The organism is Methylobacterium sp. P3_A11 (genome assembly GCF_056403155.1).
Genome location: NZ_JBFUGA010000003.1, coordinates 55,925 through 110,432 on the forward strand (window position 1 = coordinate 55,925; position 54,508 = coordinate 110,432).

Below are 54,508 nucleotides of genomic sequence, written 5' to 3' on the forward strand. Positions count from 1 at the left end.
GGCAGCGGCGATCTGTCCGCCTGCCGGGCTCGCACGCTTCCGGCGGAGAGCACGGCCGGCGGCGACGCGCGACCTGTTCCCTCTCCCGCACGGGAGAGGGGACCCGCGCCCGATCCTGAAGCTATCGTCGGAGCAGAAGGGCGCCGCACGCCCGCGCCGGATGGCGGTCGCCTACTTCACTAGCGCATAAATATTCACATCCAGGTTGTCGTCGGTGCCGTCCTTGAGGTCTGTGGCGTATTCCTCGACGAACCGGTCCTGCACGACGATGTCCTTGGCGTCGAGATAGGCGGTCAGCGTCTCGTAGGTGCTGTCGATCGACTCGTAGGAGCCCTTGTGGGCGAAGCGCAGCGCCTTGCCGGAGGGCGTCGTGCCGAAGCGCAGGCCGTCGGTCTCGGCCGGCGCCGGGCTGGGCGCGGCCGCCACGGGGATCATCGCCTCGAACTCGAACCCGTCGTCGTCGGTGCGGGTGAAGACCGCCAAGGGCCGGCCCGCCGGCGCGACGCCGAGCTTGGCGAGGTCGGCCTCCATCCGCGCGAAGGCCTGCTTCAGGTTCGGCACGGCCTCCTCCCACTTGGTCTTGCCCGACAGGATCGCGGCGGGCTTGGCCGGCAGGGTGACCTCGTCGACGTCGCCCGGCTCGCCGGCCTTGTCGATGAGCGTCGGGCGCGCGGGCGTTCCCACGGCGGATTGTCCCGCGGGCGGGGGGGCCACCGATTGCTGCGGGGCCGGGGCCGCGCTCTTGTTCGGGTCGGCCACCGGGTTCGGCGCCGTCGTGGTCGGCAGCGGGTTCGTCTGGGCCGGCGCGGGCGCCGCGGACGGCGGCGGCGCGGGCTGCTGCTGCGCGGCGATCGGACCGCCCGACGCGAGCACGAGGGCGGTCGAGAGGGCAACGAGCGGACGAAGGCGGATCACGGGCGGCGCTCCGGTCGAGGCCCGCGGATGATCGCGCGGGCTCCCGCCGCGTAACCTAGTGGCGAACGGGACGGCCCGCGAGGGCGCCGTGGACGAGAGCCGCGGGTGCGGCGCATCTGCCACGCCGCTGCACCCCTCGCGTCGGGCGGTCGCTTTTGCGATATAGCCGGCCCCTTCCTCACCTGCGGGACCGCATGAGCGCACTCGCCCACAGACGCTTCCTGAAGATGCACGGCGCCGGCAACGCGATCGTGGTGCTGGACCTGCGCGGCTCCGTCGCGACGGTGCGGCCCGAGGAGGCGCGGGCGATCGCCCAGGATCCCGCCTCGGCCTTCGATCAGCTGATGGTCCTGCACGATCCCGTGAGCCCGGGCACGGACGCGTTCCTGCGAATCTACAACACCGACGGTTCGGAATCGGGCGCCTGCGGCAACGGCACGCGCTGCGTCGCCTACGCGATGCTCGACGACCCTGCCATGGCCCGGCCGGCCGAGGGCGGGCGGCTGACCCTGGAGACTCCCGCCGGCCTGCTGGGCGTGCGCCGCGTCTCGGAGCGGGCCTTCACGGTCGATATGGGCCGGCCGCGGCTCGCCTGGGACGAGATCCCCCTGTCGGAGCCCTTCCCCGACACGCGCCGGATCGAGCTGCAGATCGGCCCGATCGACGATCCGATCCTGCACTCGCCGGCCGTCGTGAACATGGGCAACCCGCACGCGGTGTTCTTCGTGGAGCAGGATCCGGGGTCCTTCGATCTCGCCCGGATCGGCCCAATGCTGGAGAATCATCCGCTGTTCCCGGAGCGCGCCAACATCTCGGTGGCGCAGGTGACGGGCCGCGAGACGATCAAGCTGCGCGTCTGGGAGCGCGGCGCCGGGCTGACGCTCGCCTGCGGCACCGCCGCCTGCGCCACCGTGGTGGCTGCCTCGCGCCTCCGGATGATCGGCCGGCAGGCCAGCGTCGCGCTGCCGGGCGGCGAACTGTTCGTCGAGTGGCGCGCCGACGACCACGTCCTGATGACCGGCCCGGTCGCGCTCGTCGCCGAGGGGACCCTGGCGCCGGAGCTGTTCGACAGCGCGGCCTGATGGCGGTCGAGACCCTCACCTTCGGCTGCCGCCTCAACACCGTCGAGTCCGAGGCGCTGCGGGCTCACGCGGCGGCGGACGGGCGCGACCGCGTGGTGGTGAACACCTGCGCGGTCACGGCCGAGGCCGGGCGGCAGGCCCGCAAGGCGATCCGGCGCATCGCGCGGGAACGGCCCGGGGCCGAGATCGTCGTCACCGGCTGCGGCGCCGAGGTCGAGACGGAGGCTTACGCGGCCATGCCGGAGGTGGCCCGCCTCGTCGGCAACGCCGAGAAGCTGCGGCCCGACGGCTGGTCGTCGGCCGCGACCGGCCCGGGCGCCGTCATGGCGGCGCGGGTGGCCGAGCCGACGCGGATCGAAGCCATGGCCGGGCACACCCGCGCCTTCGTGCCCGTGCAGAATGGCTGCGACCACCGTTGCACCTTCTGCGTGATCCCGTTCGGCCGCGGCGTCTCGCGCTCGGTGTCGGCTTCCGACGTGATCGCGCAGGTCCGGACCCTCGTGGCACATGGCGGCCGCGAGGTCGTGCTCACCGGCGTCGACCTCACCGCCTACGGCCGGGATCTCGCCGGCCCGGCCCCGTCGCTGGGTGGCCTCGTGCGGTCGATCCTCCGGGCGGTGCCCGACCTCCCGCGCCTGCGGCTCTCCTCCATCGATTCCGTGGAGGCCGACGACGCCCTGCTGGCGGCGATCGCCGAGGAGGAGCGGCTGATGCCCCACCTGCACCTGTCGCTGCAGGCCGGCGACGACCTGATCCTCAAGCGCATGAAGCGCCGGCACCTGCGCGCCGACGCGATCCGCTTCTGCGCGACGGTGCGGCGGCTGCGGCCCGACATGGTGTTCGGCGCCGACCTGATCGCGGGATTCCCGACGGAGACGGAGGCGCAGTTCGCCCGCTCCCTCGCCCTCGTGGCGGAATGCGGCCTGACGCACCTGCACGTCTTCCCCTATTCCCCGCGCCCCGGGACGCCGGCCGCGCGCATGCCGCCGGTGGCGCCGGATGCGATCCGCGCGCGGGCGGCGCGGCTGCGGGAGGCCGGGTCCGACGCCCTGCGCCGGCACCTCGACGCCCAGGTCGGCCGCCGTCTCACGGTGCTGGCGGAGCGCGGCGGCGTCGGGCGGAGCCCGGATTTCACCGCGGTGCGGTTGCCGGGCGCGGCCGAGGCGGGAACGTTCCACGACTTCGCCATCGCCGGCCACGACGGCGCGCGGCTGATCGGGGCCTAGCGCTACCCGTTCCCGTCGAGACAGAGCCTGCGTGGCCGACCGTGACGCGGGTCCCCTCTCCCGTGCGAGAGAGGGACAGGGTGAGGGATGTGCGGCATCCGCAGAAAGCTCGACGGACCCGCACGTCGACCGCGTGCTCGATCCTGACGCTTCTCGCCCCTCACCTCAGCCCTCTCCCGCACGGGAGAGGGGGCGCKTCGCGCTCTGCCGCTGCCGATATGCTCCGCCGGACGCGTGCGAACCGCGTCGCCTGTCCGCGGCATTGAGGCGGGCGCCGTAGCCCCGCGCCGGATCGCGCCGCGGCTCACGCCCCCATCGCCGCGACGGCCTCGGCGATGTGTGGCGGCGGCGGCGCCGTCACGGTGATCGCGTCGCGCTTCGGGTAGAGCGGGATCGACAAGGTCCGCGCGTGCAGGTGCAGGGCGCTGCCCCGCGGGGCCCCGCCGTAGATCGCGTCGCCCAGGATCGGCCAGCCGGAGGCGGCACAGTGCACGCGGAGCTGATGCGTCCGGCCGGTGACCGGCTTCAGCGCCAGCCAGGTCCGCCCGCCGGCGCGGCCGAGCACCCGCCAGTGCGTCAGCGACGGGTCGCCCGCGGGGTCGGCCTTCATCCACCACGAGCGCGGATCGTCCGAGCGGCGGGCGAGCGGCAGGTCGATGCTGCCGACCTCCTCCGCGGGGCCGCCCTCTACGATCGCCCAGTAGGTCTTGTCGATGGCGCTGCCGGAGAACAGCTTGCCGAGCCGCGCCAGGGCCTTGGCGTGGCGGCCGAGCGCGAGGCAGCCGGAGGTGTCGCTGTCGAGCCGGTGCGCGGCCTCGGGGCGGCGGGGCAGGCCGAACCGGAGGGCGTCGAGGTGGTCGGTGAGCGTCTCGCCGCCGCGGGGACCGGGATGGACCGGCAAACCCGCCGGCTTGTCGATGACGAGCAGCAGGGCATCGCGGTAGAGGAGGCGCGCGCCTATGTCGAAGGCGTTGGACATCCGGATCGGCTAGAGGGTCGGTGCCGGCGGGGCAAGGTGGGGCGAGGACGCGATTTCATGGCGAGCGAGGAGAAGCCCGGCTGGTTCGGACGCCTGTTCGGGCGCAAAGGCCAGCCCGGACCCGAGGATCAGCTCGCGGACAAGCCCGAGGACAAGCCGGAGGCCGAACTATCACCGGAGGCCGCCTCGCCCTCCGAGGGGGAGCCGGACTTCGCCACCGCCGCGGAGGATGTCGCGCACGTCCCGCTGCCGCCCGAGGAGACCGGCGAGCCGGTCCCGGACGCGGTCGAGGGCGCGGACCTGCTGCCCGTGGAGGGCGAGTCGGAGCGCCCGCCGGCCGGCACCGCCGGCGACGACCCCGCGCACGGGGCCGACCCGGTCGATACGGGCGATGTGGTCCGGGAGCCGGCGGTCGAGGCGATGCCCGACATCCAGCCCATCGACAGCGCCGCGGCCCTCGCCCACGACGCCGGCGCCGGGCCGGACCGCGAGCCGGAGGCCAAGGGCTGGTGGAACCGCCTCACCTCGGGGATGAAGCGGACCTCGTCGGCCCTGTCCGACCGGGTCACCGGCCTGTTCACCAAGCGCAAGCTCGACGCCACCACGCTGGAGGATCTTGAGGACGCGCTGATCCAGGCCGATTTCGGCCTGGAGACCGCGATGCGGGTCTCGGAGGCGGTCGGCAAGGGCCGCTACGAGAAGGGCATCTCGCCGGACGAGGTGCGGGCGATCCTGGCCGCGGAGGTCGAGCGGGCGCTGGAGCCCGTGGCGGTGCCGCTGGCGATCGATTCCGCGAAGAAGCCGTTCGTGATCCTCACCGTCGGGGTGAACGGCGCCGGCAAGACCACGACGCTCGGCAAGCTCGCCTCGAAGCTGCGCGCGGAGGGGCGCACCGTGATGCTGGCGGCGGGCGACACGTTCCGGGCGGCGGCGATCGACCAGCTCAAGGTCTGGGGCGCGCGCACCGGCACGCCGGTGATCAGCGGCGCGCAGGGTGCCGACGCGGCGGGCCTCGCCTTCGACGCCCTCAAGCAGGCCTCCGCCGCCGGGACCGACGTGCTGCTGATCGACACGGCGGGCCGCCTCCAGAACAAGGCCGGCCTGATGGACGAGTTGGAGAAGATCGTCCGGGTGCTGCGCAAGCAGGATCCGGAGGCGCCGCACGCCACGCTCCTCGTCCTCGACGCCACGGTCGGCCAGAACGCGCTCAGCCAGGTGGAGCTGTTCTCGCAGGCGGCCCCGGTCTCCGGCCTGGTGATGACCAAGCTCGACGGCACCGCCCGGGGCGGCATCCTGGTGGCGCTGGCGGCGAAGTTCGGCCTGCCGGTGCACTTCATCGGCGTCGGCGAGGGCGTGGAGGATCTGGAGCCCTTCGCGGCCCGGGACTTCGCCCGGGCGATCGCCGGGCTGGAGAAGGATTAGGACGCGGCCGCCCGCCGAGCTTTCGTGCGCGACGTCATGGACATCGCGCGCTCCGCGTTCCACACACCCCGGAAAATCCCGTTCGACGCGTCCAGCCCCTCGTGAGCGTCGTACCAGAGCCTATCGAGCGTATGCAGATCGAATCCGTCCCCCCGCACCGCCACCTGCCGCCGCTCGTGAAGCTGGCGCTGGAACTCGGCCCGCTGGTGCTGTTCTTCTTCGGCAACGCCTATTCCGAGAAGTTCGGCGTCGCTCCGGACCAGAAGTTGTTCGTGGCCACCGGCCTGTTTATCGCGGCGACCGTGGTGGCCCTGGCGATCCACTACGTGATGGTGCGGCGCCTGCCGATCATGCCGCTCGTGTCCGGCGTGGTGGTGGTGGTGTTCGGCGGCCTGACCCTGGCGCTGCAGGACAAGACCTTCATCATGGTCAAGCCGACCATCGTGAACGCCCTGTTCGGCACCGTGCTGCTCGGCGGCCTCGCCTTCGGGCGCTCGCTGCTGTCGGTGGTGCTCGATTCGATGTTCAGCCTCACCGACGAGGGCTGGCGCAAGCTGACCTTCCGCTGGGGCGTGTTCTTCTTCGTCCTGGCGGCCCTCAACGAGCTGGTGTGGCGGACCCAGACGGAGGATTTCTGGGTGAACTTCAAGGTGTTCGGCATCATGCCGATCACCGTGCTGTTCGCCCTGGCGCAGACGCCGCTGCTGACCCGCTACGAGCGCAAGAACCCGCAGCCGGAGGCGTAAGCCTACTGCGCCGCCGCGACCTTGCCGGCGGCGCGGATCCGTGTGAGCACGCTCGCGAAGTTCTCCGGTGTGAGGATGCCGACGAGCTTGTCGCGGATCACACCGTCCGGCCCGATGATGAAGGTCTCGGGCACGCCGTAGACGCCGAAATCGATCGCCGCCCGGCCGCCGGCATCGGCGCCCACCGCGCTGAACGGCACGCCGTGCCGCGCCAGGAAGCGCTGCCCGGCCTCCGGGTTCGGCTCCTTGTAGTCGATGCCGACGAGCCGGATGCCGGGCTCCTTCGCCAGACGCATCAGCATCGGGTGCTCCACCTGGCAGGGGGCGCACCACGAGGCGAAGACGTTGAGCACCGTGATCTGGCCCTTCAGATCCGCGCTGGACAGGCCGGGCACGGGCGCGCCGCCAGCCGTGAGCCCCGGGACGGCGGGCAGCGCGAATTGCGGCACCGGCTTGCCGATCATCACGGACGGCAGGGCGGCCGGGTCGACGCCGGAGCGCAGGCGCAGGAACAGCACGGCAGCGAGCGCCGCGAAGGCGAGCGCCGGCACGATCAGCAGCAGCGAGCGGCGGACCGGCGGCACCGGTCCGGTGGTCTCGTCGAGGGGCGCGGTCACCGCCGGTCCTCGCCGAAGCCCTTCAGGGCGCGCACCTGCGCCCGGCGGTCGCGCAGGGCGTTGCCGACCAGGGCGACCATCACGGCCGCCGTGAACACGTAGGCCGCGAGGATGAAGCCGCCGTGAGACCCGAGATCCATCGCCGCGATCCTAGACCGGTTGGCCGACCGGCATCGGCGCCGGTGTTGGGGTGATGCGCGGCTGGGCGCGGTCGAGGCGCTCGGCCTCGCGGATCGTGAGCGTCCGAACCCGGCGTCGCATGATCTCGGTGCGCATCGCGTAGAGATGCAGGGTCGTCCCGCCGAGCGTCGCGGCGCCGATCATGATCAGCAGGGGGTAGAGCATCGACGGATCGATGGTCGAGCCGCCCATGCGCAGGATCGAGGCCGGCTGGTGGAGGGTCGACCACCAGTTCACCGAGAACTTGATGATCGGCAGGTTCACGGCGCCGACGAGGGTCAGGATCGCCACCGCCCGCGCGGCGCGGTTCGGATCCTCGAGGGTCCGCCACAGGGCGATGATCCCGCAATAGATCAGCAGCAGGATCAGCATCGACGTCAGCCGCGCATCCCAGACCCAATAGGTGCCCCACATGGGCTTGCCCCAGAGGGAACCGGTGACGAGGCAGATCAGCGTGAAGGCCGCCCCGATCGGCGCCGCCGCCCGCTGGGCCACGTCGGCGAGCGGGTGCCGCCAGACCAGGGTGCCGATCGCCGACAGGCTCATCGCCCCGTAGAAGAACACCCCGAGCCACGCGGCCGGGACGTGGATGTACATGATCCGCACGGTCTCGCCCTGCTGGTAGTCGGGCGGCACCACGAAGAAGGTCTGGTACAGGCCGAGCGCCAGGACGCCGAGCGACAGGGCCGTGAGCCAAGGCACCAGCACCCCGGACCACCGCATGAAGTGGCTGGGATTGGACAGGCGGGTCCAGAGGGAAGGCGTCATCGCGGCTGCGGTCTCGGACATCGTCGCCAAGGGTCTACCCTAAGGTGCGGTGCAGCAACAATGCGAAGTCTGGCCGCGTCCGTCCGGCGCTTCGGAGGCGCGACGCCGCGGCGGCACGCGCACCACGAACCCGACGCACGACCCCTTGCGCATGGCGGGCAGATTGCGCATATAGATACGAACAAAAAGAGAACAAAAGAGCAAAATCCAACAAACCTGTGGATGATGCCGTCGAAATTTTCCGGAACGAGCCCGCATGCGAACCGCCGACAAGCAGATCGCCGACATCCTCGTCCGCTACGGCGAGCCCTTCGGGGGCAACGTCTGGCGCGTCCAGGGGACCGCGGTGATCTACCACAAGACCCTGGAGCGCATCGCCGCGCAGGCCGGGATCGTGTTCGAGCCGCCGACGGTCATCCGCGCCGAGCGGGACGAGGCCGTGATCCTGGTGACCGGCCGCCTGCCCGGCGCGAAGCCCGGGACCGACCGCGTCGAGTGGTCGATGGGCGAGGCCCTCGTCAACGTGAACTACCGCGTCTCAGGCAAGCAGGCGGCCTACGTCTACGCGATGGCCGAGAAGCGCGGGAAGGACCGCGTCATCCTCAAGCTCATCGAGCTACACGGTCTGGTCTACTCGGAAGAGGAGGCCGACGAGTTCCGCGCCCATCAGATTCCCGTCCGGGCGGTGGACGAGGATTTCGAGGAACCACCCGCCTTCGACGAGGTCACCGAGGCCGAGGGCGACCTCAAGCGCCGCATCGACGCGGCCGGGACGATCAACGCGGTCACCGACCTGATGCTGGATGGCGACACCCAGGCCGTGCTGGCGACGATGCCTCCCGGCACCCGCGACGAGGTGCGCGACTACGCCAAGGCGCGCCTCGTGGCGCTCGGCTGGCCGAAACGATCGGGTCGCCGCAGCGCCGCCTGAACCTGTTCTCACCCCACCGAAGGAGACCGCCATGCATCGCGCGACGAGCCGCCGCACCATGAAGGCCCGCCGGGATTCCCGCCACGGCTGGAGCATCGAGACCCTGTCCTACAGCCCGACCCGGATCGTCCGCCTGGGGTCCGAGAAGGTTGCGATCCTGTTCCCGCCGGTCGAGCCCGGGGCGTCCTGGCAGCTCTACCCGCATCCCGACACGTTTCCGGGCCTCAATTTCGAGGGTCTGCCCGAGCCGCTGCGCCCGGAATTCCTCGCCTTTCCGGATCTCCCGGAGGTCGAGCGGTTCCTCGGCATCCGCGTCGCGGAGTCTGTCGCGCTGGCGGCGTGAGCCGTCCGGTCAGCGCGGCGGCCAGGGCGCGCCGCGATGGAGCGCTTCGGCTTCCGGGGTAAAACGGCCGTCGGGACCGTGCAGTACCAGCGGCGGGAGCAGGGCCGCCGCCGCGCGGCTGCCCCGGGTCGCGGTGATCAGCACACGGATCGCGGCCGTATCGCCGCGGGCATGGACCGGGCGGATCGCCAGGCCGCCGTAGCGCCCCTTCAGGGCATCCAGGCAGGCCGGGAGCGCGTCGGCCCTGTGGATCAGCCCGAGACGGCCCCCGGGCCGCAGGATCGCCGTGCAGGCGCGGATCCAGGCCTCCAGGCTACCCTCCGCAAAGGTATGGGCGGAGGCCCGGCCGGGATGGGGCGACGCGCGGTGGCTGCCGGCCGCGAAGAACGGTGGATTGGTGAGAACCACGTCGAACCCGTCCGGCTGGAGGCCGGCGGCGCGGCGCTCCGCTGCCGGGGCGAGGACGTCGGCCACCAGAACCTGCGCGTCGATCCCGTTGCACGCTGCGTTCGCCCGCGCCTGCTCGGCAAGGGCGGGGTCTCGCTCCACCAGCGTCGGCTTGAGGCCTGGTACCAGCACGGCGCAGGCGAGGCCGACCGCGCCGGTCCCGGCGCCGACATCGCAGACCCGATCCCCGGCCCCCGGAACGAGCAGCCGAGCGAGCAGCACGGCATCGGTCCCGGCCCGGTGCGCGCCCTTGGGAGGCTGATGCAGGCGCAGGAGGCCGCCGAGGAAGGCGTCCGGCTCCGATGTCACGGCTGGCGCAACTCGTGGGCGATCCCGGCATCGGCCAGCAGCCGCCGGGCCTGCGCTTCGTGGTCGTGCGCGACGAGCAGACGCTGTCCGAAGACGCCGATCGAGCCCTCCATCAGGCTCATGTGGCTGTCCGCCACGAGGACCGGGATCTCGGCCGCCTCAAGGACCGAGCGGGCGAACCCGATCAGCACGACATCGTTGGCGCGGATCAGCTCGATCATCGCGGGTTGGCCCCCGTGAAGATCCGGATCGGCGGTTTCGTCGCGCGCGATCCGCGCGGTCGGCACCCCATATCCAGCCCGGGACGATGTTGCGGCGCCGCGGGGCGCGTGCGAAGGGATCGCCCGCCCCCCGTGGGGCGACCGGTCTGGAGGTCACGGATCTTGGGTATGGCCCTCTCCATCGAGAATCCGAAGCCCGAGGCGGAGGCGGGGCTCAACGACCTCGTCGCGCTCGTGGCCGACGGCATGGCGCGGGTCAACACCACGATCCTGTCGCGGACGGGATCCGACGTGGCGATGATCCCCGAGGTCGCCAACCACCTGATCGCCTCCGGCGGCAAGCGCCTGCGCCCGATCCTGACGCTGGCCTGCGCCCAGCTCTGCGGCTATGCGGGCGAGACCGACGGCGACGTGAAGCTCGCCGCCAGCGTCGAGTTCATGCACACCGCGACGCTCCTCCACGACGACGTGGTCGACGAGAGCGACATGCGCCGCGGCCGCGTCGCGGCCCGGATCAAGTGGGGCAACGAGGCCTCCGTGCTGGTCGGCGACTTCCTGCTCGGCCAGGCCTTCCGCATGATGGTGGAGGTCGGCTCCCTGCGGGCGCTCGACATCCTCTCGGCCGCCGCCACGGTGATCGCCGAGGGCGAGGTGATGCAGCTCACCAACGCCAAGAACCTGGAGACCGACGAGGCCGCCTATCTGGCGGTGATCCGCGGCAAGACAGCCGAGCTCTTCGCGGCCGCCTGCGAGGTCGGGCCGGTGCTCGCCGGACGGCCCGAGGCCGAGCAGGCGGCGGCCCGGTCCTACGGGATGAATCTTGGCATCGCCTTCCAGCTGATCGACGACGTGCTCGATTACGGCGGCACCTCCGCGGAACTCGGCAAGAACGTCGGCGACGATTTCCGCGAGGGCAAAATCACCCTGCCGATCGTCCTGGCCCATCGCCGGGCCAGCGAGGGCGAGCGCGGCTTCTGGCGGCGTACCCTGCAGCAGGGTGAGATCGGCGACGGCGATCTGGAGACGGCCCTCGACCTCCTGCAGCGCCATGGCGCCCTGGAGGAGACCGTGGCCCGCGCCCACCATTACGGTGCCGAGGCCCGGGCCGCCCTCGACGTCTTCCCCGACGGACCGGTCAAGGCCGCGCTGATCGGCGCCGTCGAGTTCTGCGTGGCCCGGGCGCGCTGAAACGCGACCTCACGGTTAACCCGGCGGCGACAACTCGTACCCAGGGCCACGGCCCGCCGTCGGCCGCGCTGCCGGCGACGCGTTCGGCGTAGAACCGCCAGAGCTTGATGCGGCGGTCCGCGACATCCTTGTCGTCCCCCATGCCGAGTCCCCTGCGGGATCGCTTCGACCGACTCGGTGATGCGTCAACGCGTCACGGGGGCGAGGGCATCGGCCAATGCGGGCGCGAGCCCGCGCAGTTCCTCCAGGTGCGCGGCCGTCAAGGTCCGCAGGAGCGCCTCGGCGTGGGAGGTGAGCGCGAGCGCGCTTCGCCGCCTGTCCTCGACGGCGCGCGTCTTGGACAGCAGGCCGGCCTCCACCATCCGGGCGACCAACTCGGCGGCGCTGTGGGGCGCGATCAGCAGCTGCTCGCCAGCAGGCCGACCGTGGCGGGTGCCCGTCCGGCATGGCCCGCCAGGGTCAGCAGGGCCTGATGCTGCTGCGGCGGCAGACCCGCCCGGGCCGCCGCGGCCTCGCTGAAGGCGAGGAAACGGCGGAGCCGGAACCGGAAATCCGCGAGCGCTGCATATTGCTCGCGTGACATCGCCCAGTGCCCGGGCGCATCCGCCGCCATGACAGCCTTCGTGAAGAATTCCCGTCCGGACGATGCCCCGGGTTCGGTGCCATGTCGTGTCCCATCGCCCAAAGCCGTGTTTTAATATATCGGATAACGACATAAATGACGGGTTTGGGGACAGGAGACCTTGATGAGCGGCGGGACCGATCGGGAACGCGGTGGCGATCAGCCACTGCGTCGGGCGCTGGGGGATTGCAGCGCGGACCGGAGGGTCCTGACGCTGGCCGGGATGGCGGTCGTGACCGGGACCGCTGCCAGCGGCACCGCCTGGATCCTGCTCACCCTCATCGGCCTGGTGACTAATCTCGCGTGGTACGACCGCCTCGACACGGCCCTGACCTCCCTGGCCGGCGCGACGCCCGAGCTCTGGATGGTGGCGATCCCCGTGATCGGGGCGCTGATCGTCGCTGCCATGGCGCGCTACGGCTCGGAGAAGATCCGCGGGCACGGGATCCCCGAGGCGATGGAGGCGATCCTGATCGGCGGCAGCCGCATGTCGCCCAAGGTGGCCGTGCTCAAGCCCCTGTCCTCGGCGGTGGCGATCAGCACCGGCGGCCCGTTTGGCGCCGAAGGGCCGATCATCGTGACCGGCGGCGCCGTCGGCTCGCTGTTCGCGCAGTTCTTCCACCTCATCGCCGCCGGCATGACAGCGATCTTCGGGACGCCCGTCGCGGCCGTGCTGCTCGCCGTCGAGGTCCTGCTGTTCGAGTGGCGGCCCCGCAGCCTGGTTCCGGTGGCGGTCGGCGCGGTGACGGCGGCTTGCTGGCGGCCTGACCTGTTCGGTGCCGGACCGCTCTTCCCCTTCGTCGACAACCCGACCCTGCCGTGGTGGGGCCTGCCCGCCTGCGCGGCGCTCGGCATCGCCTGCGGGCTGATCTCCGGCGCGCTCACACGGGCTGTCTACGCCCTGGAGGACGGATTCGGCCGGCTGCCCCTGCACTGGATGTGGTGGCCGGCCCTCGGCGCCGTCGTGGTCGGCCTCGGCGGCCTCGTCGAACCCCGGGCGCTCGGCGTCGGCTACGACGTGATCCACGATCTGCTCTCCGGCCACCTCCTGGTTGGCGCCGTCGCGACGATCCTGGTGGTCAAGGCGGTGATCTGGCTCGCCGCCCTGTCGTCGGGGACCTCCGGGGGCGTGCTGGCACCGCTCCTGATCCTCGGCGGTGCGGTGGGCTGGCTGATTGGTCTCGTCCTGCCGGGCGCTCACGGCTTCTGGGCGCTGATGGGCATGGCGGCGATGCTGGGCGGCACGCTGCCGGCGCCCCTCACCGGCGTCGTCTTCGCCGTCGAGGTGACCGGTGACGTCGCGGCCCTGGCGCCGCTCCTGGCGGCCACCATGGCGGCCTACGCGGTGACGGTGCTGCTCCTCAAGCGCTCGATCCTCACGGAAAAGATCGCGCGGCGCGGGCAGCACGTGACGCGGGAATACGGCATCGATCCCTACGATCTCGCCCGGGTCGAGGCGGTGATGACCCGGACGGTCGAGACCCTGGACGCGGATCTGCCCCTGGCGGAAGCGCTCGCCGCCATCGAGACCGGCAGCCACCATGCCTATCCGGTCGTGGACGGCGCGGGCCGTCCCGTGGGCCTCGTCTCGCGCAGCGACGCCCTGGGCTGGACCCTGGAGGAGCGCGACGGCGACGCGCAGGACGGGACGCTCGGGGAGCGCGTCTCCGATGCCGATCTCGCAACCGTCCATCCGGGTGACGTGGTCTCGCACGCCATCGACGTGATGCTGGCTGCCGGTCAGGGGCACCTGCCGGTCACGGATCCGCACAGCGGCGAACTCGTCGGCCTGTCGACCCGCAAGGACCTGCTGCAGGTGCGCGCCACCGTCGTGCCGGCCGAGGCCGAGCGCCGCGCGTTCTACCGGAAGGGGCTCGGTGCGCGCCGCGCACGAACGGGAGCATGACCATGACGCCGCGCATGCCCGGGCGACCCATCAGCCTCGACCGGCTCGATCCGGGCGGTTGCTACCTGATAGCCGGTCAAGACGGGCCGGATCTCGCTCTGCTGGTCACGCGGGACGGGCGGCGGGAAGCGCTGCTCCTGAACCGACGCGACGGCGAAGGCCATCTGCGGATCGTTGCCGAACGCGCGGCCGACGCCGAAGTCCTGGTCCTCCAGCGCGCCTTCGTGGTGCCGAGCGGCGCCCTGGCCGACAGCACCTTCGTGCGCGACGCCCTCCCGCCGGCCGCGCTGCATCTCGCCGAGGGGTGAGCCTACCTGCGCGGCCGCGACGCATCCGGCCACCTGGCGACCTTCGAGGTCGGCAGCGGCCGCGCCCGCGCGATCGATCTCGCCGACCTGCCGCAGGCCCGGTGCTGGCGCGTCATGGTGCCGGAGGGACGGGGGGTGGTCACGGTCTACGAGGCCAAGCCCGCCTGAGGGGCGCCCTCCGGACGGCTCAGCGCAGGAAGGTCGGCGCCACCCACCACGCGGGATGGGCGGCGCGCAGGGCCGCGGCGGCCTGAACCGCTCCGCGCCGATCAGCGAAGAGTGCGAAGACCGTCGCGCCGGAACCCGACATCCGGGCCAGCCGGCAACCTCGGGCGCGCAGGGCCGCCAACACCTCGCCGATCACCGGCGCCACGGTCAGGGCCGGCGGCTCCAGATCGTTGCGGGCCTCGGCCAGCGCCGACAGCAGGGCGTCGGCGCCCATGTCCCGCGCGATCGCCGGGTGCGGCGCCCCGGCGAGGTCCTGGCCGACGGCGAGGCCCAGCGCCTTGAAGACGGGGGCCGTGGCGACCGGGACGCCGGGATTGATCAGCACCGCCGGCAGCGGCGCGAGTCCGAGGGCCGGCCCGATCGTCTCGCCGGCGCCGCGCATCATCCGGGCGCGCGGGTCGAGGCAGACCGGGACGTCGGCTCCGGTTTCCTGCGCCACCGCGACGACGGCATCGTGGTCGACGGGCAGATCGTTGAGGCGCGCCAGCAGTCGCAGGGCGGCGGCTGCGTCCGAGGAGCCGCCGCCGATCCCGGCCGCGACCGGCAGGCGTTTCACCAGATGGAAGGTGCCCGTCCGCAGACCCGGCAGACGGGCGGCGAGCCCCCGGGCCGCGCGCAGCACGAGATTGTCGTCCGTGGGGCCGGCCGGGCCGGCGGTGGGGCCACTGACGGTCAGGCCGAGGGGCGCGTCGGCTTTTAGGGTCAGGCGGTCGGCGGTCCCCGCGAAGGCGACGAGGCTCTCGAGCGCGTGGTAGCCGTCGCCCGCGCGGCGGCCGAGGATGTGGAGCGTCAGGTTGACCTTGGCGGGGGCGCGATCGGCGAGCAGGGGCACGGGGTCTCGGACAGGTCGTGGCAGCGTGTCCCGAGGCTCTACAGGCTCGCGTGCAGGAACAACAGCTCAGCCGAGCGCCGCGCCCGGATCCCCGTGCGGCCGGTACGGCAGCGCGTCGCCAACTCGGACCATACGCAGGTCTTCGGCGAGTTCCACCAGCCCGTCGCTGGCCGCGAGGCCCGACAGGGCGCCGCCGGGCGCCGGGACCGCCTCCGGGAGGCCGTCCGGTCCCGGGCGCAGGCAGACGCGCAGGTATTCGCGTCGGCCGGGCCGCTTCTGCTGGTCGAAGCCGCTGCGGACCGTGACGGCGGGCGCCGTGTCCCGCGCACCCGAGAGGTGCAGGATGAGGGGGCGGACCACGGCGACGGCGGTCACGTAGGCGGCGGCCGGATTACCCGGCAGCCCGACGAAGGGCGTGCCGGCCACGGTCCCGAGCGCCACCGGACGGCCGGGTTTGATCGCCAGGCGCCAGAAGGTCAGCGCCCCGGCGGCCTCTACGGCGGCGCGGACGTGATCTTCCTCGCCGACCGAAACGCCCCCCGAGGTGAGGATCAGGTCATGGTCCGCGGCGGCCTCCGCGATGCGCGCCCGCAGAGGTGCGGGTTCGTCGCGCAGGATGCCGAGATCGACCGGCTCCGCGCCGAACCGCCTCAGGAGCGCGGCGAGCATCGGCCGGTTGGCGTCGTGGATCCCGGCGGGCGGCAGGGGTTCGCCGGGTGGCGTCAGCTCGTCGCCGGTGGAGAACAGCGCCACCGTCAGGGGCCTCCGCAGGCGCAGCGCGGGCACGCCCGACGCGGCGGCGAGCGCCAAATGCCGCGGTCCGAGGCGGGTTCCGGCGCGGATCACCACGCTGCCGCGGGCGACGTCCTCGCCGGCCCGCCGCCGGTGCGAGCCCGGCATGAGACCCTCGGGAAGGACCACGGTGCCGCCCTCGACCCGCACGTCCTCCTGCATCGCGACCGTGTCGGTTCCCGGCGGCATGGACGCCCCGGTGAAGATCCGCACCGCGACACTGGGCGCAGGATCGGAGGCCGGGTGGCCGGCCGGGACACGGCCCGCGAGGGGCAGGCGCGTCTCGCCCGCTCGGGCGAGGTCGGCGGCCCGCACGGCGTAGCCATCCACCGCAGCGTTGTCGAAGGGGGGCAGGTCGAGGGGCGCGATCAGGTCCTCCGCGAGGACCCGGCCCTCCGCGCCCGCGAGCGGAACGGTCTCGATCCCGGACAGGACCGGGAGGCGCTCCCGGATCAGCGCGACCGCATCGGCGACCCGCATGGGCGCGGGCGCGGCGTCGAAGCAGTCGGCGTTCAGGCGACCCATGGCGTTGCTGGGTGGGACGGGTGCGGGCGGGTCGGCACGGGCGGCCTCGCGGGCTGGGACGCGTCGGCTTGCGGCATCGGCGCCGCGCGATCAAGCCCACGCCGTGGCCGCGGTGCGCGCGATCCTCTAGGCTCCCGCCCGCCATGGCGCTTACCGAATCCACCGCAGCCCTCCCGTGCCAGCGTCATCTCTTCGAGGTGCCCGACGATGTCTGCTACCTCGATGCCGCCGCGTGGGCGCCGCTGCCGCGGGCCGTGCGCGCTGCGGGCGAGGCCGGCATCCTGACCAAGAGCCGCCCCTGGGACCATCCCCGGGAGGCGATCCCGGTCTGGGCCGAGCGGGCGCGCGGCGCGGCCGCCCGGCTGATCGAGGCTGACGCGGACGATGTCGCGATCGTCGGCGCGGTCAGCCACGCCATGGCGGTGGCCGCCCTCAACCTCGCCCCGAGGCCGGGGGGCCGCCTGCTGCGCGTCGCCGACGAGTTCCCGTCCCTCCGCTTCGCGTTCGACCGGCTCGCCGAGCGCACCGGCCTCATTGTGGAGGAGGTCCCGCGTCCGCCGGACGGAGACTGGACCGCCGCCGTCGCGGCCGCGATCACGCGGCCGGGTGCGGCGCCGCTCGCCCTCGCCACCCTCACGCCGCTGCACTGGACCGATGGCGGCCTGATCGACCTCGATCGTCTGGCGCCGGCGGTCCACGCCGCGGGCGCGGCCCTGGTGATCGACGCCACCCAGGCTGTCGGCGCCGTTCCGGTCAGCGTCGCCCGATGGCGCCCCGACTTTCTGGCCTTCCCGACCTACAAATGGGCGCTCGGACCCTACGGTCTCGCCTTCCTGTACGCCRCCCCGCACCGTCAGCTCGGTGTGCCGGTCGAGGACAATATCGGAAACCGGCCTCCCGCCGCGGGCGCGCGCCGCTACGACCGGGGCGAAGTCAACGACCCGGTGGCGCTGCGCATGGCGGCGACCGGGCTGGAGCAGATCGAGGAATGGGGCGTTGCGGCGGTCAAGGCCCGGCTGCGCGGGCTGACCGACCGTTTGGCGGAGGGGGGCGCCGCCCTCGGACTGACGCCGGCGCCGCCTTGCCTGCGCGCACCGCACATCCTCGGGTTGCGGCCCCCCGCGGGACTTCCGGCCGGCCTCGCCGATCGTCTGCGCCGGGACAAGATCTTCGTCAGCGAACGCTCGGGTGCTCTGCGCATCAGTCCCCATGTCTGGGCGCACGAGGACGACCTCGCGCGCTGCATTGCCGCACTGCGCACCGCACTCCCGGGACTCGCCTGAGACGGAGCGGAGACGCACCTCCAAAATATGGCTCGGACCGGAGGAATGCGGATGCTGCGCCGATTGTCGGGACTACATGGGGGAGCCGACGCGCCGGTCGCGCGTTCGCCCGGAGATCATCCGCCCCAGCATGCCAAGCACGATGCCGCGTCCCGGTGAGACGCCCCGGGTCCCGGGCGCCGTCCGCTTCCGGCTGCCCGATCTGATGCGCGCCGCCCTTTCAGGTCGCTTCGCCGTGATCCTGTCGGGCGAGCTGATCCAGAGCCTGTTCCACTTCCTCCTCAACATCCTGCTGGTGCGCGAACTCGACGCGCACGATTACGGATTGTTCGCCATCGTCTTCGCGGTCGGAGCGGTCGGCATCACCTACATCCGCGCGCTCGTGACGGTCCCAGCGACGATCCACGTCGCCCGGAGCCTGGGGCGACCGGCGGCCCGCGGCTACGACGTGATGTTCGGCTCGGGCGCGGTTCTGGTCTCGGGTGTCATGGCGGCCGGCGTCGGCGTGGCCCTGGCCCCGGTGATCGGCTTCGGCGCGCTTGTGGCCGGGGCCTTCGTCGGCCTCTACGCCTTCCGCAGCTATCTGCGGATCATGCTCCTCGCCCGCGGCCGCCCCCGGATCGCCGGCCTCAGCGACATGGTCTACGCGGTCTGCGGCGGCCTGCTCGTCGCGCGGTGGTTGAACGGGCAGGGGACGGCCCTCCTGGATCGGGCCTTCGCGGCCATCGCCCTCGCGCATGCGGTGGCGATCGCGGTGGCCTATGCGGCGCTTCGAGAGCGGGTTCGATTTTCCCTCCATGCGCGGTCGCGGGCGCGCTACCGGGCGATCTGGCGCACCCTGGCCTGGTCGCTCGCCGGCGTCACCAGTCTGACCGTGCAGGGCCAGGGCCTGACCCTGTTGCTGGCGCTCCTGGCCGGACCCGCCGCCTACGCGCCGATCGCCGCCACCATCGTGCTCTACGCCCCGCTGCGGATACCGGCGAGCGCGCTGCTGAACATGGTCCTGCCGGAGATCAGCCGCCTGCTCGCGGCCGGTCAGCGCGAAGCCGCCCGCCGTCTCGTCATCCGCAACGGAACCCTGCTCGGCTGCGGCTGTCTCGTCTACGGGGTTCTGATGGCGGCCGCCTTGCCGCTGATCGAGGACATCCTGTTCAAGGGGCGGTTCGCCGACCAGCCGATGGGCTGGATCGGGCTCGGCGTGTGGGCGGTGGTGACCGTCTCGCTCCTCTACGCGATCCCGCGGGCCTATCTCGAGGCCTCGGCGGCGTTCCGGACCATCACCGCGGGCGCTGTGGCGAGTGCGGTGCTGGGCATGGCCGTGATGGTGCCCGCGCTCCTGTTGCTGCCCCCCGCCACTGCGCTCATCGGCCTCCTCGCCTCGGAGGTGGCCACGCTGGTCTGGTCGGTCTCGGCCTTCCAGGGGCTCGCGCGGCGTTCACGGCCGGCGCCCGTGATCGGTGCCCTGTGACGGAACCCGGTCGCGCGCTCGTCCCGCGCACCGGACGCCGCCCTCAGCGGAGCGCGAGCAGCAGCGGTGCCAGCTTCCGGACCGCGGGCGACCGGCTGTAGATCCAGAGGGGATTGTGCTGGACGACGTGGCTGCACAGCCCGCGTTTGAAGTCGAAGACGGGGCGGTTCGACGCCGGGTCGATGCCGCCGAAATCGAAGGTCCGGCAGCCCTCCGCCTTGGCCCGCTCGACGAAGCGCCAGACCGCGAGGGTCGCGGCGCCGGTGGCGCGGGCGCGCTCGTTGGAGGCTGTGTAGAAATCGGTGCAGCGGGTGTCCGACAGGTGCGCGATCCGCACGAGGATGCGCTGTCCCTTCTCGCGAATGTCGAGGAACAGGAGATGCTCGTCCTCGGCCGCGATGTCCCGATAGGCTTGCGGCTGCAGCGTGGTGGCGAAGCCTTTGCGCTCGCGCAGGGCCGCGAACATCGCGGTGAAATCGTCGAAGGCCGCCAGCCGTTCGGCCCGGTCCGTCAGGAAATGCGTGGTCACGTCGGTGTTGCGCTCGGCCTTGCGCAGGGCCTTGCGCCAGCGCTGCTCCATCGCCGCCTGGATGGCGTCGAGGTCCTGGGTCAGGTCGAGTTCGAGGGTGTGGTCAGGCGCCCCGATCATCGGCGTGAAGCCGTGCATCAGCAGCGCCAGCGTCGCGTCCCGGCTCTCGAACTGCTCATAGTCGACGGCCAAGACGTCGAAGCGGCCGAGGGCCAGATGGTCGATGAATGCGGCGAACACCGCCTCCGCACGCCGTGTTCCGGCATCGGTCAGCAGCGGTCCGCCTTGGACGTGGACGAACCGGGCCGGTCCCTTGCGGCGGGTCTGCCACTGGACGAAGGCGAGGTCCTCACCGTCCCCCGTGACGACCGCGCGCCGCACCTCCAGGCCGCGCCGGGCCTTGTAGGTACCCCAGGGACTGCTGCAGTAGATGTTAGCACCCGGGCAAGCCCAGATCCGTCGGTCCCAGTCCAGGACATCCGCAGTCTCCTGGACTGCGAGTTTGGCCGCCATGTCGTTCCTCGTCCTGACCGGGCAGGGTAATCCGCGCTGCCTGCCTCATCGGCCAAGGGCGGCCGCATTGCATCCTGGCTAACCGGATCGTCCACAAGGTGGCCTGCCGAGGCCGGCCCGCTGATCCGTCGGCGGGACGCACAACGCCGACGGTCGAAGCGGGCACCGGCGGTGACGCGGGCGGCCGACGCATCGGCAGGCCCGAGCGGTCGCGGGGTGTCGCCTGGACCTGTGCCGCTGCACTTCGCCGCGGCCGATGATGACCGCGGCCGAGCCCGGTCCCGCGCCGTTCGTCGCTATGCGGCCGGACGCGCCGGGATCTCCGCCCCGCGCGTCGGGTCGGTCGCCCGCGGGCGACGCAGCGTCGTGCGCACCATGGCGTCGATGCCCTCCGCCGCCGAGGCCTCCGAGAACTGGGTCTCGTAGCGCATCCGCGCCGCCCGACCGAAGCCGCGCCAGCCCGCCGGATCCGCGACCAGACCCGCCAGGACCGCCGCGATCGGCTCCGGGCCACCCGGGGGAACGATCCAGCCGGTCTTGCCGGATTCCACCACCTCAGGCAGGCCGCCGATCGCCGTGACGAGGGGCGGCACCCCGTAAGACATGGCCTCGATCGCCACGCGACCGAGGGATTCCGGGCGCTGCGACGGCATCGTCACCACATCCGCCCAGCGATAGAGCGGTGCCGGATCGGCCACGAAGGGCTCGAGACTCACCTGATCGGCGAGACCGGCTTCGCCGATCCGCTCCCGCAGGGCCTGCTCCCGGGCATCGTCCTCGAAGGCGCTGCCGACGATGCGCAGGGCGATCCGCCGGCGCACAGGCTCCGGCAGGGAGGCCATCGCTTCCACCAGAACGTCCTGTCCCTTGATCCGGCTGATCCGCCCGAGCATCAGCACCCGGAGCGGGCGAGACCCGTCGTAGCCCCCCGGGTTCGGTCCGGCCGGTCCGGCGATGCCGTTATAGACGACCCGGGCGGTCGTCCCCTCGGGCAGGGCATAGGCCTGCTCCGTGGCGCGCGAGTTGAACACGACGTTGGCGCCGCTCCAGCGGATCAGCCCGCGGAGCACCGTCAGGACGGCGCCTTCCGGAATCTCGTGGACGTGGACGATGCTTCGACCCGGCGCCAGCCGCGCGGCCAGCAGGTGGTCGGCCACAACGGTGGTGTTGATGTAGACCAGGTCGCTCGCGCGGATGCGGCGCAGCGCACGGAGCACCGCGACGGGCAGGGTCAACAGGCCCAGGGTCGCGAGGCGCCAGAGATTTTTCCGCCTCAGGATCCAGAGCGGCGTGATGACGATGGCGCTGGCGAAGGGACGCAGCGCGGCCACGATGGGACCGTCCTGCGGCAGGACCACGTCGATCCGCGCCGTCGGATGGACCGCCCGGATGGTGCGGACGGTCTCGATGAAGCACCGGTCGGAGCCGTAAAGTTCGAACCCCTGGTGGACGCAGGTGATGCGCAACTGCCGCCCGCCCTCGGCGATGACCGGCGGCGCGCCCCCGAGGTCTCGCCCGCCATCGGCGACGCGCGACGTCCCAAGTATCGGACCATGTACCATAAGATGATTACTTACTTAAAACAACAACCAGCGGTTGTAATTGCCGGCGGCTGGGCTCGTATGCTTGGACTTTACAATAGGGGCTTCAAGTCGGAAAGGAAGCTCCATGCCTGACCGCGCACCGGAACTACTTATTCTTGGCACGCGCGGGATCCCGGCCGCCCATGGCGGCTTCGAGACTTTCGCCGAACGTCTCGCGCTTCACTTGACCGGCCGCGGATGGCGCGTCGGGGTCTACTGCCAGCGCGAGGTCGAGACGGTGCGCGAGCGGGTGTCGCGCCGCCGCTGGAACGGCATCGACCTGATCACCGTGGAGGTCGGCCTGCGGGGTCCCCTCGCGACCCTCGCCTTCGACGCCGTCTGCGTCCGCGATGCCGCGACCCGCGGCGGCGTTTGCCTCGTGCTCGGCTACAACGGCGCGGCGTTCCTGCCCTATCTGCGAGCCCGCGGAGGCCGGATCCTGACCAACATGGACGGGATCGAGTGGCGCCGTCCGAAATGGTCATGGCCCGTCCGGGCGTTCTTCTACGCGAGCGAGTGGATCGCCGCGGGGTCCTCGCAGCGGCTCGTCGCCGACCATCCGGCCATCGCCGACCACCTCGCCCGGCGGCGCCCGCGCAGCGCCATCACGACGATCCCCTATGGCGGCGATCCCCCGCCCGCGGAACTCGGACCGCCGCCGCTGGGTCTCGTCCCCGACCGCTATCTCGTCTCGATCGCCCGCATCGAGCCGGACAACAACATCCTGACCCTCGTCGAGGCGTTCTCGCGCCGGCACAGAGGCGTGCGGCTGGTGGTGCTCGGCACGCTGAAGGTCGGCAATCCGTATCACCGCGCCGTCGAGGCGGCCGCCTCGCCCGAAGTGCTGTTCCCCGGGGCCATCTACGAGCCCGAGCAGGTGCAAGCCCTGCGGTTTCACGCGCGCGCCTACCTGCACGGCCACACGGTGGGTGGCACCAATCCGTCGCTGGTCGAGGCGCTGTGGGCCGGCAACGCCGTCATCGCGCACGACAACCCGTTCAACCGCGGCACAGCCGGCGACGGGCAGTTCTATTTCTCGGATCCGGACGGCTGCGCCGCGGCGATCGAGCAGGTGCTCGCCGACGAGGCCGCGGTCGCCGGAGCCCGCGCGGCGGCGCGGCGGCGCGCCGAGCGGTTCCGCTGGGACGACGTCCTGGCCGCCTACGAGCAGGCGCTGCGGCAGGTTGGCGGCTACCCGCCGATGCCGGCGACCCGGGCCGACGCTCCCGCCGGCGCCACGGCTGGTCCGGCATGGTAGAGGCGAGCCGGCGGGCCGTGCTGGCCGGGACGCTCGCCGTGGCCGGCGCCGCAACGTGCCCCGCTCGCGCCGCGCCCGCACCGCTCGCCCTGCGCCGGGGCATCGCCCTCTGGCCGTGGTTTTCGCTCACCACCGAGTTCCCGGCCCCGCGCACCGACTACGCATGGCCGCCCTTCCAGGCCGACCGACCCGTGCCCACCGCCGCGGACCTGCGCCGGCTCGCCGATCTCGGCCTGGACTTCGTTCGGCTGCCGCTCGATCCGGGGCCGTTCGTGGCGTTCACGGGCGCCCGGCGCGCCGAACTCCTCGGCGACCTGTCGGCCGCGATCGATGCGGCGCTCGGGGCCGGGCTGCGGGTCCTCGTCAACGTCCAGGCGAACGCCGCGACCCACCACTACACGCCGGACGCGTTCTACGGCTCCGACACGGCTCCGCTGTTCCCGGTCTATCGCCTTCTGGTCGGCGACCTCGCGCGCCTCTGCGCCCGGAAGGGCACGGACCGCGTGGCCCTGGAGCCGGTGAACGAGCCCCCGCAGGGCTGCGGTGCCCTCGCGTGGCGCCGGGTCCAAGAGGGACTCTTAACGGCCGCGCGGGCGGCCGCACCGGCGCTGACGCTGGTGGCGACGGGCGCCTGCGGAAGCCTCGTTGCCGGCCTGACGGCCCTCGATCCGGCCGCGCTCGCACGGTTCGCGCCCCTGCTCTACACCTTCCATTTCTACGAGCCGTACCTGTTCTCCCACCAGGGCGCGACCTGGCTCACCGAGGAACCGTTCTACCGGTGGCTCAACGCGGTCCCCTGGCCCGCATCGCGGGGCAGCCTCCGGGAAACGCTCGCCGCGGTGCAGGCCCGCATGGACGCCGACCGCACGATCCCGCAGGCCCAGAAGGGGAGCGACCGCGCCGTCATCGAAGGGAAGCTGCGGGAATATTTCGAGGCCGCGCCCGGCCCCGCCTACATCGCCGACGCGATGGCGCCGGTGGCGACCTGGGCGGACCTCTACGCGATCCCGCCGGGGCAGGTCCTGATGGGCGAGTTCGGCGCCCTGCGCACCGATGCCCGCTTCACGGCGTCCCGCCCGCCCAACCGGGCCGCCTACATCCGGGACGTGCGGCTGGCGGCCGAGGCGAACCGGTTCGCGTGGTCGTTCTGGAACCTGTTCGACGGTCTCGGTCTCATGGACGACGCGCATCAGATCGATCCGGCCATGGTCGCGGCGCTCGGCCTGCGGTCTCGGTCCTAGCGCGGGCTCGTCCGTCGCAGGGATCGCGGCTCCGCCGGGACCCCGCGCGTCGATCCGGAACGGCCCCGGATACGCTCAGCGGCGCCCAGGGAGGGGCGGGAACAGGAGGACGAGCATCAGGGCGAACTTGGCGAGCAGCGTGGTCTTGCCGGCCAGGCCCTCGAAGGTGTTCACGAGGATCGCGAAGGCCAGAATCGGCAGCCAGACGCCGCGCCGACAGCCGCGTGCGACCTCCGCGAGGAAGAGGGTCACGGCGATCACCAGGACAGCGGTCACCAGGATGCCGTGGTAGAGCACGGCAGAGATGATCGAATTCTCGATGCCCCATTCCAGGCCGTAGATCCGGCGCAGCGTGTTCACCTGCAGGATGTCGGGGGCGAGCAGGAGCTGCCGGAACGGGATCGCGTCAAACACTGCGAGCATGTCGACCCGGGCTTGGGCGCTGCCGCCGTCCGAGACGAATCGGTCCAGCAGCGTGTCGAAGAAGCCTGCGCCAGCCAGGACGGCGATCAGCGCCGGCACCAGGGTCAGGGCGAAGCAGGCGCAGGCCGCCGCCGCGAGCGGTACGCGGCCGGTGCGCAGGGTGCGGTTCAGGGCCACGAGACCGACGCCGCCCCCGAGGACCAGCGTCGTGACGGTGGCCGAACGGCCGCCGAACGTGACCAGGGCGACGAGCTGCAGGGCGATCGTCCCGGCGCGCGCCATCGGCCCCAGGCGGCTGCCGCCCGTGGCGAGGGCGAGAATGTAGCACGCCGTCATGGTGGCGTTGGCGAGCGGGTGCCCCTGGAGCGCCGCCGAGCGGGTGTCGGACTCGAACGCCATGCCGTCGAACCGGTACGGGAAGAAGCGCTGGCCGCTCGCGAGTTCGAACAGGCCGAGCAGGGCGTTGGCGACCATCACGAGGTGGAACACGGTCTCGAGCCGCCCGAGCGTCGCGGCGTCCCGGTCCATGAGGAGGATCGGCACGAGCCCGGCCAGGACGAAGGTGTCGATCGAGCCGGCGAGCCCGGCACCGCCCCGGGCGGCGATGAGCACGAGGAGCAGGACGCCGCAGGCGGCCAGCAACACGCTGGCCGGGCGTCGATTCAGCGCCCCCGCCACCGGGATCACGGGATTGCCCGCCCGCAGCAGCGTCCACCCGAGCAGGATCACCGCCAGATAGGTCGCCGGGTGGATCTTGGAGGCTGCCGAGCCCGTGATCCCTTCGTAGTTGAGGCCCAGCGCCCACAGGAGGCCGCCCGAGACCCCGACGAGGAGCAGCGCCCAGACGGGCAGCGCCATCRCCTCCGCCGCCAGGAGCGCGCGCAGGACCGGACCCGTCCGCGTCGCCCGATCGGGGCGTCGCGCGAAGGCGGTCTGCCCCGGGCTCCTCACGCGCGCCGCCGCGTCAGGAGCAGGGAGCCGGAGATCGGCCGGCCGAGGGCCTCCGAGGTGTCGACGAGGTCGATCAGGTCGCGCTGGCGCGTGGCGCCGTTGCAGGCGACCAGCAGCAGCCCATCGGCCGCGGCCGCCAGGGGGCCGAGCCGGAGGTTCTCGGTCAGGACGCCGCCATCCACGATCACGAGCTCGAACCGTCCCTTCACGCCGGCGATGAAGCGCTCGATGTTGGCCGGTGTCAGGGCGTCGCGCATGGGCTTCTGGGTGTCGCCGAGCCCGATCCGACGGACGCCGGAGGCCGGGTCGGTCTGGGTCACCGCGTTGAGGCTCTGCTCGCCGCGCAGCACGTCGAGCAGGCCGCCGGTGCCGGAGCCGTCGGCGCGCAGGTCCGCGTCGACGCGCAGGACCCGATCGCCGCGCCCGACCGCCACCGCGGCGAGGAGCGCGATCACCGCCCGGCGCTCCGCCTCGTCCGACTCGCCCGAGGTCACGAGCAGCGCCAGGGAGCGGCCGCGGCTGCCGGAGGTCGCGGCAAGGTGGTCGAGGGTGAAGCTCGCCGCCGCCGCGCTCGGACCCCGCGCACGCAGGCCGGGCAGCACCGCGACCACCGGGGCGTTCGACAGCCGCTCCAGCTGGCGGGACGACAGCACGGTCGGCGCGAGGTATTCCCGGGTCAGCGCGAGGCCGGCACCGAGGCCGAGGCCGCCCACCAGGGCGGCGGCGACCAGGATCAGCCGCGGCGGCCAGCTCGGATCCTGCGGTGGCCGCGCCGTGGTGATGATCCGTGCGTTCGAGCTGTCGATGCTGGTCTGCTCCTTCATCTCCCGGGCGCGGACCAGGAAGGCGTTGTAGACGGAGCGGGCCGCCTCGACCTCCCGTTCCAGCTCGCGCTGCTGCACGGACGACTGGGCGTTCACTGCCGATTGCCGCTGGAGGCGCTCCAGCTCCGCCGCGAGGGTCCGCTCGTTGGATTGGGCACGCTGGAACTCGGTCTCGGCGGCGCCCGCGATCCGGTTCAGCTCGGCGTCGATCAGGCGGCGGACGTCCTGCATCTGCGTGCGCACGGCGGCGATGAACGGGTGGCGTTCGCCGAGATTGGTGCGCAGGTCGGCCTCCTTGGCGGCGAGTTCGGCGTACTGGCCGCGCAGGCGGTCGATCGCCGAGGACTGGACCGCCTCCGGCATGGCCCCGGATCCGATCGCCTGGCCCCGCGCATCCTTGATCCCCTGCAGGCGCGCCTTGGCCTCCGCGGTCCGCGCCCGCGCCGCCACGAGCCGCGCGTTGAGGTCCGTCAACTGCTGCTCGTTCACGAGCCGGCCGCTCGCGGCGATCAGGCCGTTACGGGCCTTGTAGTCCTCGAGCTTCTTGTCGGCGGTGTTGACGGCCTTGCGCAGCTCGTCGAGGCGGCCCCGCAGGTCGCCTGCGGCACGCTTGGCGGCGTCGGAGCGGGCTTCTGTCTGGTCGGCCAGATAGGCGTTCGCGATGGCATTCACGATCCGCGCCGAGAGATCTGGGTCCTCCGTGGTGACGACGAGATCGATCACGAAGACCTTGTCGGCCCGCTTGACCGCGAGCCTGCGGCGCAGCTGGTCGAGGGCGCGGCCGCGGGCGTCGTCGTGCCGCTCGGGCTTCGGCCCGGTCACGAGGCTTCGCAGGGCGGCGAGGGTCTGCGCGATGCGGCTCTCCCGCGGCACGCCGAAGCCCGGTACGGTTTCGAGCCCGGCCTGTGCGACCGCGCGACCCAGGACCGCATCCGACTCGATCACCTTCACCTGGCTCTCGACCTGCGCGATGCCGCCGTCCGGCGAGAGCGCCCCGGGATTGACGTCGTTCGAGATGACCTGTCGGTCGCGTGGATCGATCAGAAGCTGCGCTGACGCCGTGTAGAGAGACGGCGTGACCAGGGCGTAAGCCAGAACCGCGAGACCCAGCAGGAGCGCCGTTCCGAAGACCAGTCCCTTGCGCCGCCACAGGATGCGCCACAGGTCGCCCAGCTCGGCCGTCGTGTCCGGCCGGTTCGGGCCGGGGCGCTCAGGATGCGCCGGCGGCACCGGGGCGAGCCAGGTTGCGACAGCGATGTTATGGTCGATCTGTGCCACGATCGGTCACCAACGTCTCGATTCAGGTCGGTCCCTCGCGGGTGCCTTCTCTACTGCAAAACTCGCGCGCAAGACTCGCGCGCAAGACTCGCGGGCAAGACTCGCGGGCAAGCCTCACGTGCAACACTCGCGCAGCCTGCTGACAATCCATCGAGACCGCGATCCGCGCCACGGCATCCTGGCGGACTGGGCGCGTGGTAAACGATCCGCCGGGAGAGCGGATGCGCGCAGTGGCCGCAGCAGTCTCGGCCTCGCATCGCCATCGGCCCGGGGAGGCGGCGCGGGCCGCGCACGGGCGACGGCGTCGCCGATCCTGGAACCCGTCCCTGCGCGATGCCATCGGCGTGGATAACAAGGCCGATATGCGTTATTCTCCGATTGGATAAATTGAATTCGCGTTTCTAAGCTCTAATAATTGTTCGCCGGACAGCCTGTGTTTCGGGTGGAAGCTGTAGTCATGGAAGCGATCGACCTCAAAGATCGGATCGACGGGCAAGGTGCCGTCCCGGCCCGTCTGAAAGGGATCGCGGCCGCAACCGGTGTCCCGGTCGCGGCCTTCTTCGGCGCGCCGGCGCCACGCCCGCTCGCCGAGCTCAGCGAGCTGATCAGCCTGTGGCAATCGATTGCCGATGAGGAAAGCCGGACCGAGATCCTCGCCCTGGTCCGCGCCAGGGCGGCCGTGATCGAGACGGCGCGCAGACGGGGCTGACGCGGCGATTCGCGTTTTTGGTGCGCATGGCCCTGGCGGGATCGCGGCCGGACCGCTACATGATGGCGGCGGGGCTGCAGAGTTCGTCAGGAGCACTATCCCCGGGGCCTTATCGACTCCCTCGGGAGCTGTCCCTGGCCTCGTCCCTGGACTTGGCCAACACGGCGCCCACCTACGCTGTAGGTTTCCCGGGATCGATCCTCCAACGGCTCACGTGGCTCCGCACTCGTCTTCTCCCAGCACCGGCTCCGAAGCGCAGGGCATGGCCCGCAAGGCCGAGCTGCGGCGTGCGGCGCTCGCCGCCCGCGATGCCCTCGATCCCGAGGCCCGGGCCGCGGCTTCGGCGGCGATCGCGCGCACCCTTCTCGCACTGCCCCAACTCGCCCAGGCACGCCTGATCGGGGCCTTCTGGCCGATCCGCAGCGAGGTCGATTCGCGTCCCGCCGCCGAGGGCCTGCGCGCCCGCGGTCAGGCCGTGGCGCTGCCCCACGTCACGCCGGAGGGCTTGGTGTTTCGCCCCTGGCGCGCCGGGGATGCGCTGGTGGCCGGCCGGTTCGGCCTCAGCGAGCCGGATCCGTCTCTGCCGCCCGTCGAACCCGACGCCCTGATCGTGCCGCTCGCCGCCTTCGACCGCTCCGGACAGCGCATCGGCTACGGCCGCGGGTACTATGACGGCGCGATCACGCGCCTGTCCGGGACCCGCCCGGTCCTGACCGTCGGCATCGGCTTCGCCGCCCAGGAAGTCGAACGCGTCCCGGCGGAGCCGCATGACCGTGCCCTCCAGTTCGTGATCACCGAGGCCGGTTTGATCCGCTGCGACGGGACCGCCTGACCGATGCGGCTGCTTTTTCTCGGCGACGTCGTCGGGCGTTCGGGCCGCACCGTGGTGTGCGAGCGTCTGCCCCGCCTGCGGGAGCGCTGGCGGCTCGACTGCGTGGTCGTCAACGGTGAGAACGCGGCCGGCGGTTTCGGCATCTCCGAGACGATCTGCGACGAACTGATTCAGGCCGGGGCCGATGCCGTGACCCTCGGCAACCACAGCTTCGACCAGCGCGAGGCCCTGGTGTTCATCGCCCGGCAACCGCGGCTGGTGCGCCCGGCGAACTATCCCCCGGGAACACCCGGTCGCGGCGCGACGGTCGTCGAGACTCAGGGGGGCGCCCGCGTCCTGGTGGTCAACGTGATGGGCCGCGTCTTCCTCGACCCGATGGACGATCCGTTCACGGCGGTGGAGCGCGAACTCACCGCATGCCCCCTGGGGGCGGCGGCCGACGCCGTCATCGTCGACGTCCACGCCGAGGCGACGAGCGAGAAGCAGGCCTTCGGCCACTACCTCGACGGCCGCGCGAGCCTCGTCGTCGGGACGCACACCCACACCCCCACCGCGGACCACCGGATCCTGCCCGGCGGCACGGCCTACATGTCGGATGCCGGCATGTGCGGCGATTACGATTCGGTGATCGGCATGCAGAAGGACGAGCCGATCCGCCGGATGCTTCAGAAGACGCCGGGCTCGCGCTGGGAAGTCGCCGTCGGCGAAGGCACCCTGTCCGGCATCGCCGTGGAAACGGATGGGCGCGGGCTCGCCACGCGGGTCGCGGCCCTCCGCCTCGGGCCAAATCTCGAAGAGAGTGTCCCGCACTTCTGGGATTAGGGGCCGGTTCGGCCAAGTCGATGCCGGTTCGGCGTAAGTCGGCCCTGCGCGGCTAAGCCTTTTGTGCGGAGCCGGTCTCGATGCGGGTGGGCATAGGTCTCGGGTGACCTTCGCGAGACTTGATCGCGTGAGGGCCTGCCCCCACAGTGACCCCGACGGGCGCCGCGTACCGGCTGCCGCGCGATGAGATCATGCTAGAGCGACCGATGGCCGCCCGAGAAACCGGCGACGACAAAAATGGGCCGGTGGCACAACCCGGGATTTATCTCGGGCGCATGCTCATCTTCCTGATCCTGGTGGGCTTCCTGGCCTTCATCCTGTTCAGGCAGATCACCCCGGCCTTCCTGGCCAATCCCGGACTTAACGGCCTCATCCTCGGGGTGCTGCTGATCGCGGTCCTGATCGCCTTCGGGCAGGTCGTCCGGCTGTTCCGCGAGACCGCCTACATCAACGCGGTCGCCGGCGGCACGCCGGTCAAGCGGCCGCCGGCCCTGCTCGCGCCCATGGTGCCGATGATCGCGGCCCGGGCGGACGGAACCACCCTGGCGGGCACGACCGGCTATCTGGACACGATCGCGGTGCGCCTCGACGAGGGCCGCGAGATCCTGCGCTACATCGCCGGCATCCTGATCCTCCTGGGCCTCCTCGGCACCTTCTGGGGCCTCATCGACACGCTGTCCGCCGTCGGCGGCGTGATCAAGGGCATGCGCGGCGGCGGCGATGCCGGCGTGATGTTCGACGAGCTGAAATCCGGCCTCGCGGTGCCGCTCTCCGGGATCGGGCTCGCGTTCTCGGCCTCCCTGTTCGGCCTCGCCTCCTCGCTGATCACCGGCTTCCTGGAGCTGCAGGCCGGGCAGGCCCATGCGCGTTTCCACAACGAATTGCAGGACTGGCTGATGTCCGGCGCGACCGCCACCGAGGTGGCGCCCGCCGTGGGGACGGCGCGGCCTGCGGCCGGAACGCAGGAGCTGAAGGACGCCGTCGACCGCCTGACCGCCCTGGTGGCCGAGGGCGGCGGCAGCCGCGCGGCGACCCAGGCCATGACCAACCTTGCCGAGGGCATCCAGGGCCTCGTCCAGCACATGCGCGCCGAGCAGCAGATGATCCGCGACTGGGTGGAGGCGCAGGCGAGCCGGGAGCGCGAGCTGAAGCAGGTGCTCGACCGGCTCGGCCGGGAGCGGGTGTAGTGGCCTCGACCGCGACGCGCACCCGCCGCACGCTCAATGTCTGGCCAGGCTATGTCGACGCGCTGGCGACGCTGCTTCTGTCGGTGGTGTTCCTCCTCACCGTGTTCGTGGTCGGGCAGTTCTTCCTGTCGCAGGAGCTGACCGGCCGGGACGAGACCCTGGCCAAGCTCAACCGCCAGATCTCCGACCTCACCGATCTACTCGCCCTGGAACGCACCAACCGGCGCAATCAGGAGGAGGAGGTGCGCTCCCTGCGCACCACGCTCGCCGGCGTCGAGAGCGAGCGCGACCAAGCGAGGACCCAGGCCGAGGCCGCCACGGTCAGCCAGGGCGCGGCGGGCACGCTCGACAAGCAATTGGAGGCCGAGCGCGGTGCGAGCCGACGGGCGCAGTCCCAGATCGACCTGCTGAACGAGCAGATCAGCGCCATGCGCCGTCAGCTCGCCGCCCTGGAGGAGGCCCTCGCGGCGTCCGAGAGCCGCGATCGGGAATCCCAGGTCCGGATCGCCGAACTCGGAAGCCGCCTGAACGTCGCCCTGGCCCAGAAGGTCCAGGAGCTGGCGCGCTACCGGTCCGATTTCTTCGGCCGCCTGCGCCAGATCCTCGGCAATCGACCCGATATCCGCGTGGTCGGCGACCGCTTCGTGCTGCAATCGGAGGTTCTGTTCCCGGCCGGCTCCGCGATCCTGAAGCCCGAGGCGGGTCCCGAACTCGATCGCATCGCCGGGGCCGTCGCCGACCTCGCCAAGCAGATCCCGGCCGATCTGCCTTGGGTTCTTCGGGTCGACGGGCACACCGACGCCCGACCGATTAGCACGTCGCAATTCCCGTCGAACTGGGCACTCTCGGCCGCGCGCGCGATCGCGGTGGTGCAGTACCTCGCCGGCAAGGGCATCCCACCGCAGCATCTCCTGGCCGGAGCCTTCGGCGAGTTCCAGCCCCTCGATGCCGGCACCACCGAGGAGGCCTATGCGCGCAACCGCCGGATCGAGATGAAGCTCACCGAGCGGTAGGGACGCCCCATTGCGGCGGGGCTGTCGGCCCCCGGGGTGATGAGCCTGAAATTTTTCAAGTGTATCTGTTGCATTGAAAGATTAATCTGGCCGGACTTGGAGAAGAGGAACGATATTTTTTGTCGAATGCAACGGTATATATATTTGAGAAGTCTGAATTTTTTATTGGGAATAATCGAAGCGAAGCCAAATTAACGTATCGTTATCCCTGTCGCTGCATGGTGCGGGCGATCCGGGGAGTCTGTCGTCGATGTCGAAACTCAACGTGTCCATGAACGCCGCACCGCACGGTGCCGGCGATACCCGGGATGCGGCCGGCACAGGGGCGCCGCCCGCGCGGCGCGCTGCGACCGGCGGCGGTGCGGGGACATCACCGGCGGCTGAACCGCTCCACACCGAAGACAGGGCGATCGCCGCCGCCATGCAGGTGTTCGAGGACGGACTGTGTCGCCTGCGGACGAGCGCGACCATTACGGCCGATTCGGCTCCGAGAGGGACGGCTGCTGACGAGGCCACGGGGCTTCTGGCATCCATCGCCGGACAGACAAGCCTGATGGCTCTCCGGGCCGCGATCGAATCGGCCCGCGACGGCGGTGCGGGACGGAGCTTCGCGGCGGCCGCCGCGGAGGTCAGGGATCTCGCCGGTCAGATGGCGCGGGCGACGGATACGATCGTGGCGCAGGTCGGTCTGATCCAGGCCGCCACCGAGCGGGCGCAGGAAACCGGCCTGGGCCAACGCCGGGGCACCGAGGCCTGAGAGGCCGAAGCGCCGTCGATCGATCCAGCCGTGCGGTCCGGGTGGTCCCGGAGCGTCTCCCGGCTACTCCGCGACCGGGAGGCGCTCGCCCCGGCTGCGGGGCTCCTTGCCGCGCGCCGTCTCGTCCAGCGCGTCGGTGAACTGCAGGTTGGCGAGCTGGGCGTAGAGCGCCCCCTGGCCCAGCAGGCTCTCATGGGTTCCGGTCTCGACGATGCGGCCGTCATCGAGGACCAGGATGCGATCGGCGGCGCGGATCGTGGCAAGCCTGTGGGCGATGACCAGGGTGGTGCGGCCCTGCATCAGGGTGGCGAGGGCGGCCTGGACGGCGCGCTCGGATTCGGCGTCCAGAGCCGAGGTCGCCTCGTCGAGGAGCAGGATCGGCGCGTCCTTGAGGATGGCCCGCGCGATGGCGACGCGCTGCCGTTGGCCGCCGGAGAGCGTCACGCCGCGCTCACCCACCTGGGTCTCGTAGCCCTGCGGCAGGGCCGTGATGAAGCCGTGGGCGTTGGCGAGTTCGGCCGCCCGCCGGACCTCGGCCTCGTCGGCCTCCGGGCGGCCGTAGCGGATGTTCTCCGTCACCGTGCCGGAGAAAACCACCGGGTCCTGCGGAACCAGCGCGATGCGCGACCGCAGGCGTTCCGGGTCGACCTGGACGATGTCGGAGCCGTCGACCAGGATCCGGCCGCCCTGCGGATCGTAGAAGCGCAGGAGCAGCTGGAAGACCGTCGACTTGCCGGCCCCCGAGGGGCCGACGATGGCGATGCGCTCGCCGGGGGCGGCCGCGAAGGTCAGGCCGTCGAGGGCGGCGTGGCCGGGTCGGGTCGGATAGGCGAAGCGCACGGCTTCGAAGTCCACGGACCCGCGCGCGGGTTCCGGCAACGGCAGCGCCGGGGATGGCGCGCGGATCGCCGGCGTCGTGGCCAGGATCTCGGTGAGGCGCTCGGCGGCTCCGGCCGACATGGCGAGGTCGCCGTAGACTTCGGAGAGCTGGCCGAGGGCGCCGGCCCCGAAGACCGCGTAGAGCACGAACTGCGAAAGTTCGCCGCCGGTCATCGTGTGATTGAGGACGCCCTGAGCGCCGTACCACATCACGCCGACCACCGAGGCGGAGATCAGGAAGATCGCTACGCCGGTCAGGAGAGCCCGCGCCCGGATCGAGGCGCGAGCGGCGGCGTAAGCCTCCTCGGAGGCCGCGGCGAACCGGGCCGCCGTCGTCCCCGACCGTCCGAAGGCCTGCATGGTCCGCACCGCCCCGACCGCCTCGGCGGCATACGCTGAGGCATCGGCGAGCCGGTCCTGGGCCGCCCTGGAGCGCCGACGGACGCCCCGGCCAGAGACGATGAGCGGGAAGACGATGACGGGGATCGCGGCCAGGACCATCACGGACAGCCACGGGCTCGTGATCACCATCATGGCAGTGGCGCCCACGAACAGGAACAGGTTGCGCAGCAGGATCGAGACCGAGACGCCGAAGGCCGATTTGATCTGCGTCGCGTCCGCGGTGAGCCGGGAGACGATCTCGCCCGACTGTGCCCGGTCGAAAAAGGCAGGATCCAGCATCGTCAGCCGGGCGAAGACGGCGCTGCGGAGGTCCGCGACCACCCGTTCGCCCAGCGTCACCACCGTATAGACCCGGGCGGCACTCGACAGGGCGAAGGCGGCGACGACGCCGAGCAGGGCGAGGAAGTAGGCGTCGATCACCCCGGAGCCGTCGGCGGTGAAACCGTGATCGATGACGCGGCGCATGGCGATCGGCACGACCAGGGTCGAGGCCGAAGCGCAGACGAGGGCGATCAGGCCGGCGGCGATCCGCACCCGGTAGCGCAGCGCGAAGGGGAGGAGCGGCCGGAGGGCGCTCAGCGGGGCTTTGGGGCGGCCATCCGCGGCTGCCTTGGTCTTACGGGCCATCACGCCTCACGTGTCATCGATCTCCCGGTCCGCGGCGCTTGTGACCGGGGAGCGGCTGCGGTATACGCCGCCGCTCATCCGATTGCGTGTGTTCAATGGCCGCGGGCCGCCACCACGGTCGGCTTGGACGTGCCGTTGCCACGAACCCATGGTTCGGTGCAACCGGTGACATCTTCCGCATTCCGGGCCGGGCGGCGCCTCCTGCGCTTCCCGCCGGCGTGCCAGACAGGGACCAAGGTCATGGCGAAGGACGCGGCCGCAAAGGCCAAGGGGACTGAGCACCCCGATTACCACTTCATCAAGGTCGTGATGACGGACGGTACAGAGTACCAGACCCGTTCGACCTACGGGAAAGAGGGCGATACCCTCAATCTCGACATCGACCCGCTGACCCATCCGGCCTGGACGGGCGGCGAGCAGAAGATGCTCGACCGCGGCGGCCGGGTCTCGCGCTTCAACTCGCGGTTCGGCAACCTCGGCAAGCGCTGAGCCCCGAGAACGTCCCTCACGCGACTCTCACATTCAGGCGGGCGGCCTCGGTTCGGGGCCGCCCGTTTTCGTGTGCGCTATCCATCGGGCGCAGACGTGCCTCGGAGCGAGCCATCGCGTTCAGCTTGAAGTCGCCTTTATTGTGCAGAAATTTCCCGCGTAAGTTGTTTTTGACGTTGGACTTGAGGATTATTGATTTTTTGAAGAGAAAAACATAGGGACGTCAAAGGCGACTTAAGCAAAGGCAGTACGACTGCCGTCGCGGGCGGAACTTTTGCGTCGGGGGACGGCTGCGGCGATGAGTGGGGCACCGTCGATCGAGCCAGCCAGCCGCGGGACTGAGGCGCGCCCTCGTTCGATCCGGCGTCGGGATCTCAGTGCGGCCGGCTACGGATACGCCATCGCGATTGCCGCGGTTCTCTGCGCGCTGGCTGTGCGTGCGGTGCTGCCGCCTGGCCTCCCGTTCGTCACGTTCTATCCCGCGGTGATCCTCACCGCTTATTTCTGCGGTCCCCGTCCGGCTGTCGTCTGCGCGCTCCTGTCGGGTCTGGTCGCGTGGTACGCCGTGCTGCCGTCGAATCTTCCGGCCACGGGCGCATCGTCGGCCGCCGTCGCCCTGATCCTGTATGGCGGCGTCGTGGGCATCAACCTGATCCTCATTTTCAGGTTGCAGCGTTCCTCGGACGCCAACGTGGCGTTGGCTCACTCCGAGCGGCGGCTCATCGTCGAGCTTCAGCGTGAGACCGGGCTGCGCGTTGCCAACGAGCAGCTCGCCGAGAAGACGCTGCTCCTCGATCTTGCTCTGCAGGCCGCCGATGCCGGGACATGGCGATACTGCGTCCGGACCGGACGCGCCCAGCTGTCGGAGCGGATGGCGCGTCACCACGGCTTCGGCGACGAGCCCATCGAGATCGATGTCGAGCGCGACTGGCGACCGCGCGTTCATCCCGACGATGCCGAGCGCACCTTGGCCGCCCTTCGGGCGGCGGTTGCCGGCAAAACCAAGTTCGTCACGGATTTCCGCGTCCTCCTGCCGGAGGGAGGCGTGCGCTGGATCACCGGCCTCGGGCAGGTGGAGACCGACGCGGCCGGCGCGCCGACCGAGGTGGTCGGTCTCAGCCTGGACATCACCGCCCGCAAGGAGGCCGAGGCGAAGATCGCCCACATGGCGTCCCACGATCCCCTAACCGGGCTCGCCAATCGGATCCTGTTCCACGCTTGTCTCGACGCGGAGCTTGCCCGTGTCCGCCGGCATAGCGCGGCCTTCGCGCTGCTTTGCCTGGACCTCGACCGGTTCAAGGCCGTGAACGACACCCATGGCCACCTCGTGGGCGACGCGCTGCTCCGGATCGTCGCCGGCCGCCTCCGGTCCGTCATCCGCACGGAGGACACGCTGGCGCGGATCGGCGGCGACGAGTTCGTGATCATCCAGACCGAGGCCGACCAGCCTGAGAGCGCGGCCGCCCTCGCCAAACGTCTGATCGGCGCCGTGCAGCAGCCGATCGAGCATGAGGGGCATGCCCTCTCGGTGGGCCTCAGCGTCGGGATCGCCCTGGCGCCCGCCTGCGGCGACGATCCGCTGAGCCTCTACAACAGCGCCGACCGCGCCCTGTACCGTGCGAAGGCGGAAGGCCGGAACACCTTCCGTTTCGCGGGCTGAAGCCGGAGGCGATCAGCCCTCGGCCATCCGAAACGCCATGCGCAGCAGGCCCTGCTGCTGCGCCACCGGACTCTCGACCGGCACCGGCGTCGGCCGATCCTCGGCGATCAGCGAATCGAGGTGAAGGATGCGGGTGTGGAGGCGGCGCGCCCGCATGATGAGATGCTGGAGGCGCATCGGCAGCAGATTGAAATCCTGCGGCTTCGGCGGCTCGGTGGTGCCGAGCTTGACCCGGTGCTTCTCCTGGAGGGCTTCGGCCGGGGTCATCTCCCCTTCGGCGACCGCGCGCTGCACGAGGAGCCACGAGGCGATCTGCATCAGCACGGTGGTGAGGCGCATGCTCTCGGCCGCGTAGCTGAGCGTCGCGTCGCGGGATACGAGGCGCGATTCGTCGCGGCCTTCGCCGTCGAGATAGGCGGCCGTCTCTTCGACCAGCGTCATCCCATCGCGGAACAGCGCCTTGAAGGCTTCCGAGTTGACGTAGGACCTGCCGAAATCGACCCAGTCCTGATCGTCCCGGAACGTGACATCGAAGCCGTTCATCTGCCTCTCCTGCGCCGCCCGACGGCCCGGTTCGTTCCGATCCGGGACGTTCCGTCCTTGGCTTTCGGGCGACACCGCAATCCTAGCGCCGATTGGCCCGAACTTCAGGGTTCATCCTTTCTTAACCTTAACCCGCCGCTCGGGGTATCGAGAAGGCCGAAGGCGCCGAGCGGCGGAGTTCGCCCTCAGAACGAGGCGCGGATACCTCCGAATATGCTGCGCCCGCTCCCCGGATAGAACGCTGCGAGCGCGCCCGCCCCGCCAGCCGTCGCGGCGGCGTTGGCCACGACGGCGATGTCCGACACGTAGCGTGCGTCCGTGAGATTGCGGGCATCCACGAACACCGAGACGCCGTTGGCGAAATCGATGCCGGCCTCGACACCCAGCAAGGCGTATCCCGGGACCCGGAGCGTATTGGCGTGATCGGCGAAGGCGCCCTGCGGAACCCAGTCGAGCGCCGGCGCGAGGTGGAATCCGTTCGGGTGGCGGTAGCTCAGGACGGTCCGCAGCACGTCGGTCGGGATCCCGGCGATGCGGTTGTTGCCGAAGACCGGGTCGCCGACGAACCGGAAATCGTTGTGGGTCCAGATCTGGGTGAGGCTGAGGCCATCGCCGGGGCCGGCGAGATCGCGGGCAAGGTCGACGGTGACGGCCGCCTCGACGCCCTGGTGGACGGAGCGCGGGGTGTTGAACGTGGCCGCCGGGATGTTGAGGCCCGGATTGGTCGCGAAGTTGATCAGCTCGTCCCGCAGGTCCGACCGGTAGAGCGTCACGTCGAAGGCGAGGCGGTCGATGCGCCCGCGGGCACCGGCTTCGTAGGTCCAGGCGCGCTGCGCCCGCAGGGGTACGAAGGTGGTGCCCAGAAGATTCTGCTGAACGAGGTCCGAGAAATCCGGCACGTCCCGGGATCGGACGATGTCGCCGAAGATCTGGATGTCGGGCCGCGGCTGCCATAGCAGGCCGACCTTCGGGTTGAGCCCCTCGTAGGTCACGTCGGCGAAGCGGGGACGGGGGTTGCCGGGGAGCCCGCCCTTGTCGCTGAACGTGCGGTTCGACGAGAACGCCTTCGCGCCGGTCATCAGCGCCACGTCCGGCAGGAACCAGAACCGGTTCTCGCCATAGGCCTCGACGCTCGAGGCGCTCTGGAGGGAGTTGAGCGTCTGCGCGCCCCGCTGTCCGCGGACATTGACGAATTGCAGAGCCGAGTTCTGGCCCGCGAAGGCGCGCAGCCCGAGCACGACGTCGTCGCGGAACCCACCGAGATCGAAGGTGCCAGCCCAGTGCGGGCTGATCCCGTAGGTCCAGCCGTCCTGGTCGATCGCCTGGAAGATCGGGTGGTAGAGGCTCTTGTGGATCGCCCAGGTGTCGACGTCGAGCTTGCCGACATCGAGGAGGAACGACGTGCGGTTGGCGATCCGCTCGGTCTCGACCTTGCGGGACTGGTTGCCCGTGATGGCCGTGGGGTTGGCCAGCGTCGGGGTGATGAGGCTCTGTCCCAGCGTCAGGGTGCCGGGCAGCTTCTGGTCGGTGAGGTAGGTGCCGAGATAGAAGCGGGTCTCGATGTCGGGGGCGATCCGGTAGCCGATATTGGCGTTGAAGTTCTTCGTCGCCTGGGCCTCGTGGGCGCGGAACCCGTCGGAATTGGTCAGCGTCGCGTTGACCATGACGTCGAGCGGCCCGTCGATGCGGGACATCTGCGCCTGCTCGCGGATCGTGCCGAAGCTGCCGCCGTCGACCCGCAGGATGTTCGGTGCGAGCGCCGTGTAGGCCGTGGGCGTGACGGCGTTGACGGCCCCGCCGAGCGTCGTCGCCCCGAAGGTGAGGGCGTTGCCGCCCTTGTAGACCTCCACCGAACGCAGGGCGAGCGGGTCGACCTGATAGAAGTCGCCGCTCCCGTCCGCGAGGTTGAGCGGGATCCCGTCCTGCAGCAGTTCGATGCCACGCAGGTGGAAGGCGCGGGCGATGCCCGAGCCGCGGACCGAGAGGCGCAGTTCCTGGCCGTAGCGTTCCTGCACGTACACGCCGGGCACGTCCTTGAGCACGTCCCGGATGGTGTTGGCGTAGCGGTCCTGGAGCGTCGCGGCGTCCACGAACGCCACGGCGCCGACGGTTTGTGAAAGGTCCGCCCGCTGACGGTCGACGCTCGGCACGGAGAGCGAGCCGCGGGCTTCGCCCGGTCGCGCGTCCCCGGGTGTCGCGTCGCCGACGACGCTCAGTTCGGAGAGCGTGACGGCCGCAGCGGGCGATGTCTGGGTCTGGGCGGCGGCCGGCGCCGTGCAGGCGAAGAGGGAGAGCGCGGCGCGGCGGCCGGCCCGGAGCAGGGGGGGCATGAATTGGGGTCCGTGTCTGGAGATCGGATGGGGACTGCGATCGATCAGACGACGGGTGGGGCGCGGGCTCCGAGACCGTGGCGCGGCGGCGCCCGCGGGCGGGCGATGCGTCGCGGCCGCTGCCGCGTGATGAGGGTCGGGCGGGCGACCGGCCCGGTTGTGGCGGGTGYCCGCGGGGGCAGGGCGGCGGGGCCGGCGACGTGGCACGCCACGCAGCAGGCCAGGGTGCCCGGGACCGGCAGGTGTTTGCCGGCCGCCGCCGCACCTTCCGGGTCGGGTGTGGTGACGCAGCGGACGTGGTCCGGCCCGACGGCGGCCGCGGCCATGCCGCCCAGGATGCCCTGGAGGGCGAGGGCGTACAGGGCGAGGACGGCGACGATCCGTGCGAGGGTCCGCGTCCGCAGCGCGACGGACGCCGTTCCAAGGCCGGACGACAGGGCGGGATCGCACGCGCGACGGATCCTAGAGTCTCCCGAATTCCGCGGCTGGTTCTCGCGCCCCGGCCGGGTCGATCGGCTCGGCAAGACGCTGCGCCCTATCGCCTGGGTCAGGCGCGATGCCCGAGCGGCGGCGGGCCGGGCATCCGCGCAGCCGCGAGAGCCCGGCGCCCCGGCGGCCCGGCTTCGTGCGATCGTCCCGTCCATGTCCGCCGGCCCGCGCCCGGGGGACCGCTAGTGCTGGTGCGGGCCGCCCGGGGCAGCGGCACCGATCGGCGCCACCGCGAAGGTTACTGGCACGGAGCCGGCCCGCTGGAAGGTCAGCGTCCCCGAGACGGTCTCGCCGGCCTTTGGCGCGGCGGTGAGGTCTTCGAACATCAGGTGGTAGCCGCCGGGCTTCAGCTCCACGGTCTCGCCGGGCTTGATCGTCAGGCCGTTCGAGACCGGCGCCATCTTCATGACGCCGCCCTCCATCGACATGGCGTGGATGTCGCTGCTCTTGGCAAAGGGCACCGTTGCGCCCGTGAGCGTGTCGGGCACGCTCCCGGTATTCGTGATGCGCACGTATCCGCCCGCGACCTTGGCGCCGTTCGGCGTGGCGCGGAGCCAGGGCGTCTCGATGGTCAGATCGCCGGCCTTCACGGACGCCGTGCCTGCGGGAGCCGCCATCGCCCCGCCCATCTGCGCGGCCTGGACGATGCGGAAGGCGGGGGCCGCCGCCTTCAGGTCATGGGCGTCCTGGCCGGGCTTCGGCACGTCGGTCCAGGAGTGGCTGCCTTCCGAGCAATCCTGCTGCACCGGAACATAGACCGTCGCGCCCGGCTCGAACGTGTCGGCGACCTGCGCAAGGAACGTGAACTCGTCGACCTGGTCGTCCGGCAGGGAGCCGCCGCTCCAGGTGATCGCGGTCACCCCCTCCGAGGCGGTGCCGTGGTGGGTCGTGTAGGTCCTGGCATAGGCGCCCCGCGTCGTCGCCAGCGTCCAGCCCGGCTTCGGCATCGGCTTGGCGCCGATCAGCCCTTCCGGAATGGTGACGCTCACCCGCGTGGTCGGCTTGCCGCCGCAACCATGCATGATCTGGACGACGCCGCGATACGCCGCGCCGGGGCTCGCCTGCTTGCGTTCCAGGACTGCGTGAGCCTGCGCCGCGGAGGCGAGCAGGCCGAGGCCGATGGCGGCCGAGACAAGGGTCTTCATGGGAATGCATCCGTCCTGAGTGATCCGAGGAAACGTGATCGCTCAGGCGGCGGGTGGGCCTCGCGGTGCCGCAAGGCCGTCGGGTGGCGCGCGGGCTCGGCGCCGGTCGGGCATGGTCCAATTTGGTTGGAACGCCGCCTCGGGATCCCACGCGAGGACGGCGGGAGCCGGCCGCGCCGGGAGCGCCGCCCCGGTGGCCTGCGCCGCCGTGCAGCAGTCGCCGTGGCCATGGGGCAGGGTCTTGCCGGGCTCGGCATCGCTCGCGGCATGCTGGGCGCACAGCCCGTCGGCCGCGGCCGGAACCGGCATCAGGCCGCCGAGGAAAGCCTGTAGCACGAAGGCGTAGAGGGCCAGCACGGCGATCGCCGCACGCAGGGATGCCGCGGCGGATCCGTCATGGCGCTGCCAAGTGGACGAGCCCGATCCCATGGTGCTCCCGCGCGTCGGCCGGCTCGGACCGCTATGGCTTCCCTGCCACACCCGAATGGTCCTGGCTGTTGCCGGGGTGCCGCACCCGAGCGCGGCGTGCGCTGCCGCACCGCGATGCCACAATCCGGCCCCTTCGATAGGGAGTCTTAACGCCAGACCGACACCGTGGCGACCGAGACGACCGCTCCCGCCACACTCTTCTAACGAACTCCGGACCAGAGCCAGCGACCGATGCGCATGAAGGCACCCAACCGGTTCACCACCCTCGTGAGTGTCGCGGCACTCAGCGCGCTGGGCCTCGGCGCCGCCGAAGCCCGCGACCAGGGCGGTTACGCCCAGGCCGAATGGGCGCAGGACTACGCGTCGCCCGCCGGCATGCAGGTGCAGCGCGAGACGGTGCCGATCCTCTCGCCCCAGACCGTGGCGGCCACCGAGCAGATGGCCGAGCGCTACAAGGACATCGTCTCCCGCGGCGGCTGGAAGCAGGTTTCCGGCGCCGACCATCTGCGGATCGGCTCCCGCGGACCGGCCGTGGCCGCCATCCGCCAGCGCCTGATCGTCACCGGCGACCTCGACCCGGCCGCCGGCGGCTCCGGCGTGTACGATTCCTACGTCGCGGCCGGCGTGAAGCGCTTCCAGGCCCGCCACGGTCTCAGCCAGACCGGCACCATGAGCCTCGCGACCCAGCAGGCCATGAACGTGCCCGCCGAGGTGCGCCTGCGCCAGCTCGAGACGAACGTCGTGCGCCTGCGCTCCTACTCGGGTGACCTCGGACGGCGCTTCGTGATCACCAACATCCCGGCGGCCCTGGTCGAGACCGTCGAGAACGGTCAGGTCGTCACGCTCCACGCCGCCGGCGTGGGCAAGATCGACCGCCAGTCGCCGATCATGAACACCAAGGCGACGCAGATCAATTTCAACCCGACCTGGACGGTCCCGGCTTCCATCGTGAAGAAGGACCTGATCCCGAAGATGCAGAAGGATCCGAACTACCTCACGGACAACAAGATCCGGATCCTGTCGAACGGCTCCGAGGTCTCGCCGAAGTCGGTGAACTGGTTCTCGGACGAGGGCACCCGCTACACCTACCGGCAGGATTCGGGCGCAGACTTCAACTCGATGGGCATCGTCCGCATCAACATCCCGAATCCATACGGCGTGTTCATGCACGATACGAACACCAAGGGCGTGTTCGGTGACGATTTCCGCTTCATCTCCTCGGGCTGCGTGCGCGTGCAGAACGTGCGCGAGTACATCACGTGGCTTCTGAAGGACACGCCCGGCTGGGGCCGTCAGCAGGTCGAGGAGGCGATCGAGAGCGGCAAGCGCATCGACGCCAACATCGCCCAGCCTGTCCCGGTCTACTGGACCTACATCACCGCCTGGTCGACTCCGGACGGCGTCGTCCAGTTCCGCGACGACATCTACAAGCGCGACGGCGTGAACGTCCCCTCGACCATCGGCGCGCCGACTCCGGTGGCGAGCGCCGAGCCGATGCCGCAATCCTTCGAGCCCGGCGACGAGGAGTGACCGGTCCGCGGCCGCGCCGGGTCTCCTAGCCGGTCGGCACCATCGAGGACCCTTATCGAGGCCCGCATCTCCGGCGAGATGCGGGCCTCGCGCGTTTGCGGCCCTGCTGTCATCCGACGGTCAACTCCGTCTGCTTGGCCGCTCCAGGTTCGCCCCGGTCGCCGACGCGGCATGGGGCGATGTGTGTCGAAGCCGTGCAGGAGCCGATCATGGCGCGCGATTCCCAGTCCGGAGGCCTCACCCGCCGGGACACCATGGCGGGCGCGGCCGCCCTCGGCCTCGTCGCCGGCCGTGCGTCCGCCCAGGAGGCTGCGGAGGCCACCGGTATCGTGTTCGGGATCGATGCGGCCGGCGTGGATCGGACGCCGCTGCCGGGCGTGCTGGTGTCCAACGGCCGCGAGGTCGTGCGCACGGACGATCGGGGCCGCTACCGCCTGCCGATGCCCGGCGACGGGACCGTCTTCGTGATCAAGCCGCCGGGCTACGCCCTGCCGCGCGACGCCGACAACGTGCCGCGCCATTCCTACATCCACCAGCCGGGCGGCACGCCCGCGGAACTGGATCTGCGCTATCGTGGGATCGCGCCCACCGGCCCGCTTCCGACCTCGATCGACTTCACCCTGACCCGCGTCGTCGAGCCGGCCGACTTCGACGTGCTGCTGTTCACCGACCCCCAACCCGAGAGCCGGCTCGAACTCGACCACGTCCGGGATACGGCGGTCGCCCGCGCCATGGCGATCCCGGCGGCGTTCGGGCTGACGACCGGCGACGTGTTGTTCGACGATCTGTCGCTCTACGGCCGCTCCAACCGGATCATCGGACGTATCAGCCTGCCCTGGTACAGCCTGCCGGGCAATCACGACCTCAACATGCAGGCGCCCGACGCCCATTACAGCCGCGAGACCTGGAAGCGGGTTTTCGGTGCGCCGACCTTCGCGTTCCGGCATGGGCGGGCGTGGTTCGTGATGCTCGACAACGTCGAGTGGCTTGGGCCGCCGGTGCCGGTCGGCGCCAACACCTATCGGGGCCGGGTCGGCGAGCGCAGCCTGGCCTTCCTGCAGAACCTCGTGGCCGAGATTCCCAGGGACGACCTGATCGTCCTCGCCATGCACATCCCGCTGCACACCGACACCGCGCCGGACGATCCCCGCAACACGACCACCGACCGCGCCGCGCTCCTCGATCTGCTCGCCGGCCGCAAGGTGCTGAGCCTCGCCGGCCACACCCACACCACCGAGCATCACTACCCGGCGGACGGACACCATCATCACGTCCTGACCGCGGTCTCGGGCTCGTGGTGGAGTGGTCCGGATACCCGCACGGGGATCCCCTCGGCCGACAGCCGCGACGGCACGCCGAACGGCTTCCATGTCCTGTCGATCCGCGGCACCGACTACACGACGCGCTACGTCGCCGCGCAGGGTCAGCCGGACGAGACGATGCGGATCCTGTTCGAGAGCGAGTTGCGGGCCGGCGCGCCGGAGGTGGTCCGGTGGACCCGGCCCCTGCAAGGCCTGCGGCCGCCGGTGCCGCAGGAGGCGCTGGCCGACACGACGCTCGTGGTCAACGTGTTCGACGGCGGACCGCGCACCAGTCTCGCCTTTCGGATCGGCGAGGCGGCGCCTCGACCCATGATGCGCACCCGGCGGCCGGACCCCTTCGTCAACGAACTGTTCGAACGCTATCCGGAGACGAAGAAGAGCTGGGTCAAGGCCACGCCCTCGACCCATATCTGGACAGCCCGTCTTCCGGACGACCTCGCGCCCGGCGCCCACCGCGTGACCGTCGAGGGCGCGGACGAGTACGGACGCTCGATCCGAGGATACACCGTGCTGGAAATCACCGGCGAGCGCGGCCGCGGCTGAGCGGATGTGACCGCACCGCGGCCGCGCCGCGCCGTGCCGGGCTCAGGCCGCCAGCTGCCGGGCGCCGTGGCCGCCTTCCTGGATCTCCTCGATCACCTTCGCGCAGAAGGCATCCAGGTCGCCGGGATTGCGGCTCGTGACGATGCCGTCGTCGGTCACGACCGCCTTGTCGTGCCAGCGGCCGCCCGCATTGATCACGTCAGTGCGGATCGAACCGAACGACGTCAGGTCGCGGCCCTTGGCCGCGCCTGTCTCGATCAGCAGCCAGGGGGCATGGCAGATCGCGGCCACGACCTTGCCGGAGGTGAGAAAGCTCCTGATCACCGCGAGCGCCTTCGGCTCGAGGCGCAGCTTGTCCGGATTGATCTGGCCGCCCGGTAGAACCAGCGCGTCGTAGGCCGACGGGTCGACCTGCTCAAGATCGGTATCGACCGCGACCTCCTTGCCCCAGTCGGTCTTGTCCCAGCCTCGGATCGTGCCCGTGCTCTGACGGGATTGCGGGGCGGCCACAGTGACCGTCGCGCCGGCCTGGGACAGTTTGGCCTGCGGAACGGTCAGTTCGCTCTCTTCGAAACCGTCCGTGGCGAGAATCAGGATCTTGGCTTGGCGGATGTTGGGCATGGTTGTCCTCCGGGTGGGGATTTGCCCGGCTAACGGAGGGCGGCTGTCTCCGTTCCTGCGGCCCTGAGCCGCCCGTCCGTGGCGGGAAACGGGATCGGAACCCCGAAGGAACGCCGTCCGTTGGTGACCATCCCGGACCATCAGGAGTCGTGCCATGGCCAATCCCGGCCTTCCCGAGCCCACGCCCGGCGATCTGCCGCCGCCCCCGCCCATTCCCGAGGAGGAGCCCGACATCGGCCCGACCGGACCACGCACGCCCTACCCGGTGAACGATCCCGGCATCGGCGAACCAGGCGGCCCCGGCTCGGAGCCCGACATCTTCCCCGGGACGCCGACGGATCCGGGCACCCGCATGTGACCTGCCGCCGTCAGTGGCCGCCGTGCGAGGTGCGGACGTCACGCGGTGCGTTGAGGATTTCGGAGAGGCTCGTCACCACATGGCGGGCCTCTTCGTCCGTCAGGCGAAGCTGGAAGGGCGGCAGGGCTCCAGCCTGGAGGGCGACCACGGCCTGGCCCTCGTCGTCGGTCCCGATCTCGATCGCGGACGACGTCACGTCGAGCATGGCGACCTCCTCGTCGCCCATCTCGTCGGCCACATCCGGCTCGTCCGTGTCGTCGATCGCCGTAAGGAGCTGCCCGACGGCGCGCACCAGCGCACGAGCGGCGCGGGCATCCATCACCACCGCCGTCGCCTGATCGTCCTTCTGGAAAGACAGCTGGATGTTCGCACCGTCCAGCGAGACCGAGATGCCTGCCATGTATCGTCCAGAGCCACGCGCCCTAACTGCTTGAGCGCATTCCGTATATGCATCGCGGATGCCCAAAAACACAGGGGGCGGCGCGCGCGTTCAACGTTCCGATGCCGGTCCGCGGCGACCATGATGGGCCACACATGCCTTGTTGCGGCCGCAGCCAGCGCTTAAATAGCTCCTCGGGGGGCTTACCCACCGAGGCTGACGCCGTTCAAGGTTCAGCGACTCGCGCCCCGCCGCACTGGCCAAATCCAGAAAGACCGTGATGCATCACGCGGCCCTCGTGGCGCGCGGATGGCCTATGGACGAACGAGGTAAACTACGTGAATACCGGCACTGTAAAGTGGTTCAATGAGACCAAGGGCTACGGTTTCATCCAGCCCGATGACGGCGGCAAGGACGTGTTCGTGCACATCTCGGCTGTCGAGCGCGCCGGGATGCGCAACCTGATCGAAGGTCAGCGGGTCACCTACGAGATCCTCACGGACAAGCGCAGCGGCAAGGACGCTGCCGGCAACCTGCAGGCGGCCTGACCGCCTCAGGGATCTGACGGCGTCCCTCCCGACGCCCCCCTCAGCGCCAGCGTGCGCGACCGGGGTCTTGGGGGGAAGCCTGAAGCGGCCGCCTGATGCGGTTCCCCCTTCCGACGCTGCCATCCCGGGCGAGACAGTCCGGGGCAGGTCGCGTCGGAGGCAATATCCCAGAAACGACGCCGGGCGGAGCCAACGTCCGGGCAGAGAAGAAAAGTCAGTTCATGTTATTCGAGTTCACGCGGCGCCGCGGCGTCCGCTCCCCCGTCACCGATGCGCCCACCTTTCGGGTCGGCACTCTGGCACGGGCCAAGACCGCAAATCAGACCGGGATCGATGTCAGCGACCTGATCGACCGATCCTACAACTACCACTCCCCACGGGAACTGCACTGGCATCTCGCCGATCGGCTCGGGCTGACGCCCGCCGCGGTGAAGCTGCGCGAGGCTGCGGCGGCCTGAGGCCACCGCCATTCCCATCTACGCGTCCTCAGCGGCCCCAGGCCGCCAGGACGGGGTCGCGCAGAGCCACCGGCGCGGCGAGCAACTCGCCGTGAACCGGATCGGCGCGGTTGTAAGGGGTCGCCGCACCGCCGAAATCGCACACGATCCCGCCGGCCTCGCGCAGAACGAGGTCGGCCGCGGCGAGGTCCCAATCGCGGGCATTGCCGGAAATCATCCCGACATCGACCGTCCCGTCGGCCACGCGGGCAAGCCGCAAGGCCAGAGACGGGATGCGTTGGATCACCTCGAAATCCGGATCGGGCGCCGCACCCTGTGCCAAGCGGTCGAGCATCGGCTTCGGCCCGGTGACGCGGGCGCCTGCGAGGCTTTGCCGGGCATCGACGCGGATCGGCTCCCCGTTCCGCGTCGCACCGCGTCCGCGCACCGCTTCGTAATCTGCATCGCCCACCGGGGCGTGCACAAAACCGATCAGCGGCTCGCCGGCGGACAGGAGCGCCACCGCGATCGACCAGTCCGGGTGACCCGAGAGGAAGGCCCGCGTTCCGTCGATCGGATCGACGATCCAGACGAGGTCGTGGCGCAGGCGCGCCGGATCGTCGGCGGTCTCCTCCGAGAGCCAGGCCGCCCGCGGCACGAGGGCGCTCAGACGCACTTTCAGGAAGGCATCCACCGCGACGTCGGCCTCCGTCACCGGCGAGCCGCCGGCCTTCGACCAGATGCGGGCCGAGGTCTGACCGCCGAGCCGGAAGAACGGCCGCGCGATGTCGGCAGCCTCGCGCATCACGGCGCGCAGTTCCGGCATCAGGGCCGATACGGCGTCGTCGGTGAGAGAATCGGGCATTGCGCTCCGCGTGGAATCCGTCAGGCCCGCGAGGGGCTCGCGGCGCTGTCCATCCATTGGCTCGGATGTCCGGGCGCGCCTGGGCTGAGAAGACCGGGTGCGGAGGATCGCGCGCCCGGCCGTCCCGTTGTACGGCGCCTCCCGCACCGCCACAAGGATGCTGGTTGATTGATCGATAATGATCGTTCGCCGCAAGGAAATGTTGAGCATTCAAGGAAGCATTGAGCATTCCACAAATGACAGCGCTGTCCAGAATCGCTTAACGACGGCTCTTAAGCGGTGCGGAGGAGTTCGGGTGCGAGTTTGCTTGGCATAACGGACGGCCCGACAGGGGCCGCCACTTGCTCCAGGGACTCGGACCGATGAACACTTCCTTGGTCACGGACACAGGCCACGCGGGACATGCCATGCACGGTGCCGACACCGCGCCCTGTTACACCGCCGCGCCGCTCCCGGTGATCGGCCGCGCCCCCGGAGCACGCCGCGCCGTCGGCATCGCGCTGGCCTACGCCGCCGAGGACGCGGAGATCACGGGCGCCGACCGGTTCAACCTGATCCTGGTCGATGCCGAGGGTGATGAACTCCACCGCCTCGGCAGTTTCGAGGAGGACGACGTGGTCGCCGTGTGGCGCGACATCGCGGCTCGGGCCGGACTGGTGCGGATGATCGTCCGCGAGGACGGACTCCTCGTCCCGGTCTCCCAGCAGATCGGACGGGTGATCCTCGGCCAGATCCGCATCCGTCGCCGCCATGCCGGCCTCGGCCGCCGCCGCCCCCGGTTCCTCGCCCGCCGCAAGACCGGCCGGCTTCCCGCCCGTCCGCAGATCTTCCGCGGCGAGAACGAGATCATCGCCCGCAGCTGAAGCCCTCGACCCTACGAGACGAGCCCGCGCAGCAGCGCGTCTGCGGTCAGGCCGACGAACAGAATCAGTCCGGCATCCCGGTTCGACCGGAACAGGCTCAGCGCCCCGCGCCCGTCGCGCGCCCGCAGCGACAGGACCTGCCAGGCGAGATGTCCGGCGAACGCCGCGACTCCCAGGAACCCGACCGGTCCCGCGCCGGCCCCACGGGCTGCGAGCGTCACGAAGACCGCCGCCAGGGCGTAGCACAGGCCGACGGCAGGCCGCACGTGCCGGCCGAACAGGCGGGCTGAGGAACGGATCCCGGCGATCTCGTCGTCCTCGATGTCCTGCACGGCGTAGATCGTGTCGTACCCGATCACCCAGCACAGGGCGCCCGCGTAGAGCAGGAGCGCCGGCGGATCGAGGCGGGCGAACACGGCAGCCCAACCCATCAGCGCGCCCCAGGCGAAGGCCAGACCCAGGATCGCCTGCGGCATCGGCATGATGCGCTTCATGAACGGATAGATCGCCACCGGCAGAAGCGAACACAAACCGATGACGATCGCCTCCGCGTTGAATTGCAGCAGCACGGCGAGGCCGATCAAGGCCTGGATCACCAGAAACAGCGCCGCGTGGCGCGGCCGGACCTGCCCCGAGGGCAGGGGGCGCAGGCGCGTCCGCTCGACCTGAGCGTCGAGGTCCCGGTCGGCGATGTCGTTGTAGGTCGAGCCCGCCCCGCGCATCGCCACGGCGCCGATCAGGAACAGCAGGCAGTGCCAAGGATCGGGGAAGGACTGATCCGCCGCAATCGCCGCCAGGGCGGCCGACCACCAGCAGGGCAGGAGCAGGAGCCACCAGCCGATCGGCCGGTCGATCCGGGCGAGGCGCAGATACGGGCGCCAGGGCCGGGGCGCCCGCCGGTCGACCCAGTGCCCGGAAACGGCGTCGGCCGGCCGCCCGTCATCAATGGCCGTCCCGTTCATCGATCGGATCTCCGGTCGTGGCGCACGGTTGTCACCCTCCGCTGCAGAGGGGGACCCGCGCCGGATCCGCGATCCTCTCAGACGAACTTACAGAGCGCCCTGCGGCAGCTTGAAGCTCCCGGTCAAGCCCGGGCCGCCGAGCAGGCCGCCGCCGCCGCCGCCATTGGCCTGGGCCTGGGCCTGGGCGCGGGCCTGCGCCTCCATTTTGGTCGCCTGGGCGGCGACGCTGCAGATCTTGGTGCGGATGCCGCTGACCTTCAGATGGTCGGCCTTGAAGCCCTCGGCGAAGGAATCCGGGATCGAGCACCATTCCTTGTTGGCCGTGATCCACTTCAGGCCCTCGGCGCCGTTCGCCTGGAGCTTCCCGAACAGGGCACAGGCCTCCTGCGGAGTCATCTTCTTCTTGGACTGCGAGGCCGCATTGGCCCGGCTGACCAGCGCCTTACGATCGGCCAGCGTCTTCTGGATGGTCCCGCATTCCGGCGCCGCGCCCTGCGCAAAGGCCGCCGTGCCGAACAGGACGGTGCCGACGAGCACCGCGGCCCCCAGATTCAAGCTCCCCTTCGCCATTCCGCAAACTCCCTCGACGCCCCTGCCGAATCCGCCAGCGGCCGGCTTTCTTCCGTTCACCTGGGTTCGCCATAGGATTGTGGCGTCAATCGAGCGGCAAACCGGCTGCGCCATGCACCGGTGGACCGACGGCGGAAAACCGGCGTTCGTAACCATTTGGCAACACATCGGGGCGCGGCCGATCCGTTGACAGGTCCGCCGGCCCGCGCGACCACGCCACCATGCCGGCCTATGACTTCACCGCACCGCGCCTCCACGTCGCGGCCGATCTCGCCGCGGGCGTGATTCTCCCCCTGGATCGGGCGCAGGCCAATTACCTCCTCAACGTCCTGCGTCGCGGGCCGGAAGATCCCGTCCTGGTCTTCAACGGACGCGACGGCGAGTGGCGCAGTCACGTGGTCCAGACCGGGCGCAAGGCAGCCGACCTGCACGTGACCGCGCAGACGCGCGGGCAAACCCCACGCGCCGACCTGCACTACATCTTCGCCCCGCTGAAGAGCGCGCGCCTCGATTACCTCGCACAGAAGGCGGTGGAGATGGGCGCGGGCACGATCCGCCCCGTCATCACGCGCTATACGCAGGGCGAGCGCGTCAACATGGACCGGCTGCGCGCCAACGCGGTGGAGGCCGCCGAGCAATGCGGCATCCTGGCGATCCCCGATTGTCCGGAGCCCGAGCGTCTCGACCCGGTCCTGGCGGGGCTGGCGCCGGAGCGCCTTCTGGTGTTCTGCGACGAGGACGCGCCGGTGCGCGATCCCGTGCAGGCTCTGCGGGCGGCCGCCGATCCGCTCGCGTCGCCGCCGCTCGCCGTGCTGGTCGGTCCGGAGGGCGGCTTCTCGGAGGAGGAGCGGGCGCTGATCCGGGCGCGGCCGAACACCGTGGCACTCTCCCTCGGACCCCGCATCCTGCGGGCGGACACCGCCGCCGTCGCCGTTCTGGCCCTGGTCCAGGCCGTGCTGGGGGATGGGCGCTGATCGGCATGCGCCTCTATCCATGTGTGCCCGCGCACATCAGGGCTGTCCCCCGGCCGATTGTTTCCTCCGATCGGACGTGAAGCGCCGCCCCGGTCGAGACCGCCGCGTTGTGGGTTCCCGGCGCGTCGATTATGTCCCTGAGCGGACGCCGCGCGCTCATCGGGGTCGGTAGCGAATCTCCGCCCCCGACCCAGCGCGCGACAGCGGGTTTGTACCGGGCGGATCCGCCGAAGCAGTTCGGCGCGCCCGCTTCCAAGCACATGTCAGACGCACGGGCAGGCAGCGCATGGCGCGCGACAGCAACGACACCACGCCGCTCACCACGCGCGCCGAACTGATCGAATGGTTCGCGGCCGGCGAGAAGCCACGCGCGCGCTTCGCGATCGGCACCGAGCACGAGAAGATCCCCTTCTACCGGGAGAGCCGGGCTCCGGTTCCCTATGACGGGGATCGCGGCATCAAGGCCCTTCTGGAAGGGCTCGCCCGAGAGACGGGCTGGGAGCCGATCCTCGATCTCGGCAACATCATCGGCCTGTCGGCGGAGGAAGGCGGTGCGATCTCGATCGAGCCCGGCGGCCAGTTCGAGCTGTCCGGCGCCGCGCTTCCCGACGTCCATGCCACCGCGGCGGAACTTGCCGCCCATCTGGCCGCGACGAAGCGGGCGGCCGATCCTCTGGGCATCGAGTTTCTCACCCTCGGCATGAGCCCGAAATGGCGGCGGGACGAGACCCCGGTCATGCCCAAGAGCCGCTACCGGATCATGGCGGGCTACATGCCGAAGGTCGGATCGCTCGGCCTCGACATGATGCTGCGCACCGCCACCGTGCAGGTGAACCTCGATTTCGCCTCCGAGGCCGACATGGTGCGCAAGATGCGCGCCTCCCTGGCCCTGCAGCCGGTCGCCACCGCGCTCTTCGCCAACTCCCCGTTCACCGACGGACGGCCGAACGGATTCCTGTCGCGTCGCTCCGAGATCTGGCGCGACACGGATGCCGACCGGACCGGCATGCTGCCCTTCGCCTTCGATGCGGGGTTCGGCTACGAGGCCTATGTCGACTGGCTGCTCGCCATGCCGATGTACTTCGTCAAGCGCGGCGACACCTATCACGACGTGTCCGGCGCCTCGTTCCGCGACCTGATGGCCGGCAAGCTGCCGCAACTCCCCGGCGAATTCGCGACCGTCGCGGATTGGGCCAACCATGCCTCGACGGCCTTCCCTGAGGTGCGCCTCAAGCGCTTCCTGGAGATGCGCGGCGCCGATGTCGGCGATCCCGGAATGATCGCCGCCCAGGCGGCCTTCTGGACCGGCCTCCTCTACGACGAGGCGGCCCTCGACGCCGCCCTCGACCTCGTGAAGGGGTGGAGCCCGGCCAATCGCGAGGCCGCCCGCGCCACAGCGCCCCGCCTCGGTCTCGCGACTCCGGTGGCCAACACCACCCTCGGCGTCGTCGCGGCCGAGGCCCTGGCGATCGCTCGGGCGGGCCTGCGGGCGCGGGGCCGGCGCGACGCCGAGGGGCGGAACGAGTCCGTCTTTCTGCAGCCGCTCGAGGCGATCGTCGCGGCGGGCCGCACCCGGGCCGAGGATCTGCTCGCCGATTACGAAGGTCGCTGGGGCGCCTGCGTGCGTCCGGCCTTCACGGAATGCGTCTTCTGAGTTTCCAGTAACCGTCTGACACCGGCGGAGGCGACTCGCTCTTGAAACGTGCTAATGGAACGTTCCAACGGAGCAACGCGCCCCTTGGGAGACCGGACCATGAACCGCACGATCGCCGTCATCCTCCTCGGGATGGCTTCCTTGTCGGTGAGCTCGGCCGTCGGCCTCGCCGCCGATCCGGCGCGGTTCGAGGCTTTCGGTCCAGCACCCGGCCCCTGGCATGATGCACCCGGCGGCCGCATCGCCGGCACCGTCGCCGCGCGAGGCCGGCCGCAATACAGCTACTATGGCGAATACGGATATCCGGCGCCGTTCGGTTACGGCTATGCCTACGCCCCGGTGCCCAGTCGCGGTTTCGACTAAGGGTATTACGGTCCGCGCTACGTCTGGTCCGAGCCGGATGGCTATTACGGCCCGGCCTTCGGCTATCACACGTGGTGAGTGGGGCTGCTGGCGTCGCCGCGCGGTGATGCCTATGACGCGTCCGGGGCCGGCACCTGCGCCGGTTCGGGAGCTTCCGGCATGCGGGACGCGGATCCGGACTGTGTCGACCTCGATCTCAGCGGTCTGAAATGCCCGCTCCCGGTCCTTCGGACGCGCAAGGCCCTGCGCGGCCTTCAGGCCGGTCGAA

General features: G+C 71.0%; 55 protein-coding genes, 1 other RNA gene and 1 pseudogene (1 of these 57 only partly in view). 32 read left to right on the plus strand and 25 right to left on the minus strand.

Annotation, left to right across the window (positions count from 1 at the left end; translation table 11 throughout):
* Positions 1-171: 171 nt before the first annotated feature.
* Positions 172-915 carry a GyrI-like domain-containing protein gene (locus AC1DXK_RS01685; protein WP_457104746.1) on the minus strand — a complete coding sequence of 248 codons (744 nt, stop codon included), beginning with the start codon at positions 913-915 and terminating at the stop codon, positions 172-174.
* Between the two features lie 194 nt (positions 916-1,109).
* Between AC1DXK_RS01685 and dapF the strand changes: the two genes are divergently transcribed.
* Positions 1,110-1,997, plus strand: a complete 888-nt coding sequence (gene dapF / locus AC1DXK_RS01690) for a diaminopimelate epimerase (RefSeq protein WP_457104747.1) — start codon at positions 1,110-1,112, stop codon at positions 1,995-1,997.
* Positions 1,997-3,223 (plus strand): tRNA (N(6)-L-threonylcarbamoyladenosine(37)-C(2))-methylthiotransferase MtaB, encoded by a 1,227-nt coding sequence (gene mtaB, locus AC1DXK_RS01695; RefSeq protein WP_457104748.1) that lies wholly within the window; start codon positions 1,997-1,999, stop codon positions 3,221-3,223. The genes dapF and mtaB overlap by 1 nt, the downstream gene beginning before the upstream one ends.
* A gap of 304 nt (positions 3,224-3,527) precedes the next feature.
* On the opposite strand, the gene AC1DXK_RS01700 is transcribed toward mtaB, so the two are convergent.
* Positions 3,528-4,202 carry an RluA family pseudouridine synthase gene (locus tag AC1DXK_RS01700; RefSeq protein ID WP_457104749.1) on the minus strand — a complete coding sequence of 225 codons (675 nt, stop codon included), beginning with the start codon at positions 4,200-4,202 and terminating at the stop codon, positions 3,528-3,530.
* Positions 4,203-4,259: 57 nt separating this feature from the next.
* Here AC1DXK_RS01700 and ftsY point away from each other — a divergent pair, with 57 nt between their 5' ends.
* Together ftsY and AC1DXK_RS01710 are read left to right on the plus strand one after the other, a co-directional pair.
* Entirely contained in the window at positions 4,260-5,624 is a 1,365-nt protein-coding gene (ftsY, locus tag AC1DXK_RS01705) for a signal recognition particle-docking protein FtsY (protein WP_457104750.1), read from the plus strand.
* Between the two features lie 131 nt (positions 5,625-5,755).
* Complete coding sequence (locus tag AC1DXK_RS01710; RefSeq protein ID WP_457104751.1) at positions 5,756-6,370, plus strand: septation protein A; 615 nt, start codon at positions 5,756-5,758, stop codon at positions 6,368-6,370.
* Between the two features lie 2 nt (positions 6,371-6,372).
* Here AC1DXK_RS01710 and AC1DXK_RS01715 read toward each other — a convergent pair whose 3' ends face one another.
* From AC1DXK_RS01715 to AC1DXK_RS01725, 3 genes are read right to left on the minus strand one after another with little or no spacing between them, the layout of a single operon-like run.
* Positions 6,373-6,987: a DsbE family thiol:disulfide interchange protein gene (locus AC1DXK_RS01715; protein ID WP_457104752.1), complete on the minus strand. Its 615-nt coding sequence runs from the start codon at positions 6,985-6,987 to the stop codon at positions 6,373-6,375.
* Entirely contained in the window at positions 6,984-7,127 is a 144-nt protein-coding gene (ccmD, locus tag AC1DXK_RS01720; RefSeq protein ID WP_457104753.1) for a heme exporter protein CcmD, read from the minus strand. Before ccmD ends, AC1DXK_RS01715 begins: the two co-directional genes overlap by 4 nt.
* Before the next feature lie 10 nt (positions 7,128-7,137).
* Positions 7,138-7,935 (minus strand): heme ABC transporter permease, encoded by a 798-nt coding sequence (locus AC1DXK_RS01725; RefSeq protein ID WP_457104754.1) that lies wholly within the window; start codon positions 7,933-7,935, stop codon positions 7,138-7,140.
* A gap of 256 nt (positions 7,936-8,191) precedes the next feature.
* Here AC1DXK_RS01725 and AC1DXK_RS01730 point away from each other — a divergent pair, with 256 nt between their 5' ends.
* Positions 8,192-8,866 (plus strand): trna delta -isopentenylpyrophosphate transferase, encoded by a 675-nt coding sequence (locus AC1DXK_RS01730; protein ID WP_457104755.1) that lies wholly within the window; start codon positions 8,192-8,194, stop codon positions 8,864-8,866.
* A 31-nt stretch (positions 8,867-8,897) separates the two neighbouring features.
* Positions 8,898-9,209 carry a hypothetical protein gene (locus AC1DXK_RS01735; protein ID WP_457104756.1) on the plus strand — a complete coding sequence of 104 codons (312 nt, stop codon included), beginning with the start codon at positions 8,898-8,900 and terminating at the stop codon, positions 9,207-9,209.
* Positions 9,210-9,218: 9 nt separating this feature from the next.
* On the opposite strand, the gene AC1DXK_RS01740 is transcribed toward AC1DXK_RS01735, so the two are convergent.
* Together AC1DXK_RS01740 and AC1DXK_RS01745 are read right to left on the minus strand one after the other, a co-directional pair.
* On the minus strand, positions 9,219-9,965 hold the full coding sequence (locus tag AC1DXK_RS01740) for a tRNA1(Val) (adenine(37)-N6)-methyltransferase (protein WP_457104757.1): 747 nt from the start codon (positions 9,963-9,965) through the stop codon (positions 9,219-9,221).
* Positions 9,962-10,186, minus strand: a complete 225-nt coding sequence (locus AC1DXK_RS01745; protein ID WP_457104849.1) for a putative signal transducing protein — start codon at positions 10,184-10,186, stop codon at positions 9,962-9,964. The genes AC1DXK_RS01740 and AC1DXK_RS01745 overlap by 4 nt, the downstream gene beginning before the upstream one ends.
* 168 nt (positions 10,187-10,354) lie before the next feature.
* Here AC1DXK_RS01745 and AC1DXK_RS01750 point away from each other — a divergent pair, with 168 nt between their 5' ends.
* Positions 10,355-11,374, plus strand: coding sequence for a polyprenyl synthetase family protein (locus AC1DXK_RS01750; protein WP_457104758.1), 1,020 nt, complete (start codon positions 10,355-10,357; stop codon positions 11,372-11,374).
* Between the two features lie 185 nt (positions 11,375-11,559).
* Here AC1DXK_RS01750 and AC1DXK_RS01755 read toward each other — a convergent pair.
* A pseudogene (locus AC1DXK_RS01755) lies at positions 11,560-11,987 on the minus strand (MarR family winged helix-turn-helix transcriptional regulator).
* A gap of 133 nt (positions 11,988-12,120) precedes the next feature.
* Here AC1DXK_RS01755 and AC1DXK_RS01760 point away from each other — a divergent pair.
* Both AC1DXK_RS01760 and AC1DXK_RS01765 read left to right on the plus strand, forming a co-directional pair.
* Positions 12,121-13,902, plus strand: coding sequence for a chloride channel protein (locus AC1DXK_RS01760; RefSeq protein ID WP_477296615.1), 1,782 nt, complete (start codon positions 12,121-12,123; stop codon positions 13,900-13,902).
* 2 nt (positions 13,903-13,904) lie between these two features.
* Complete coding sequence (locus tag AC1DXK_RS01765; RefSeq protein ID WP_477296617.1) at positions 13,905-14,210, plus strand: hypothetical protein; 306 nt, start codon at positions 13,905-13,907, stop codon at positions 14,208-14,210.
* 187 nt (positions 14,211-14,397) lie between these two features.
* On the opposite strand, the gene AC1DXK_RS01770 is transcribed toward AC1DXK_RS01765, so the two are convergent.
* Together AC1DXK_RS01770 and AC1DXK_RS01775 are read right to left on the minus strand one after the other, a co-directional pair.
* Entirely contained in the window at positions 14,398-15,270 is an 873-nt protein-coding gene (locus AC1DXK_RS01770; protein WP_477296619.1) for a 4-(cytidine 5'-diphospho)-2-C-methyl-D-erythritol kinase, read from the minus strand.
* Between the two features lie 66 nt (positions 15,271-15,336).
* Positions 15,337-16,587: a molybdopterin molybdotransferase MoeA gene (locus AC1DXK_RS01775; RefSeq protein ID WP_457104762.1), complete on the minus strand. Its 1,251-nt coding sequence runs from the start codon at positions 16,585-16,587 to the stop codon at positions 15,337-15,339.
* A gap of 143 nt (positions 16,588-16,730) precedes the next feature.
* On the opposite strand from AC1DXK_RS01775, the gene AC1DXK_RS01780 reads away from it, so the two are divergent.
* Entirely contained in the window at positions 16,731-17,870 is a 1,140-nt protein-coding gene (locus AC1DXK_RS01780) for an aminotransferase class V-fold PLP-dependent enzyme (protein ID WP_477296621.1), read from the plus strand.
* Between the two features lie 130 nt (positions 17,871-18,000).
* On the plus strand, positions 18,001-19,338 hold the full coding sequence (locus AC1DXK_RS01785; RefSeq protein ID WP_457104764.1) for a hypothetical protein: 1,338 nt from the start codon (positions 18,001-18,003) through the stop codon (positions 19,336-19,338).
* A gap of 43 nt (positions 19,339-19,381) precedes the next feature.
* Here the strand turns inward: AC1DXK_RS01785 and AC1DXK_RS01790 are convergent, their stop codons facing one another.
* Both AC1DXK_RS01790 and AC1DXK_RS01795 read right to left on the minus strand, forming a co-directional pair.
* Positions 19,382-20,380, minus strand: coding sequence for a lipid II:glycine glycyltransferase FemX (locus AC1DXK_RS01790; protein WP_457104765.1), 999 nt, complete (start codon positions 20,378-20,380; stop codon positions 19,382-19,384).
* Between the two features lie 296 nt (positions 20,381-20,676).
* Complete coding sequence (locus AC1DXK_RS01795) at positions 20,677-21,942, minus strand: glycosyltransferase family 4 protein (protein WP_457104766.1); 1,266 nt, start codon at positions 21,940-21,942, stop codon at positions 20,677-20,679.
* 106 nt (positions 21,943-22,048) lie between these two features.
* On the opposite strand from AC1DXK_RS01795, the gene AC1DXK_RS01800 reads away from it, so the two are divergent.
* Complete coding sequence (locus AC1DXK_RS01800; protein ID WP_457104767.1) at positions 22,049-23,221, plus strand: DUF1972 domain-containing protein; 1,173 nt, start codon at positions 22,049-22,051, stop codon at positions 23,219-23,221.
* Positions 23,215-24,462 carry a glycoside hydrolase family 5 protein gene (locus AC1DXK_RS01805; protein WP_457104768.1) on the plus strand — a complete coding sequence of 416 codons (1,248 nt, stop codon included), beginning with the start codon at positions 23,215-23,217 and terminating at the stop codon, positions 24,460-24,462. Before AC1DXK_RS01800 ends, AC1DXK_RS01805 begins: the two co-directional genes overlap by 7 nt.
* Before the next feature lie 75 nt (positions 24,463-24,537).
* Here the strand turns inward: AC1DXK_RS01805 and AC1DXK_RS01810 are convergent, their stop codons facing one another.
* The gene (locus tag AC1DXK_RS01810; RefSeq protein ID WP_477296625.1) at positions 24,538-25,836 is read right to left on the minus strand and encodes a VpsF family polysaccharide biosynthesis protein; all 1,299 of its coding nucleotides are present in this window, start codon (positions 25,834-25,836) and stop codon (positions 24,538-24,540) included.
* Positions 25,833-27,938, minus strand: coding sequence for a GumC family protein (locus AC1DXK_RS01815; RefSeq protein WP_457104770.1), 2,106 nt, complete (start codon positions 27,936-27,938; stop codon positions 25,833-25,835). Before AC1DXK_RS01815 ends, AC1DXK_RS01810 begins: the two co-directional genes overlap by 4 nt.
* Before the next feature lie 457 nt (positions 27,939-28,395).
* On the opposite strand from AC1DXK_RS01815, the gene AC1DXK_RS01820 reads away from it, so the two are divergent.
* From AC1DXK_RS01820 to AC1DXK_RS01850, 7 genes are all read left to right on the plus strand, one after another.
* Positions 28,396-28,647: a hypothetical protein gene (locus AC1DXK_RS01820; protein ID WP_457104771.1), complete on the plus strand. Its 252-nt coding sequence runs from the start codon at positions 28,396-28,398 to the stop codon at positions 28,645-28,647.
* A gap of 68 nt (positions 28,648-28,715) precedes the next feature.
* A non-coding RNA gene (gene ssrS, locus AC1DXK_RS01825) (6S RNA) lies at positions 28,716-28,872 on the plus strand.
* A complete protein-coding gene (locus tag AC1DXK_RS01830; protein WP_457104772.1) occupies positions 28,862-29,479 on the plus strand; it encodes a 5-formyltetrahydrofolate cyclo-ligase in 618 nt (205 codons plus the stop codon). Before ssrS ends, AC1DXK_RS01830 begins: the two co-directional genes overlap by 11 nt.
* 3 nt (positions 29,480-29,482) lie before the next feature.
* Positions 29,483-30,301 carry a TIGR00282 family metallophosphoesterase gene (locus AC1DXK_RS01835; protein ID WP_457104773.1) on the plus strand — a complete coding sequence of 273 codons (819 nt, stop codon included), beginning with the start codon at positions 29,483-29,485 and terminating at the stop codon, positions 30,299-30,301.
* Positions 30,302-30,507: 206 nt separating this feature from the next.
* Positions 30,508-31,488 (plus strand): flagellar motor protein MotA, encoded by a 981-nt coding sequence (locus tag AC1DXK_RS01840; protein WP_457104774.1) that lies wholly within the window; start codon positions 30,508-30,510, stop codon positions 31,486-31,488.
* Entirely contained in the window at positions 31,488-32,501 is a 1,014-nt protein-coding gene (locus AC1DXK_RS01845) for a peptidoglycan -binding protein (protein WP_457104775.1), read from the plus strand. Before AC1DXK_RS01840 ends, AC1DXK_RS01845 begins: the two co-directional genes overlap by 1 nt.
* Before the next feature lie 250 nt (positions 32,502-32,751).
* Positions 32,752-33,258: a methyl-accepting chemotaxis protein gene (locus tag AC1DXK_RS01850; protein ID WP_457104776.1), complete on the plus strand. Its 507-nt coding sequence runs from the start codon at positions 32,752-32,754 to the stop codon at positions 33,256-33,258.
* Between the two features lie 63 nt (positions 33,259-33,321).
* Here AC1DXK_RS01850 and AC1DXK_RS01855 read toward each other — a convergent pair whose 3' ends face one another.
* Positions 33,322-35,166, minus strand: coding sequence for an ABC transporter transmembrane domain-containing protein (locus AC1DXK_RS01855; RefSeq protein ID WP_457104777.1), 1,845 nt, complete (start codon positions 35,164-35,166; stop codon positions 33,322-33,324).
* A gap of 240 nt (positions 35,167-35,406) precedes the next feature.
* Here AC1DXK_RS01855 and rpmE point away from each other — a divergent pair, with 240 nt between their 5' ends.
* Together rpmE and AC1DXK_RS01865 are read left to right on the plus strand one after the other, a co-directional pair.
* On the plus strand, positions 35,407-35,655 hold the full coding sequence (gene rpmE, locus AC1DXK_RS01860; protein ID WP_012322259.1) for a 50S ribosomal protein L31: 249 nt from the start codon (positions 35,407-35,409) through the stop codon (positions 35,653-35,655).
* A gap of 298 nt (positions 35,656-35,953) precedes the next feature.
* The gene (locus AC1DXK_RS01865; RefSeq protein WP_457104778.1) at positions 35,954-37,315 is read left to right on the plus strand and encodes a diguanylate cyclase domain-containing protein; all 1,362 of its coding nucleotides are present in this window, start codon (positions 35,954-35,956) and stop codon (positions 37,313-37,315) included.
* Positions 37,316-37,327: 12 nt separating this feature from the next.
* On the opposite strand, the gene rcdA is transcribed toward AC1DXK_RS01865, so the two are convergent.
* The 5 genes from rcdA to AC1DXK_RS01890 all read right to left on the minus strand — a co-directional run bounded on the left by rcdA (position 37,328) and on the right by AC1DXK_RS01890 (position 42,251).
* On the minus strand, positions 37,328-37,858 hold the full coding sequence (gene rcdA / locus AC1DXK_RS01870; RefSeq protein WP_457104779.1) for a protease adaptor protein RcdA: 531 nt from the start codon (positions 37,856-37,858) through the stop codon (positions 37,328-37,330).
* Positions 37,859-38,043: 185 nt separating this feature from the next.
* Positions 38,044-40,188, minus strand: coding sequence for a TonB-dependent receptor family protein (locus AC1DXK_RS01875; RefSeq protein ID WP_457104780.1), 2,145 nt, complete (start codon positions 40,186-40,188; stop codon positions 38,044-38,046).
* Between the two features lie 44 nt (positions 40,189-40,232).
* Positions 40,233-40,712, minus strand: a complete 480-nt coding sequence (locus tag AC1DXK_RS01880) for a hypothetical protein (protein WP_477296632.1) — start codon at positions 40,710-40,712, stop codon at positions 40,233-40,235.
* Between the two features lie 147 nt (positions 40,713-40,859).
* Positions 40,860-41,822, minus strand: coding sequence for a copper chaperone PCu(A)C domain-containing protein (locus tag AC1DXK_RS01885; protein ID WP_457104782.1), 963 nt, complete (start codon positions 41,820-41,822; stop codon positions 40,860-40,862).
* Positions 41,823-41,864: 42 nt separating this feature from the next.
* On the minus strand, positions 41,865-42,251 hold the full coding sequence (locus AC1DXK_RS01890; protein WP_457104783.1) for a hypothetical protein: 387 nt from the start codon (positions 42,249-42,251) through the stop codon (positions 41,865-41,867).
* Between the two features lie 231 nt (positions 42,252-42,482).
* On the opposite strand from AC1DXK_RS01890, the gene AC1DXK_RS01895 reads away from it, so the two are divergent.
* Both AC1DXK_RS01895 and AC1DXK_RS01900 read left to right on the plus strand, forming a co-directional pair.
* Complete coding sequence (locus AC1DXK_RS01895) at positions 42,483-43,781, plus strand: L,D-transpeptidase family protein (protein WP_457104784.1); 1,299 nt, start codon at positions 42,483-42,485, stop codon at positions 43,779-43,781.
* A 209-nt stretch (positions 43,782-43,990) separates the two neighbouring features.
* Positions 43,991-45,646: a calcineurin-like phosphoesterase C-terminal domain-containing protein gene (locus AC1DXK_RS01900; RefSeq protein WP_457104785.1), complete on the plus strand. Its 1,656-nt coding sequence runs from the start codon at positions 43,991-43,993 to the stop codon at positions 45,644-45,646.
* 42 nt (positions 45,647-45,688) lie between these two features.
* Here the strand turns inward: AC1DXK_RS01900 and AC1DXK_RS01905 are convergent, their stop codons facing one another.
* Entirely contained in the window at positions 45,689-46,267 is a 579-nt protein-coding gene (locus AC1DXK_RS01905; protein ID WP_457104850.1) for a type 1 glutamine amidotransferase domain-containing protein, read from the minus strand.
* Between the two features lie 154 nt (positions 46,268-46,421).
* On the opposite strand from AC1DXK_RS01905, the gene AC1DXK_RS01910 reads away from it, so the two are divergent.
* Entirely contained in the window at positions 46,422-46,625 is a 204-nt protein-coding gene (locus AC1DXK_RS01910; protein ID WP_457104786.1) for a hypothetical protein, read from the plus strand.
* A gap of 10 nt (positions 46,626-46,635) precedes the next feature.
* Here AC1DXK_RS01910 and AC1DXK_RS01915 read toward each other — a convergent pair whose 3' ends face one another.
* Positions 46,636-47,025: a hypothetical protein gene (locus AC1DXK_RS01915; protein ID WP_457104787.1), complete on the minus strand. Its 390-nt coding sequence runs from the start codon at positions 47,023-47,025 to the stop codon at positions 46,636-46,638.
* A 317-nt stretch (positions 47,026-47,342) separates the two neighbouring features.
* On the opposite strand from AC1DXK_RS01915, the gene AC1DXK_RS01920 reads away from it, so the two are divergent.
* Together AC1DXK_RS01920 and AC1DXK_RS01925 are read left to right on the plus strand one after the other, a co-directional pair.
* Positions 47,343-47,552, plus strand: coding sequence for a cold-shock protein (locus AC1DXK_RS01920; RefSeq protein ID WP_091712733.1), 210 nt, complete (start codon positions 47,343-47,345; stop codon positions 47,550-47,552).
* A 221-nt stretch (positions 47,553-47,773) separates the two neighbouring features.
* A complete protein-coding gene (locus tag AC1DXK_RS01925; RefSeq protein WP_457104788.1) occupies positions 47,774-48,010 on the plus strand; it encodes an AsnC family transcriptional regulator in 237 nt (78 codons plus the stop codon).
* A gap of 28 nt (positions 48,011-48,038) precedes the next feature.
* Here AC1DXK_RS01925 and AC1DXK_RS01930 read toward each other — a convergent pair whose 3' ends face one another.
* A complete protein-coding gene (locus tag AC1DXK_RS01930) occupies positions 48,039-48,854 on the minus strand; it encodes an inositol monophosphatase family protein (protein ID WP_477296636.1) in 816 nt (271 codons plus the stop codon).
* Between the two features lie 407 nt (positions 48,855-49,261).
* Here AC1DXK_RS01930 and AC1DXK_RS01935 point away from each other — a divergent pair, with 407 nt between their 5' ends.
* Positions 49,262-49,717, plus strand: a complete 456-nt coding sequence (locus AC1DXK_RS01935) for a DUF6101 family protein (RefSeq protein ID WP_457104790.1) — start codon at positions 49,262-49,264, stop codon at positions 49,715-49,717.
* Between the two features lie 11 nt (positions 49,718-49,728).
* On the opposite strand, the gene ubiA is transcribed toward AC1DXK_RS01935, so the two are convergent.
* Together ubiA and AC1DXK_RS01945 are read right to left on the minus strand one after the other, a co-directional pair.
* A complete protein-coding gene (gene ubiA, locus AC1DXK_RS01940; RefSeq protein WP_457104791.1) occupies positions 49,729-50,679 on the minus strand; it encodes a 4-hydroxybenzoate octaprenyltransferase in 951 nt (316 codons plus the stop codon).
* A gap of 87 nt (positions 50,680-50,766) precedes the next feature.
* On the minus strand, positions 50,767-51,249 hold the full coding sequence (locus tag AC1DXK_RS01945) for a hypothetical protein (RefSeq protein WP_457104792.1): 483 nt from the start codon (positions 51,247-51,249) through the stop codon (positions 50,767-50,769).
* 221 nt (positions 51,250-51,470) lie between these two features.
* Here AC1DXK_RS01945 and AC1DXK_RS01950 point away from each other — a divergent pair, with 221 nt between their 5' ends.
* From AC1DXK_RS01950 to AC1DXK_RS01965, 4 genes are all read left to right on the plus strand, one after another.
* Positions 51,471-52,223, plus strand: coding sequence for a 16S rRNA (uracil(1498)-N(3))-methyltransferase (locus tag AC1DXK_RS01950; protein ID WP_457104793.1), 753 nt, complete (start codon positions 51,471-51,473; stop codon positions 52,221-52,223).
* A gap of 286 nt (positions 52,224-52,509) precedes the next feature.
* The gene (locus tag AC1DXK_RS01955) at positions 52,510-53,877 is read left to right on the plus strand and encodes a glutamate--cysteine ligase (protein ID WP_457104794.1); all 1,368 of its coding nucleotides are present in this window, start codon (positions 52,510-52,512) and stop codon (positions 53,875-53,877) included.
* 99 nt (positions 53,878-53,976) lie between these two features.
* Positions 53,977-54,240: a hypothetical protein gene (locus AC1DXK_RS01960; protein WP_457104795.1), complete on the plus strand. Its 264-nt coding sequence runs from the start codon at positions 53,977-53,979 to the stop codon at positions 54,238-54,240.
* Between the two features lie 159 nt (positions 54,241-54,399).
* Positions 54,400-54,508, plus strand: the 5' end (the start) of a protein-coding gene (locus AC1DXK_RS01965) for a sulfurtransferase TusA family protein (protein WP_457104796.1). It continues 149 nt past the right edge of the window; the window shows 109 of its 258 coding nt (coding positions 1-109); its start codon is at positions 54,400-54,402; its stop codon lies off the right edge, out of view.

Excerpts from the sequence above, each read along its gene's own strand:
- AC1DXK_RS01960 (WP_457104795.1), top strand. The coding sequence starts at position 53,977 with ATGAACCGCACGATCGCCGTCATCCTCCTCGGGATGGCTTCCTTGTCG.
- AC1DXK_RS01795 (WP_457104766.1), bottom strand. The coding sequence starts at position 21,942 with ATGGTACATGGTCCGATACTTGGGACGTCGCGCGTCGCCGATGGCGGG.
- AC1DXK_RS01750 (WP_457104758.1), top strand. The coding sequence starts at position 10,355 with ATGGCCCTCTCCATCGAGAATCCGAAGCCCGAGGCGGAGGCGGGGCTC.
- AC1DXK_RS01895 (WP_457104784.1), top strand. The coding sequence starts at position 42,483 with ATGCGCATGAAGGCACCCAACCGGTTCACCACCCTCGTGAGTGTCGCG.
- AC1DXK_RS01735 (WP_457104756.1), top strand. The coding sequence starts at position 8,898 with ATGCATCGCGCGACGAGCCGCCGCACCATGAAGGCCCGCCGGGATTCC.
- AC1DXK_RS01950 (WP_457104793.1), top strand. The coding sequence starts at position 51,471 with ATGCCGGCCTATGACTTCACCGCACCGCGCCTCCACGTCGCGGCCGAT.
- dapF (WP_457104747.1), top strand. The coding sequence starts at position 1,110 with ATGAGCGCACTCGCCCACAGACGCTTCCTGAAGATGCACGGCGCCGGC.
- AC1DXK_RS01915 (WP_457104787.1), bottom strand. The coding sequence starts at position 47,025 with ATGGCAGGCATCTCGGTCTCGCTGGACGGTGCGAACATCCAGCTGTCT.
- ubiA (WP_457104791.1), bottom strand. The coding sequence starts at position 50,679 with ATGAACGGGACGGCCATTGATGACGGGCGGCCGGCCGACGCCGTTTCC.
- AC1DXK_RS01855 (WP_457104777.1), bottom strand. The coding sequence starts at position 35,166 with ATGGCCCGTAAGACCAAGGCAGCCGCGGATGGCCGCCCCAAAGCCCCG.
- AC1DXK_RS01700 (WP_457104749.1), bottom strand. The coding sequence starts at position 4,202 with ATGTCCAACGCCTTCGACATAGGCGCGCGCCTCCTCTACCGCGATGCC.
- AC1DXK_RS01905 (WP_457104850.1), bottom strand. The coding sequence starts at position 46,267 with ATGCCCAACATCCGCCAAGCCAAGATCCTGATTCTCGCCACGGACGGT.
- ftsY (WP_457104750.1), top strand. The coding sequence starts at position 4,260 with ATGGCGAGCGAGGAGAAGCCCGGCTGGTTCGGACGCCTGTTCGGGCGC.
- AC1DXK_RS01875 (WP_457104780.1), bottom strand. The coding sequence starts at position 40,188 with ATGCCCCCCCTGCTCCGGGCCGGCCGCCGCGCCGCGCTCTCCCTCTTC.
- AC1DXK_RS01785 (WP_457104764.1), top strand. The coding sequence starts at position 18,001 with ATGCCAAGCACGATGCCGCGTCCCGGTGAGACGCCCCGGGTCCCGGGC.
- AC1DXK_RS01725 (WP_457104754.1), bottom strand. The coding sequence starts at position 7,935 with ATGACGCCTTCCCTCTGGACCCGCCTGTCCAATCCCAGCCACTTCATG.
- rpmE (WP_012322259.1), top strand. The coding sequence starts at position 35,407 with ATGGCGAAGGACGCGGCCGCAAAGGCCAAGGGGACTGAGCACCCCGAT.
- AC1DXK_RS01840 (WP_457104774.1), top strand. The coding sequence starts at position 30,508 with ATGGCCGCCCGAGAAACCGGCGACGACAAAAATGGGCCGGTGGCACAA.
- mtaB (WP_457104748.1), top strand. The coding sequence starts at position 1,997 with ATGGCGGTCGAGACCCTCACCTTCGGCTGCCGCCTCAACACCGTCGAG.
- AC1DXK_RS01850 (WP_457104776.1), top strand. The coding sequence starts at position 32,752 with ATGTCGAAACTCAACGTGTCCATGAACGCCGCACCGCACGGTGCCGGC.
- AC1DXK_RS01760 (WP_477296615.1), top strand. The coding sequence starts at position 12,121 with ATGAGCGGCGGGACCGATCGGGAACGCGGTGGCGATCAGCCACTGCGT.
- AC1DXK_RS01865 (WP_457104778.1), top strand. The coding sequence starts at position 35,954 with ATGAGTGGGGCACCGTCGATCGAGCCAGCCAGCCGCGGGACTGAGGCG.
- AC1DXK_RS01900 (WP_457104785.1), top strand. The coding sequence starts at position 43,991 with ATGGCGCGCGATTCCCAGTCCGGAGGCCTCACCCGCCGGGACACCATG.
- AC1DXK_RS01925 (WP_457104788.1), top strand. The coding sequence starts at position 47,774 with ATGTTATTCGAGTTCACGCGGCGCCGCGGCGTCCGCTCCCCCGTCACC.
- AC1DXK_RS01765 (WP_477296617.1), top strand. The coding sequence starts at position 13,905 with ATGACGCCGCGCATGCCCGGGCGACCCATCAGCCTCGACCGGCTCGAT.
- AC1DXK_RS01945 (WP_457104792.1), bottom strand. The coding sequence starts at position 51,249 with ATGGCGAAGGGGAGCTTGAATCTGGGGGCCGCGGTGCTCGTCGGCACC.
- AC1DXK_RS01935 (WP_457104790.1), top strand. The coding sequence starts at position 49,262 with ATGCACGGTGCCGACACCGCGCCCTGTTACACCGCCGCGCCGCTCCCG.
- AC1DXK_RS01800 (WP_457104767.1), top strand. The coding sequence starts at position 22,049 with ATGCCTGACCGCGCACCGGAACTACTTATTCTTGGCACGCGCGGGATC.
- AC1DXK_RS01890 (WP_457104783.1), bottom strand. The coding sequence starts at position 42,251 with ATGGGATCGGGCTCGTCCACTTGGCAGCGCCATGACGGATCCGCCGCG.
- AC1DXK_RS01835 (WP_457104773.1), top strand. The coding sequence starts at position 29,483 with ATGCGGCTGCTTTTTCTCGGCGACGTCGTCGGGCGTTCGGGCCGCACC.
- AC1DXK_RS01710 (WP_457104751.1), top strand. The coding sequence starts at position 5,756 with ATGCAGATCGAATCCGTCCCCCCGCACCGCCACCTGCCGCCGCTCGTG.
- AC1DXK_RS01955 (WP_457104794.1), top strand. The coding sequence starts at position 52,510 with ATGGCGCGCGACAGCAACGACACCACGCCGCTCACCACGCGCGCCGAA.
- AC1DXK_RS01775 (WP_457104762.1), bottom strand. The coding sequence starts at position 16,587 with ATGGGTCGCCTGAACGCCGACTGCTTCGACGCCGCGCCCGCGCCCATG.
- AC1DXK_RS01805 (WP_457104768.1), top strand. The coding sequence starts at position 23,215 with ATGGTAGAGGCGAGCCGGCGGGCCGTGCTGGCCGGGACGCTCGCCGTG.
- AC1DXK_RS01745 (WP_457104849.1), bottom strand. The coding sequence starts at position 10,186 with ATGATCGAGCTGATCCGCGCCAACGATGTCGTGCTGATCGGGTTCGCC.
- AC1DXK_RS01820 (WP_457104771.1), top strand. The coding sequence starts at position 28,396 with ATGGAAGCGATCGACCTCAAAGATCGGATCGACGGGCAAGGTGCCGTC.
- rcdA (WP_457104779.1), bottom strand. The coding sequence starts at position 37,858 with ATGAACGGCTTCGATGTCACGTTCCGGGACGATCAGGACTGGGTCGAT.
- AC1DXK_RS01885 (WP_457104782.1), bottom strand. The coding sequence starts at position 41,822 with ATGAAGACCCTTGTCTCGGCCGCCATCGGCCTCGGCCTGCTCGCCTCC.
- AC1DXK_RS01730 (WP_457104755.1), top strand. The coding sequence starts at position 8,192 with ATGCGAACCGCCGACAAGCAGATCGCCGACATCCTCGTCCGCTACGGC.
- ccmD (WP_457104753.1), bottom strand. The coding sequence starts at position 7,127 with ATGGATCTCGGGTCTCACGGCGGCTTCATCCTCGCGGCCTACGTGTTC.
- AC1DXK_RS01790 (WP_457104765.1), bottom strand. The coding sequence starts at position 20,380 with ATGGCGGCCAAACTCGCAGTCCAGGAGACTGCGGATGTCCTGGACTGG.
- AC1DXK_RS01930 (WP_477296636.1), bottom strand. The coding sequence starts at position 48,854 with ATGCCCGATTCTCTCACCGACGACGCCGTATCGGCCCTGATGCCGGAA.
- AC1DXK_RS01910 (WP_457104786.1), top strand. The coding sequence starts at position 46,422 with ATGGCCAATCCCGGCCTTCCCGAGCCCACGCCCGGCGATCTGCCGCCG.